The organism is Deinococcus phoenicis (assembly GCF_000599865.1).
GTDB classification, from domain to species: Bacteria; Deinococcota; Deinococci; order Deinococcales; family Deinococcaceae; genus Deinococcus; species Deinococcus phoenicis.
This window is the reverse complement of record NZ_JHAC01000042.1, coordinates 1-54,881: the sequence shown is the minus strand read 5'-3', so window position 1 is coordinate 54,881 and position 54,881 is coordinate 1. Positions and strand designations below refer to the sequence as shown.

General features: G+C 70.0%; 57 protein-coding genes (1 of these 57 running past the window's edge). 41 read left to right on the top strand and 16 right to left on the bottom strand.

Annotated elements, in window-relative coordinates:
- The 4 genes from yidC to rpmH all read right to left on the bottom strand — a co-directional run.
- On the bottom strand, positions 1-1,392 hold the 5' portion of the coding sequence (gene yidC, locus DEIPH_RS13075) for a membrane protein insertase YidC (protein WP_034358812.1). It extends 192 nt beyond the left edge of the window; the window shows 1,392 of its 1,584 coding nt (coding positions 1-1,392); its start codon is at positions 1,390-1,392; its stop codon lies off the left edge, out of view.
- Positions 1,392-1,655: a membrane protein insertion efficiency factor YidD gene (gene yidD, locus DEIPH_RS13070; RefSeq protein WP_034358810.1), complete on the bottom strand. Its 264-nt coding sequence runs from the start codon at positions 1,653-1,655 to the stop codon at positions 1,392-1,394. Before yidD ends, yidC begins: the two co-directional genes overlap by 1 nt.
- On the bottom strand, positions 1,652-2,110 hold the full coding sequence (rnpA, locus tag DEIPH_RS13065; protein WP_051517364.1) for a ribonuclease P protein component: 459 nt from the start codon (positions 2,108-2,110) through the stop codon (positions 1,652-1,654). The genes yidD and rnpA overlap by 4 nt, the downstream gene beginning before the upstream one ends.
- An 85-nt stretch (positions 2,111-2,195) precedes the next feature.
- Positions 2,196-2,339, bottom strand: a complete 144-nt coding sequence (gene rpmH, locus DEIPH_RS13060; protein WP_019585335.1) for a 50S ribosomal protein L34 — start codon at positions 2,337-2,339, stop codon at positions 2,196-2,198.
- 273 nt (positions 2,340-2,612) lie between these two features.
- Between rpmH and DEIPH_RS13055 the strand changes: the two genes are divergently transcribed.
- From DEIPH_RS13055 to DEIPH_RS13040, 4 genes are read left to right on the top strand one after another with little or no spacing between them, the layout of a single operon-like run.
- On the top strand, positions 2,613-4,193 hold the full coding sequence (locus DEIPH_RS13055) for an FAD-dependent monooxygenase (protein ID WP_034358806.1): 1,581 nt from the start codon (positions 2,613-2,615) through the stop codon (positions 4,191-4,193).
- Positions 4,194-4,241: 48 nt separating this feature from the next.
- Entirely contained in the window at positions 4,242-5,291 is a 1,050-nt protein-coding gene (locus tag DEIPH_RS13050) for an Mrp/NBP35 family ATP-binding protein (protein WP_034358803.1), read from the top strand.
- Positions 5,292-5,951 carry a helix-turn-helix transcriptional regulator gene (locus tag DEIPH_RS13045; protein WP_034358801.1) on the top strand — a complete coding sequence of 220 codons (660 nt, stop codon included), beginning with the start codon at positions 5,292-5,294 and terminating at the stop codon, positions 5,949-5,951.
- 2 nt (positions 5,952-5,953) lie between these two features.
- Positions 5,954-6,580, top strand: coding sequence for a 2'-5' RNA ligase family protein (locus tag DEIPH_RS13040; RefSeq protein WP_034358799.1), 627 nt, complete (start codon positions 5,954-5,956; stop codon positions 6,578-6,580).
- Between the two features lie 264 nt (positions 6,581-6,844).
- On the opposite strand, the gene ndk is transcribed toward DEIPH_RS13040, so the two are convergent.
- The gene (gene ndk, locus DEIPH_RS13035) at positions 6,845-7,261 is read right to left on the bottom strand and encodes a nucleoside-diphosphate kinase (protein ID WP_034358874.1); all 417 of its coding nucleotides are present in this window, start codon (positions 7,259-7,261) and stop codon (positions 6,845-6,847) included.
- A 73-nt stretch (positions 7,262-7,334) separates the two neighbouring features.
- On the opposite strand from ndk, the gene DEIPH_RS13030 reads away from it, so the two are divergent.
- Both DEIPH_RS13030 and DEIPH_RS13025 read left to right on the top strand, forming a co-directional pair.
- Positions 7,335-9,326: an ABC transporter permease gene (locus DEIPH_RS13030; RefSeq protein WP_034358797.1), complete on the top strand. Its 1,992-nt coding sequence runs from the start codon at positions 7,335-7,337 to the stop codon at positions 9,324-9,326.
- Between the two features lie 108 nt (positions 9,327-9,434).
- Positions 9,435-10,349: an ABC transporter permease gene (locus DEIPH_RS13025; protein WP_034358795.1), complete on the top strand. Its 915-nt coding sequence runs from the start codon at positions 9,435-9,437 to the stop codon at positions 10,347-10,349.
- A gap of 91 nt (positions 10,350-10,440) precedes the next feature.
- On the opposite strand, the gene DEIPH_RS13020 is transcribed toward DEIPH_RS13025, so the two are convergent.
- A complete protein-coding gene (locus DEIPH_RS13020) occupies positions 10,441-11,439 on the bottom strand; it encodes a LysR family transcriptional regulator (RefSeq protein WP_051517363.1) in 999 nt (332 codons plus the stop codon).
- Between the two features lie 129 nt (positions 11,440-11,568).
- Here DEIPH_RS13020 and DEIPH_RS13015 point away from each other — a divergent pair, with 129 nt between their 5' ends.
- The 12 genes from DEIPH_RS13015 (at position 11,569) to DEIPH_RS18845 (ending at position 21,631) form a co-directional block, all read left to right on the top strand.
- Positions 11,569-11,862 (top strand): hypothetical protein, encoded by a 294-nt coding sequence (locus tag DEIPH_RS13015; protein WP_034358789.1) that lies wholly within the window; start codon positions 11,569-11,571, stop codon positions 11,860-11,862.
- An 87-nt stretch (positions 11,863-11,949) separates the two neighbouring features.
- On the top strand, positions 11,950-13,314 hold the full coding sequence (locus DEIPH_RS13010) for a LysM peptidoglycan-binding domain-containing protein (protein ID WP_034358786.1): 1,365 nt from the start codon (positions 11,950-11,952) through the stop codon (positions 13,312-13,314).
- An 80-nt stretch (positions 13,315-13,394) separates the two neighbouring features.
- Entirely contained in the window at positions 13,395-13,685 is a 291-nt protein-coding gene (locus tag DEIPH_RS13005) for a ribosome-binding factor A (protein WP_034358784.1), read from the top strand.
- Complete coding sequence (locus DEIPH_RS13000; protein WP_034358782.1) at positions 13,682-14,113, top strand: acyl-CoA thioesterase; 432 nt, start codon at positions 13,682-13,684, stop codon at positions 14,111-14,113. Before DEIPH_RS13005 ends, DEIPH_RS13000 begins: the two co-directional genes overlap by 4 nt.
- A gap of 60 nt (positions 14,114-14,173) precedes the next feature.
- Positions 14,174-14,650 carry an NUDIX domain-containing protein gene (locus DEIPH_RS12995; RefSeq protein ID WP_034358781.1) on the top strand — a complete coding sequence of 159 codons (477 nt, stop codon included), beginning with the start codon at positions 14,174-14,176 and terminating at the stop codon, positions 14,648-14,650.
- A gap of 27 nt (positions 14,651-14,677) precedes the next feature.
- Complete coding sequence (locus DEIPH_RS12990) at positions 14,678-16,123, top strand: M1 family metallopeptidase (RefSeq protein ID WP_235183242.1); 1,446 nt, start codon at positions 14,678-14,680, stop codon at positions 16,121-16,123.
- Positions 16,124-16,185: 62 nt separating this feature from the next.
- Positions 16,186-16,977 carry a BON domain-containing protein gene (locus DEIPH_RS12985; RefSeq protein ID WP_034358778.1) on the top strand — a complete coding sequence of 264 codons (792 nt, stop codon included), beginning with the start codon at positions 16,186-16,188 and terminating at the stop codon, positions 16,975-16,977.
- 143 nt (positions 16,978-17,120) lie between these two features.
- Positions 17,121-17,264, top strand: coding sequence for a hypothetical protein (locus tag DEIPH_RS20205; protein WP_161636068.1), 144 nt, complete (start codon positions 17,121-17,123; stop codon positions 17,262-17,264).
- A gap of 68 nt (positions 17,265-17,332) precedes the next feature.
- Positions 17,333-19,063 carry a sensor histidine kinase gene (locus DEIPH_RS12980; RefSeq protein ID WP_152544933.1) on the top strand — a complete coding sequence of 577 codons (1,731 nt, stop codon included), beginning with the start codon at positions 17,333-17,335 and terminating at the stop codon, positions 19,061-19,063.
- Complete coding sequence (locus DEIPH_RS12975) at positions 19,060-20,121, top strand: DUF4097 family beta strand repeat-containing protein (RefSeq protein ID WP_034358777.1); 1,062 nt, start codon at positions 19,060-19,062, stop codon at positions 20,119-20,121. The genes DEIPH_RS12980 and DEIPH_RS12975 overlap by 4 nt, the downstream gene beginning before the upstream one ends.
- Positions 20,118-20,771 (top strand): response regulator, encoded by a 654-nt coding sequence (locus DEIPH_RS12970; protein ID WP_034358776.1) that lies wholly within the window; start codon positions 20,118-20,120, stop codon positions 20,769-20,771. Before DEIPH_RS12975 ends, DEIPH_RS12970 begins: the two co-directional genes overlap by 4 nt.
- On the top strand, positions 20,768-21,631 hold the full coding sequence (locus DEIPH_RS18845) for a hypothetical protein (protein WP_152544932.1): 864 nt from the start codon (positions 20,768-20,770) through the stop codon (positions 21,629-21,631). Before DEIPH_RS12970 ends, DEIPH_RS18845 begins: the two co-directional genes overlap by 4 nt.
- Before the next feature lie 51 nt (positions 21,632-21,682).
- Here DEIPH_RS18845 and DEIPH_RS12960 read toward each other — a convergent pair whose 3' ends face one another.
- The 3 genes from DEIPH_RS12960 to DEIPH_RS12945 form a co-directional block, all read right to left on the bottom strand.
- Positions 21,683-22,429: a chlorite dismutase family protein gene (locus DEIPH_RS12960; RefSeq protein ID WP_034358863.1), complete on the bottom strand. Its 747-nt coding sequence runs from the start codon at positions 22,427-22,429 to the stop codon at positions 21,683-21,685.
- Between the two features lie 77 nt (positions 22,430-22,506).
- On the bottom strand, positions 22,507-23,529 hold the full coding sequence (locus tag DEIPH_RS12955; RefSeq protein WP_034358773.1) for an aldo/keto reductase: 1,023 nt from the start codon (positions 23,527-23,529) through the stop codon (positions 22,507-22,509).
- Between the two features lie 376 nt (positions 23,530-23,905).
- Positions 23,906-24,523: a hypothetical protein gene (locus DEIPH_RS12945; RefSeq protein ID WP_235183241.1), complete on the bottom strand. Its 618-nt coding sequence runs from the start codon at positions 24,521-24,523 to the stop codon at positions 23,906-23,908.
- Positions 24,524-24,554: 31 nt separating this feature from the next.
- Here DEIPH_RS12945 and DEIPH_RS12940 point away from each other — a divergent pair, with 31 nt between their 5' ends.
- Positions 24,555-24,914 carry a VOC family protein gene (locus DEIPH_RS12940; protein ID WP_034358769.1) on the top strand — a complete coding sequence of 120 codons (360 nt, stop codon included), beginning with the start codon at positions 24,555-24,557 and terminating at the stop codon, positions 24,912-24,914.
- A gap of 69 nt (positions 24,915-24,983) precedes the next feature.
- Here the strand turns inward: DEIPH_RS12940 and DEIPH_RS12935 are convergent, their stop codons facing one another.
- The gene (locus DEIPH_RS12935) at positions 24,984-26,099 is read right to left on the bottom strand and encodes an AI-2E family transporter (RefSeq protein WP_081790918.1); all 1,116 of its coding nucleotides are present in this window, start codon (positions 26,097-26,099) and stop codon (positions 24,984-24,986) included.
- A gap of 246 nt (positions 26,100-26,345) precedes the next feature.
- Here DEIPH_RS12935 and cysS point away from each other — a divergent pair, with 246 nt between their 5' ends.
- The 3 genes from cysS (at position 26,346) to DEIPH_RS12920 (ending at position 30,531) form a co-directional block, all read left to right on the top strand.
- Positions 26,346-27,833 carry a cysteine--tRNA ligase gene (gene cysS, locus DEIPH_RS12930; protein ID WP_034358765.1) on the top strand — a complete coding sequence of 496 codons (1,488 nt, stop codon included), beginning with the start codon at positions 26,346-26,348 and terminating at the stop codon, positions 27,831-27,833.
- Between the two features lie 267 nt (positions 27,834-28,100).
- Positions 28,101-28,682 carry a YcjF family protein gene (locus DEIPH_RS12925; RefSeq protein ID WP_034358763.1) on the top strand — a complete coding sequence of 194 codons (582 nt, stop codon included), beginning with the start codon at positions 28,101-28,103 and terminating at the stop codon, positions 28,680-28,682.
- 334 nt (positions 28,683-29,016) lie between these two features.
- Complete coding sequence (locus DEIPH_RS12920; protein ID WP_034358761.1) at positions 29,017-30,531, top strand: glycine--tRNA ligase; 1,515 nt, start codon at positions 29,017-29,019, stop codon at positions 30,529-30,531.
- 270 nt (positions 30,532-30,801) lie between these two features.
- Here the strand turns inward: DEIPH_RS12920 and DEIPH_RS12915 are convergent, their stop codons facing one another.
- Genes DEIPH_RS12915 through DEIPH_RS12900 form a run of 4 tightly spaced genes read right to left on the bottom strand, consistent with a single transcriptional unit; the run spans position 30,802 to position 33,632 of the window.
- Complete coding sequence (locus DEIPH_RS12915) at positions 30,802-31,638, bottom strand: hypothetical protein (protein ID WP_034358758.1); 837 nt, start codon at positions 31,636-31,638, stop codon at positions 30,802-30,804.
- Between the two features lie 3 nt (positions 31,639-31,641).
- Positions 31,642-32,451: a hypothetical protein gene (locus DEIPH_RS12910; RefSeq protein WP_034358755.1), complete on the bottom strand. Its 810-nt coding sequence runs from the start codon at positions 32,449-32,451 to the stop codon at positions 31,642-31,644.
- A 4-nt stretch (positions 32,452-32,455) separates the two neighbouring features.
- Complete coding sequence (locus DEIPH_RS12905) at positions 32,456-33,043, bottom strand: mismatch-specific DNA-glycosylase (RefSeq protein WP_034358752.1); 588 nt, start codon at positions 33,041-33,043, stop codon at positions 32,456-32,458.
- Positions 33,036-33,632 (bottom strand): sulfite oxidase-like oxidoreductase, encoded by a 597-nt coding sequence (locus DEIPH_RS12900; protein ID WP_034358750.1) that lies wholly within the window; start codon positions 33,630-33,632, stop codon positions 33,036-33,038. Before DEIPH_RS12900 ends, DEIPH_RS12905 begins: the two co-directional genes overlap by 8 nt.
- A 218-nt stretch (positions 33,633-33,850) precedes the next feature.
- On the opposite strand from DEIPH_RS12900, the gene DEIPH_RS12895 reads away from it, so the two are divergent.
- The gene (locus DEIPH_RS12895; protein WP_034358747.1) at positions 33,851-34,780 is read left to right on the top strand and encodes a DUF4032 domain-containing protein; all 930 of its coding nucleotides are present in this window, start codon (positions 33,851-33,853) and stop codon (positions 34,778-34,780) included.
- A 56-nt stretch (positions 34,781-34,836) separates the two neighbouring features.
- On the opposite strand, the gene DEIPH_RS12890 is transcribed toward DEIPH_RS12895, so the two are convergent.
- The gene (locus tag DEIPH_RS12890) at positions 34,837-36,177 is read right to left on the bottom strand and encodes a M17 family metallopeptidase (protein ID WP_034358745.1); all 1,341 of its coding nucleotides are present in this window, start codon (positions 36,175-36,177) and stop codon (positions 34,837-34,839) included.
- Between the two features lie 100 nt (positions 36,178-36,277).
- Between DEIPH_RS12890 and DEIPH_RS12885 the strand changes: the two genes are divergently transcribed.
- The 5 genes from DEIPH_RS12885 to murF all read left to right on the top strand — a co-directional run bounded on the left by DEIPH_RS12885 (position 36,278) and on the right by murF (position 42,425).
- A complete protein-coding gene (locus DEIPH_RS12885) occupies positions 36,278-36,730 on the top strand; it encodes a MarR family winged helix-turn-helix transcriptional regulator (RefSeq protein WP_235183240.1) in 453 nt (150 codons plus the stop codon).
- Complete coding sequence (locus tag DEIPH_RS12880) at positions 36,727-38,793, top strand: MDR family MFS transporter (RefSeq protein ID WP_051517361.1); 2,067 nt, start codon at positions 36,727-36,729, stop codon at positions 38,791-38,793. The genes DEIPH_RS12885 and DEIPH_RS12880 overlap by 4 nt, the downstream gene beginning before the upstream one ends.
- Before the next feature lie 129 nt (positions 38,794-38,922).
- Positions 38,923-39,255: an Asp23/Gls24 family envelope stress response protein gene (locus DEIPH_RS12875; RefSeq protein ID WP_034358743.1), complete on the top strand. Its 333-nt coding sequence runs from the start codon at positions 38,923-38,925 to the stop codon at positions 39,253-39,255.
- Positions 39,256-39,292: 37 nt separating this feature from the next.
- The gene (locus tag DEIPH_RS12870; RefSeq protein ID WP_034358854.1) at positions 39,293-40,864 is read left to right on the top strand and encodes a DAK2 domain-containing protein; all 1,572 of its coding nucleotides are present in this window, start codon (positions 39,293-39,295) and stop codon (positions 40,862-40,864) included.
- A 271-nt stretch (positions 40,865-41,135) separates the two neighbouring features.
- Positions 41,136-42,425, top strand: a complete 1,290-nt coding sequence (murF, locus tag DEIPH_RS12865; protein WP_034358741.1) for a UDP-N-acetylmuramoyl-tripeptide--D-alanyl-D-alanine ligase — start codon at positions 41,136-41,138, stop codon at positions 42,423-42,425.
- On the opposite strand, the gene DEIPH_RS18840 is transcribed toward murF, so the two are convergent.
- Positions 42,395-42,847 carry a hypothetical protein gene (locus DEIPH_RS18840; RefSeq protein WP_051517360.1) on the bottom strand — a complete coding sequence of 151 codons (453 nt, stop codon included), beginning with the start codon at positions 42,845-42,847 and terminating at the stop codon, positions 42,395-42,397. The two genes, murF and DEIPH_RS18840, sit on opposite strands and share 31 nt — an antisense overlap.
- A 25-nt stretch (positions 42,848-42,872) precedes the next feature.
- Between DEIPH_RS18840 and DEIPH_RS12855 the strand changes: the two genes are divergently transcribed.
- From DEIPH_RS12855 to rpsI, 13 genes are all read left to right on the top strand, one after another.
- The gene (locus DEIPH_RS12855) at positions 42,873-43,619 is read left to right on the top strand and encodes a hypothetical protein (RefSeq protein WP_081790915.1); all 747 of its coding nucleotides are present in this window, start codon (positions 42,873-42,875) and stop codon (positions 43,617-43,619) included.
- Positions 43,620-43,907: 288 nt separating this feature from the next.
- Positions 43,908-45,086 carry a type IV pilus assembly protein PilM gene (gene pilM, locus DEIPH_RS12850; RefSeq protein WP_034358739.1) on the top strand — a complete coding sequence of 393 codons (1,179 nt, stop codon included), beginning with the start codon at positions 43,908-43,910 and terminating at the stop codon, positions 45,084-45,086.
- Entirely contained in the window at positions 45,079-45,780 is a 702-nt protein-coding gene (locus tag DEIPH_RS12845) for a fimbrial assembly protein (RefSeq protein ID WP_034358737.1), read from the top strand. The genes pilM and DEIPH_RS12845 overlap by 8 nt, the downstream gene beginning before the upstream one ends.
- Positions 45,770-46,411 carry a type IV pilus inner membrane component PilO gene (locus tag DEIPH_RS12840; RefSeq protein WP_034358735.1) on the top strand — a complete coding sequence of 214 codons (642 nt, stop codon included), beginning with the start codon at positions 45,770-45,772 and terminating at the stop codon, positions 46,409-46,411. The genes DEIPH_RS12845 and DEIPH_RS12840 overlap by 11 nt, the downstream gene beginning before the upstream one ends.
- The gene (locus DEIPH_RS12835; protein WP_034358733.1) at positions 46,408-47,682 is read left to right on the top strand and encodes a hypothetical protein; all 1,275 of its coding nucleotides are present in this window, start codon (positions 46,408-46,410) and stop codon (positions 47,680-47,682) included. Before DEIPH_RS12840 ends, DEIPH_RS12835 begins: the two co-directional genes overlap by 4 nt.
- A 3-nt stretch (positions 47,683-47,685) precedes the next feature.
- Positions 47,686-49,761, top strand: a complete 2,076-nt coding sequence (locus DEIPH_RS12830; protein ID WP_034358732.1) for a secretin N-terminal domain-containing protein — start codon at positions 47,686-47,688, stop codon at positions 49,759-49,761.
- Between the two features lie 95 nt (positions 49,762-49,856).
- Positions 49,857-51,005 carry a chorismate synthase gene (aroC, locus tag DEIPH_RS12825; RefSeq protein ID WP_034358729.1) on the top strand — a complete coding sequence of 383 codons (1,149 nt, stop codon included), beginning with the start codon at positions 49,857-49,859 and terminating at the stop codon, positions 51,003-51,005.
- On the top strand, positions 50,995-51,735 hold the full coding sequence (locus DEIPH_RS12820) for a shikimate kinase (RefSeq protein WP_321163349.1): 741 nt from the start codon (positions 50,995-50,997) through the stop codon (positions 51,733-51,735). The genes aroC and DEIPH_RS12820 overlap by 11 nt, the downstream gene beginning before the upstream one ends.
- Positions 51,731-52,783 (top strand): 3-dehydroquinate synthase, encoded by a 1,053-nt coding sequence (aroB, locus tag DEIPH_RS12815; RefSeq protein WP_051517367.1) that lies wholly within the window; start codon positions 51,731-51,733, stop codon positions 52,781-52,783. Before DEIPH_RS12820 ends, aroB begins: the two co-directional genes overlap by 5 nt.
- Positions 52,784-52,835: 52 nt before the next feature.
- Positions 52,836-53,267: a type II 3-dehydroquinate dehydratase gene (aroQ, locus tag DEIPH_RS12810; protein ID WP_034358848.1), complete on the top strand. Its 432-nt coding sequence runs from the start codon at positions 52,836-52,838 to the stop codon at positions 53,265-53,267.
- Between the two features lie 257 nt (positions 53,268-53,524).
- Positions 53,525-53,728: a hypothetical protein gene (locus DEIPH_RS12805; RefSeq protein WP_034358722.1), complete on the top strand. Its 204-nt coding sequence runs from the start codon at positions 53,525-53,527 to the stop codon at positions 53,726-53,728.
- A gap of 192 nt (positions 53,729-53,920) precedes the next feature.
- Positions 53,921-54,346 (top strand): 50S ribosomal protein L13, encoded by a 426-nt coding sequence (rplM, locus tag DEIPH_RS12800; RefSeq protein WP_034358719.1) that lies wholly within the window; start codon positions 53,921-53,923, stop codon positions 54,344-54,346.
- Positions 54,347-54,348: 2 nt separating this feature from the next.
- Entirely contained in the window at positions 54,349-54,741 is a 393-nt protein-coding gene (rpsI, locus tag DEIPH_RS12795) for a 30S ribosomal protein S9 (RefSeq protein ID WP_034358717.1), read from the top strand.
- Positions 54,742-54,881 lie beyond the last annotated feature (140 nt).

The following is a 54,881-nucleotide window of genomic DNA, read 5'->3' as shown; positions in this document are numbered from 1 at the left end:
CAGGAAGATCAGGTAGATGAACGCCTGCTGGCGGAACATATCCGGGTTCTTGCGCGTCATCACGTAGAGCTGCCCGATGTTCACGATCAGGTAGATGACCGCCAGGATGTAGAAGGGGTCGGGAATGGCGAGGTCGGGGAGCCACAGGAAGCCGCTGTCGAACTCGAAGTTGCGGATGGTGGACCACAGCGCGATCAAGACCGGGAAGGGCAGGAAGGTGGAAAAGCACCCCGCCGGGTTGAAGTTGTAGTCCCGGTAGAGCTGCTGCATCTCCTGCTGCATGGCCCGCTGCGACTCCATGTCCTTGCGTTCCTTGTACTTGTCCTGGATTTCCTTGATCTTGGGCTGCATCACCTGCATGCGCGCGGTGGTGCGGCCCTGCGCCTGCATCAGCGGCCACATGATCAGCCGCAGCAGCACGGTCAGCAGCATGATGACCAGGCCCCAGTTGCCGACGAACTTGTACAGCCATTCCATCAGCTTCACAATCACCAGGCTGATCTTGCCGAAGACGTTCGGCTCGAACAGGCCGGGCAGGCTGGTATAGCCGCTCTGGTACAGGTGAACGAGTTCGTTCTTGCCGCCGTAGACTTCCAGGCTGCTGGGGCCGCTGAGTTGCAGCGCCAGCAGGCCCTGGGCGCCGCCGGTCAGGGTGGCGTCAGCGGCGGTTCCCGCCTGGGGCCGCACGATCAGCGCATGGGCGACCTGGCTGGGTTTTTCCTGAAGCGCGGCGTACTGGACATTCTTGACTTCCAGCGTCCCGCTGCCCTGCACGGCGGCCAGTTGCCCGCCCACCGGCACGGCCTTCACGCTGGGGTTGTCCGCCTTGCCCAGGCCGGGAAACAGCATGGTGTAGTTCTGCGGGCCGCCCTCGACGGTGGTTTTCACGTCCACCTTGAAGTTGCGCGGGTGCAGGGTAATGGTCTTGGTGACGGTCGCGCCGTTCTGGGTGTAGCGGAACACGGCGTCCTGACGGTTCTGCGCGAGGTTGGTCGGCGTGAGCTGCGGGGCCACCGTCTCGGCGGGCTGGGCCGGGTCGAGGACACCCGCCGCCGTCACCGCCAGCGCCTTGCGGTCCCCGACCATGTTCACGATGGTCTTGGAGGTCTTCAGCGCGCTGAAGTCGTAGGTGCCGTCTGCCCGTTTCTTGATGAACGGCGTGCCCGCGTAGCTCTTGACGTACCAGCCGATCACCTCGCCGCGCGCGTTGAACACCACGTCCTGGAGGTTGCTGGTGGCGATGTACTCGTCGCCGGGCTGGCCGTCGAAGTCGGCGGTGATCCACTCGGGCGTGATCGCCTTGCCGAAGGTGGGAAGGGGGCCGGAGGTGCCGCACCCCGTGAGGAGCAGTGCCCCGAGGGCCGTGAGGGGAAGCAGGGTTCTGGTCTTCATCAAGGTGTCTTTCTGGGGGGAGCCGCTCGGCGGGGGAAGTGTTCGGGCACGGGGTCGAACCCGCCCGGCACCAGGGGATTGCAGCGCAGCACGCGCCACGCGGCCAGCCAGCCGCCCCGCAGCGCGCCGTGCCGCTCGACAGCCTCCACAGCATACTGAGAGCAGGTGGGGGTAAAGCGGCAGGTGGGCGCAGGCTTGCGCGGCGAGAGATGCTGCTGGTACGCCCGCACGATCCGCACCAGCCCGCGTGCGGCGAGGCTCATGGGGTTTCCCCACTGGGAGGGCTGGTGGGAAGGTCGGCGGGAGCCACGGCAGCAGATACGGGGGCGGCGGGGCGAGCGTTCCCGCCCTTGCCGCCTCCCCTGCCGCCTGGACCCCGCTTGATCCGGCCCGGCACCTGCGCCAGCACCCGGCTCAAGGCCGCCTGCAACTCGGAAAAGGGCACCGCCAGCACGCCGGGATTCGGCATCAGGATGGCGCGGCAGGGGGGCAGGCCACCGGGCAGCGTCCGCAGCGCCTCGCGCACACGGCGGCGGGCGCGGTTGCGGTCCACCGCGCGGCGCAGGGTCTTTTTCGGAACCACGATGCCGATGATGGCGCGGGGCCGCCACGCTTCACCGTGCCGGGGGCGATAATCGGTGACCCGCAGCGTGAAGAGGGGGTCGCGCAGGGCCGTTCCCTGCTGCCGCACCCGCCGGAACTCGCGATCGGTCTTCAATGACGCGAGCGCCACCGGGCGGCGGGGCCGCTCCTGCGTGGCGCTGCTTGCATCGGGGGTCGAAATAACCCGCTCCTGCTTGGCTTTACTCGTCGCTGACGGTGAGCTGGTGGCGGCCCTTCGCGCGGCGGCGCGCGAGGATGTTGCGGCCCGCTTTGGTCTTCATGCGGGCGCGGAAGCCGTGGGTCTTGGCCCGTTTGCGGACGTTCGGCTGGTAGGTACGCTTCATGTTCTTCTGCTCCTTCTCGCGGCGGCCCCGGCCCTGTTCCCTTTGCAGGTCATGCGGCCTGCCGTGCCTTGTTGCGCGAAACTCGCCCCCCTGGGAGGGCAAACTCCGGGAGTGTATCACGCCGGTGGGCGGGGCGGGAAGGGCGGGCAGCGGCCAGCTCCCGGGAGCCGGGACCGGGGCCGGGCGTAGACTGGAGCGGTCCCGCTCGCGCGGCCCACTTCGCGGCCCTGTCCGGTCCGCCTCAGTCCCAGGAGGCCAGGCCCAGGAGGAACAGTGACGACTCCAGAAGTTCTGATCGCCGGGGCCGGACCCACCGGGCTGCTGCTGGCCTGCGAGTTGCAGCGGCGGGGCGTGCGGGTGCTGGTGGCAGACCCCAAGAGCGGCCCCACGCGCGAGTCCAGGGCCATTTTTGTGCAGGCCCGCAGCCTGGAAATCTACGACCAGCTCGGCACCGGGCAGGCGGCCGTGCGGCAGGGGCACCCGGCGGAGGGCCTCAGCGCCTGGAGCGGGCACCGGCGGCTGGGAGGGTTCAAGTTCGGCCCGCTGGGGAGGGGCCGCACCCCCTATCCCTTCATCCTGTCCCTGGAGCAGAGCCGGAATGAGGCCCTGCTCGACCGGCACCTGCACACGCTGGGCGGTGCGGTGCAGTGGGGGTGGAGGCTGGAGGCGTTCACCCAGGACGCACAGGGGGTCAGGGCGACTTTGGTCGGCCCAACCGGGCAGCGCCGTGAGGTGAATGCGGCCTATCTCTGCGGTGCCGACGGCGCGCACAGCCTGGTCCGGCATGCCCTGGGCACCCCCTTTCCGGGGACGAGCAGCCCGCGCGCCCTCTTCGTGGCCGATGTCACCGCGACCGGCGAACTGGACGGGGCCGACGTGACGCTCAAGCTGGGTGCCGCCTCTCTGCTGCTGGCCTTTCCGATGGCCGGCCCCCAGCACGCCTCCGGGCACTTCCGGCTGATCGGGATGCCGCCGGGGCAGGAACTGGCCGGGGAAACGCCCCGTTTCGAGGACGTGCGTGCCCTGGTGCAAGGCTTCGGCGTGCAGGTCAGCGAGGTGCGCTGGTTTTCGCACTACCGGGTCAGCCACCGGGTCGCGCGGCACTTCCAGGTGGGCCGGGTCTTCCTGCTGGGTGACGCCGCCCACGTCCACAGTCCGGTCGGCGGGCAGGGCATGAACACCGGGCTGGGCGACGCCCACAACCTCGCCTGGAAACTGGCGGCGGTGGTGCAGGGGCAGGCGGACCCGGAACTGCTGTCCAGCTATGAGCGGGAGCGGCGGCCCTTTGCCCGGTCGCTGGTCAGGACCACCGACCGGATCTTCGGCCTGATCTCGGGCGGCGGCCCGCTGGCCGGGTTCCTGCGCGCCCGGCTCCTTCCCGCCGTGCTGGCACGCCTGCTGGGCGGCACCGAACCGGCCGCCCCGCTGCCCGGGCGCCCCAGCCGGTTGGGCCGCCTCGCATTCGGCCTGCTGTCGCAGACACGCCTGAGCTATCCGGACAGTCCCCTCAGCGTGGGACGGGCCGGAGCCGTGCGCGGCGGGCAGCGCCTGCCTTACGTGCGTGGCAGCGGCAATTTCAGCGCCCTGAAGGAACCGGGCGCGCAACTCCACATCTACGGCGCGGCCTCGCCGGGGGCGGTGGCCTGGGCGGCGCGGCGGGAACAGGTGGCCCTCCGGGTCTTTCCCTTCGGCGAGGCGGCCCGCCGGGCCGGGCTGCGCGAGGACGCGGGCTACCTCGTGCGCCCGGACGGCTACGTCAGCGTGGCGCAACCCGAGTTCAGCGGCCCGGCACTGGACGAGGTGCTGCGGTCACGCTGGCACTGGCGGCTCCCGGCCGCCGGCCGCCCACTGTGACCCTGTGGCTTGCCCCTCCCCCCCTCCCCGCGCTACTAATGGCGGGAAATGCGTGACGCTCTGTGGACTGCCCTGAAGACCGTGAACGACCCGGAGCTGCACCGCGATCTGGTGTCGCTGGGCATGATCGAGCGGGCGGAGATCGAGGGGAACGTGGCCCACGTGAAGGTCAACCTCACCACGCCCGCCTGCCCGCTGAAGGGCCAGATCGAGGGCGACGTGCGCGCGGCGGTGCTGCGGGTGCCGGGCCTTCAGGACGTGGTCGTGACCTTCGGGGCGATGGTGCGCCCGCCCGCACAGCCCGCCCTGCCCGGCGTGAAACACGTGTTGCTGGTGGGCAGCGGCAAGGGCGGCGTGGGCAAAAGCAGCGTGGCCGTGAACATCGCCGCGAGCCTGGCGCGCGACGGGGCGCGGGTCGGGCTGATGGACGCCGACGTCTACGGCCCCAGCGTGGCGCACATGCTGGGCCAGGGGGCGGCGCGCGTGACCGCCAACGCCGAGCGCAAGATGCAGCCCATCGAAGCCCACGGCGTGCGCTTCCTGAGCATGGCGAACCTGTCGCCCGCCGGACAGGCGCTGGTGTGGCGCGGGCCGATGCTGCACAGCGCCGTCCAGCAGTTCCTGAAGGACGCGGCGTGGGGCGACCTCGATTACCTGATCGTGGACCTGCCGCCGGGCACCGGGGACGTGCAACTGTCCCTCACGCAGACCATTCAGGTCACGGGCGCGGTGCTGGTCACCACCCCGCAGGACGTGGCCCTGATCGACGCGGCGCGGGCGCTGGACATGTTCCGCAAGGCCAGCGTGCCGGTGCTGGGCGTGGTGGAGAACATGAGCTACTTCGTCGCCCCCGATACCGGCCTGACCTACGACATCTTCGGGCGGGGCGGGTCACGCAAGCTGGGAGGGTTGCCCCTGCTGGGCGAGGTGCCGCTGGACGTGGAGGTGCGTCAGGACGCCGATGCAGGCCTGCCCGCCGTGCTGGCCCACCCGGAGTCGCCCGCTGCGCAGGCGTTGACGCAGATCGCCCGCAACCTCGCGGGGCGCGTGAGCGTGCAGGCCCTGAGCCATCTGCCCGAACAGTTGCCGGTGGTCTGAATGACGGCCGCGCCTCTTCTCGCTGCGCCGCCCCTGCCGGTGCCGGAGCGCACCAAGCACCGGTTGCTGGAACTGCTCAAGCGGCACGGCCCGCAGACGGTGCAGGACCTCGCCGCGCACCTGGGCATGAGTGTGCCGGGGGCGCGGCGGCACCTGGGCGACCTTCAGGAGCAGGGGCTGATCGAGGCGCGCACCGAACGGCCCGGCGGGCGCGGGCGGCCCCAGTATGTCTTTCTGCTCACCGACCGGGGCGAGGCGGCCTTTCCCAAGACGTACTCGACGCTGTGCGTGGACGTGCTGCGTCACCTGGAGGCGCTGTTCGGCGAGGGGGCCGTGCTTCAGGTTCTGGATGCCCGCAGCGTGGAGCTGGCCGGACGGCTCCAGGCGGACCTGCCCGCCACGCTCCCGCTGGAAGAACGCCTGCGCGGCCTCGCGGCGTGGCTGACGGAGGCCGGCTTCGACGCGGTGGTGGAAGGCGGCGAGGACGGCGTGTGGTTCATCGTGGAGCGCAACTGCCCGAACCTGACGGTCGCGCGCCAGTACCCGCAGCTGTGCAGGAGCGAGCTGGGCCTGTTCGTGCAGGTGCTGGGGCTGCCGGTCACGCGTGAGACGCGCATCGCCTGCGGCCAGGGCAGTTGCCGCTACCGGATCGGCCCCTGAGCATGGCCGCCTCCGAACCCGCGCCCGCCGCGAGCAGCCATCCGGGTGCCCCGCCCGGACCGCTGTTCAGCCTGGTCGCGTGGCCCCCGCAGGCGCTCGACACCTGGCTGCGGCGCACGCAGGAGCGCCTGAACGTGCGCGGCTTCGGGGCACCCCACCTCAACCTGCGCGCCCCCTTCCAGACGGGGCTGAGCGCCCCCGAACTGGTCGCCGCCTTCCGGGAGGCCCTGCGCGGCGAGGCGGCCTTCGAGGTGCGTGTGAAGGGCTGGAAGCGCCTGCCCCACGTCTTTTTTCTGGAGTGCGAACCCAGCCCCCACCTGCTGGACCTGCATGCCCGCGCCCTGGGCGTCGGCCCGTCGAGCCGCGCTCCCCACGACGGCGCGGGCTACACGCCGCACCTCACGCTGGCGCTGGGGGTCCTGCCCTGGGCCGAGGAGGAGCTGTGGGCGCAGGTGCAGGCCATAAAGCCGCCCCTGGACCGCTTCACCGTGAATGTCCTGAGCCTGACCCGCGAGGAACGCGGCGAGGTGCAGGAGATGCATACCTTTCCGCTGGAAGGCGGCGGCCGGCCCGGCGAGCCGGAAGCGCCCAGCCAGGAAGTGGAACCCGACCTCGCGCCCGACCTCTGAGTGCCTGTTTCAAAAGGGTCCTCATAGACGGCGAAGTGCGCTGGGAAGTCGTGCCCGTTCCCCCCCTCTGCTTCGCCGCTTTACAAGTCCCAGCGTCCCCCGCAAGGGGGAGGAGTAAAAAGTGCGTGTTCTACAGCGAGATGAGGGCACCCGCCAGACTTTTTAAATACGCTCTGAGCGCAGGCGCACCCCCGGCATGCCGGGAAGCCAGCGGAAAGCCCGCCCCTGAAGACCAGGAGGCGGGCTGCCGACTGGAGGGCCGGCTCAGGCGAGCAGTTCGCCATCCTTGAAGAACAGGGCCAGTTCGCGCGCGGCGCTCTCGGGAGAGTCGCTGCCGTGCGTGACGTTCTCGCCGGTGGTGGTGGCGAAGTCGGCGCGGACGGTGCCGGGGGCGGCGTTGGCGGGGTTGGTGGCCCCCATCATCGCGCGCCAGCCGGTGATGGCGTTCTCGCCTTCCAGGGCGATGGCGACGACCGGGCCGCCGGTGATGAAGTCCACCAGTTCCCCGAAGAAGGGGCGCTCGCGGTGTTCGCCGTAGTGGTTCTCGGCCACCTCGCGGGGAATCAGCATCTGCTTGAGGCCGACCACGCGGTAGCCTTTCTTCTGAATGCGGGCGAGAATCTCGGGGGTCAGGCCCCGGCGGACGCCGTCGGGCTTGATCATGGCAAAGGTGCGTTCCATACCGCCCGCGAGCATAGCAGGGTAGGGGCTGAGGCGTTCATGTGAGGGGCCTTCAGACTCGTACAATGGCCGCGTGACGCAAGTTTCTGATTCTCGCCCCTCGCCGACGGCGGCCCGGATCGCCCTGACGGCGAGCGCTGTCGCGGCGGCGGGGCTGCTGCTGTTTCCTCTGGCGACGTTGGGGCGCGGCTTTGACGCGGACGGCGTGCTGCTGCACCTCAGCGGCGCGGTCCACAACTTCAGCGCCAGCCGTGAACTGCCGCTGCCTCCGACCACCAGTGTCCTGGGCCTGGCCTGGGCCACCCTCGCGCTGCTGATCGCCAGCATCGTGGGGGCTGTCCGCCGCGCCCACTGGTTCTGGATCACCGGTCTGCTGGCCTTTGTGACGGCGGTGGCCGCCGTGTGGCTGCTCGCCTCGGGCCTCCAGACCGAGACGGCCCGCATCGCCGCCGACACCACGCTGCGCGCAGGGGCCAAACGGCAGCTCCGCAATTTCTATGCGGGCGGCGGCATGAACCTGGGCCTGTTCCTGCCCATTCTGGCGGGCCTGATCACGGCGGGCGCGGGGCTGAGTGCGCGCCCCGCGTGGTGGGAACGGCTCAACCGGCTGCGGGGCCTGCTGGTGCCCACCGTCGCCATCGGGCTGGCGGTGCTGGTCGGCGCACTGGTGGTGCTGGTCGTGCAGCCTGCCGTGAACACCAGCGGCGTACCGTTCACGCTGTGGGGCGGCTGGCTCGCCAAGAGCGACCTGGTGTATTTCGTGTATTCCACGCTGTTCGCGCCCATCACGGCGCTGAACCCCTTTCTGGACAGCCTCAAGCTCGCCACGCCGCTGATCTTCACGGGCCTCTCGGTGGCCTTCGCCTTCCGCACCGGCCTCTTTAACATCGGCGCGCCGGGGCAGCTCACCATCGGGGCCATCGCGGCAATGCTGGTCGGCGTGTACGGCCCGGCCAGCCTCGGCTGGCTGCTGCTGCCGCTCTCGGTGATCGCGGCGGGGCTGGGCGGCGCACTCTGGGGCGCGATTCCGGGGCTGCTCAAGGCCCGCTTCGGCTCTAGCGAAGTGATCAACACCATCATGCTGAACTACGTGGCGTCGGCCATCTTCGTCTTCATGATCGGCAGCGACACATTCCCGTTCCTGGGCCGGGAGTACCACCTGCCCTTCAAGGCCCCGGGCTACGAACCCGCCAGCTACGACCTGCAACCCGGCGCGCGCCTGCCCACGCTGCTGGGCATGTTCAACGTGGGCCAGAACGGCGCGCTGGCCCTGACCATCGCGCCGCTGGTGGCCCTGGTCGGCTTTTTCGCGGTGCGCTGGGCGCTGCGCCGCGTGGCCCGGAGCAGCCTGATCGCGCTGGCCGCCGCCCTGGTGCTGGGGCTGCTGACCTGGCGCGTGGGCATTCCGGTGCAGATCGCGGGCAGCCAGCTCAACGCCAGCTTCCTGATCGCGCTGGCCTGCGTGGGGCTGTTCGGCGTGCTGATGTGGCGCACGGCCACCGGGTACGCGCTGCGGGCGGTGGGCCTCTCGCCCCGCGCCGCCGAATACGGCGGGATCAGCGTGGCGCGCGGCACCGTCCTGGCGATGACCCTGGCGGGCATGTTCGCGGGGCTGGCGGGCACCCACTACGTGAACGGCGGCGCGCTGGACGAGTACCGCCTGAAGGGCAACATCCCCGTGAACGTCGGGTTCGACGGCATCGCGGTGGCGCTGATGGGTCAGAACACCCCGGTCGGCGTGGTGGCCGCGAGCGTGCTGTTCGGGACCATCGACACCGGCGGCGTGGACGTGCAGCAGAAACTGAACAAGGTGGACCGCAACATCGTGACGGTTCTCAAGGCGCTGATCGTGCTGTTCATCGCGGCGGGCGGCTTCCTCAGCCGCCGCGTGACCGATCCCCCGCCCCCGCAACTGGTGAAGGCCGCCGACCGGGCGGGCAGCGCCGAGGCAGGGCACCTCAGCCCCGCCGGGGCTGCCGCCGAACGCGCCACGCCGGTTCCCAACGTCGGCCGCAGCAGCGAAGTGAACGCCCAGGTCGAGCGGGACCACGAAGGGAGCAAGTAGATGCGTCCTGCTTCCGGTTTTCCGGGCCGCGCGGGGGGAGCGCCCCTCCAGGCCTGCACCTCGCGCTGTCTCCGACTTCCCTTTTTGCTCAACGTGGAGGTGTTGTAAATGGACGGCCTGTTCGTGCAACTGCTGACGACCGCCTTCCTGGCGACCTTTATCCGCAGCGTGGTGCCGCTGCTGCTGACCGCGCTGGGCGGCTTGTTCAGCGAGCGCAGCGGCGTGGTGAATATCGCGCTCGACGGCCTGATCATCTTCGGGGCGCTGGCGGGGGCCATCGTGACCTACACCCTCGACCCCACGCTGGGCGCACTGGCCCCCTGGGTGGGCTGGCTGGCGGGCGCCGTGGTCGGCGGGCTGATCGCCTGGGTCCACGCGGTGATCAGCATCAAGTACCGCGCCGATCAGGTCATCAGCGGCACGGCCATCAACCTGCTCGCCACCGGCGTGCCCTCCGTGATCCTGACGGCGCTGTACGGCACCAGCACCGAGAGTCCCAAGGTGCCGCACGCGCTGCCGCTGTGGGGCATCGGCGAGCTGCGCTTCAGCCCGCCCGTCTACTTCGCGGTGCTGGCGGTCGCGGTCACCTGGTACGTGCTGTACCGCACCCCCTACGGGTTGAGGCTGCGCGCGACCGGCGAGCATCCCGGCGCGGCGGCCAGCATGGGCGTGAACGTCCGGCGGATGCGCTACAGCGGCGTGATTCTCTCGGGCCTGCTGGCGGGCACGGCGGGCGTGTTCCTGAGCATCGGCAACCTGGATTCCTACGTGCGCAACATCAGCGCGGGCCTGGGCTTCATCTCGCTGGCGGCGCTGATCTTCGGGCAGTGGAAGCCGCTGGGCGTGCTGGGCGCGACCGTGCTGTTCGGGTTCCTCCAGGCGCTCGCCATCTCGCTGGGCGGCACCGATCTGCTGCCCCCCACGCTGGTCAGCGCGCTGCCGTACCTGATCACCATCATCGCCCTGATCTTCACGGGCCGCAGCGCCGCGCCCCGGGCACTCGGCAAACCGTTCGAGGGCTGAGCGAGATTTCTATCAGGCAGGTCAGCCACGCGGCTGGCCTGCTTTTTCGTGGATTCTGGCCCGTTGGGGTGCGGGCCAGTCGGGGTGCAGGTCAGTTGGGAGCGGCCCGCTGCGGGAGGGGGGCGGACGGCTCCCGGACCTCCGGGGCCTTGTGCGGCGTCCCGAGCCGCTCGACACTTTCCAGCACGGTCGCGGTAAAGGCCCGCAGCAGGGGGAGGGCGGCCCGGTGGGGCAGCACCGCGAGCGCGAGCGGCCGGGTGAGGGGGTCCGGCAGGGGCAGGGCGATCAGGCCGGGCGGCAGCGGCAACAGCGCCAGCCGGGGCATGATCGTGACGCCCAGACCGTGCCCCACCATCGAGAGCGTCACGCTGTCCTGCTCGACCTCGGTGATGTGGGTCAGGGGCACGCCGCGCGCCGTGAGGTAGCGGCGCACCCGCTGGTGGCAGGAGTCGCGCTGCGGCGGCAGGATCAGCGGCTGGGCGCTGAGATCCGCGAGCGTGACGGGCTGCGGGCCGCGCGTGACGGGCGCGGCGAACAGGTACTCGTCGAGCACCAGCGGGGTGAGCCGCAGGTCGGGGGCCTCGTCGGCCAGGATCAACCCGGCATCCACCCGGCCCGCGCGCACCGCTTCCGCGCCCCCGCCGCAACTCTCGGCGTCCAGCAGGATCACGCCCACGCCGGGATGTTTCGCCCGGAACGCGGCCAGCGCGGGCGGCAGCAGGTGGGTGGCCGTGGACCGGAAGGACGCGACCCGCAGTGTCCCCGCCAGGGTGCCCTCCTCCTGCGCGGCCAGCAGGGCGTCGCTGGCCGCCTGCACGGCGCTGCGGGCATGCACCAGTGCCCGCAGCCCCGCCTCGGTCGGGACCGTCCCGGCGGACGTGCGGCGCAGCAGCGGGCGGCCCGCCAGCGCCTCCAGCCTGGCGACGGCCTCGCTCAGGGTGGACTGCGAGACGCCGTGTTCCGCCGCCGCCTCTCCGAACCCGCCCGCGTCCGCCACGGCCACCAGCGCCCGGAGCTGCGCCAGGGAGGGAGCCAGCGGCGGGGCCATCGACGGGGCCAGTAACGGGGAAAGCGGGGCGCGGTCGGCCATACCTCCGATTCTAGGCGCGGGCCGGGGCGACACCATCGGTTTTCCCGATACCCGGGGCAGGAGACACCGCCCGCAGCCGATGTCCCGCCGGACCTTCCCAGGCGCACCCTGGGGCCAGAGGAGGTCCCCATGACCCGCGCCCCGTTCCTTTCCCCGCCCCCGCTGCCCCTGCCCGCGCCACACGGCCCCGAGCTGTTCGGTACCCTCACGGTGGAGGTTCTCACGCCGGACGGCCAGGTCACGGTCCCCGGCCTGGCCGACTGGGAACTGCGCGCCTGGCCGGTGGCGCGGCTGGGCGACGCGACGCTGGAAGCCCGCCCGCGCCACCCGCACCTGGGGGCCGCTGCTCTGGACAGTGACCTGCGTCGCGCCGGATACACGCCGCTCGGCCCCTTTCACCCGGCGCGGGGTCGGGCAGGCTAGACCACCCAGGGCCAAGCCGACCGGATAAACCCGCGCGTCAGCTTCAGCTCATCTTCAGGCGGGGCGGACATGCTCCCTTGAGCGGCGATGCTCCACCGCGCCGCCCTGCTGATCCTGCTTTCGCCTTTGCTGCTTGGCCCGGGCGCACTCGCGGCCAGCGGGACGGTCAAGGTCCAGCAGGGCGACACCCTCTACGGCATCGCCCGCCGCAGCGGCGTCAGCGTGAGCCAGCTCAAGGCCCTGAACGGGCTGAAGACCAACACCATCCGGCCCGGACAGACCCTGCGGGTGAGCGGGAAAGCAGCGGTCCCCGCCTCTGCCGCGCCCCCGCCGCGCAGGGCAGCGGTTTCCTCCGCCTTCAGCACCTACACGGTGCGCGCCGGGGATACGCTGGGGGGCATCGCCGGACGCGCCGGGGTCAGCGTGGCGGCCCTGCGCGCGGCCAACGGCCTGAGCGGCAGCCTGATCAAACCCGGCCAGCGCCTGCGCGTGCCCCCACGCGGGACGACCACGGCCCCCCGCAGCGCACCTCCCCCGCGCCCCACAACCGAAGTCCGGGTGATTCACGGCTACGTGCGGGTCCAGCCCCATGAGACGCTGGCCGCGCTGGCACGGACCTACCGCACCACCGCCGACCACCTCGCCAAGCTCAACGGCCTGAGCCGCGCGGGGCGGCAGCTGTATCCCGGCCAGCGGGTGCTGGTGCCCCGGCGGATTCCGGTGCCCATTCCGCCCCGGCCCGTGCGCCCTCCCCTGAGCGTCCGGCAGCTGCGGGCGCTGGACGTTCCGGTGCAGGTGCTGCGGGTGGACCTGCGCTGGCGTGACGTGCTGGTCGCGCCGGTGCTGCCCCGGGCGGGCCTGGGGGTGGGCGTGGGCGCGCGGGTCAGCAGCCTCGTGCGGACCAGCGGGGCGCGGGCAGTCGTGAACGGCAGCTACTTTCACCCGCGCAGCTACGTGCCCGCCGGGGACCTGGTGATGCAGGGCCGCCTGCTGGCCTGGGGCCGCATCCCCGCCGCGCTGGCGATTACCCCCGACAACCGCGCGGCGATCATGCCCAGCACCACGCCGCTGCTGGGGCGGCCCCTCGACGTGAGCTGGCGCGGCATGGAAACCGTGATCGCCACCGGACCGCGCATCCTGAACGGGGGCGCCGTGGTGCGGCAGTACGCCAGCGCCTTCCGCGACCCGGCGCTGTTTGGCCGCGCGGCCCGCAGCGCCGTCGGGCTGGGCAGCAACCGCGACCTGGTGTTCGTGACCACCCACGCCAAACTCACCACCACCGAGATGGGCAAGGTGATGGCGAGATTGGGCCTGCGTGACGCCCTGCTGCTTGACGGGGGCAGCAGCGCGGGCCTCGCCTGGAACGGCCAGCCGGTGCTGGACAGCGTCCGCCAGGTCGCTTACGGGATCGGCGTGTTCACCGGGTACACCGGGCGGCGGTACGCGCGCTGAAGCCGGGGGCGCTCCTTCTTCCCGTACCATGCCCCCATGCTGGACTTTCTTTCCGACTCCCGTTGCCCCCAGGTGGGCGCGTGAAGCCCGCGCAGGTGGAAGCGCAGCTCTCGCGGGTGCTGAGCGAGGCCATCGCCGGGCTGCGCGATCCCCGCGTGCCCCTGATCGTGACGGTCGAGCGGGTCAGCGTCACGCCCGACTACGGGCTGGCGCGGGTGTACGTGAGCGCGATGGGTGCGGACATGCCCGCGCTGCTCGACGCGCTGACGCACGCACGCGGGTACCTGCAACGCGAAATCTCGGCCCAGGTCCGGATGCGGCGCACCCCCACCCTGGAGTTCCGCTCGGCCAGCGAGGGCGCGCCGCTGTGACCGCCCCCGCCGAACAGCGCAGCCTCATCCGCGTGCGCTACGCCGAGACGGACGCGATGGGCGTGGCCCACCACGCGGGCTACCCGGTCTGGTTCGAGGTGGGGCGCGGCGACCTGATGCACGCCCTGGGGCTGCCCTACGCGCAGGTCGAGGCCCGCGGCTACTACCTGATGCTGTCGGGCCTGAGCGTCGAGTACCGCCGCGCCGCCCGCTACGACGACCACCTCACCCTGGTCACGCGCGTGGGCAGCGTCCGCTCACGCACCCTGACATTCACCTACGAACTGTGGCGGCCCACGCCTGAAGGCGGTGAAGAACTGCTGGCGACCGGCGAGACACGCCACATCGCCACCGACCAGAGTTACCGCCCGGCCCGCCTGCCGGAAGACGTGCTGACCCTGCTGACCGGCGGCGTGGCCGAAAGCTGACCCCTGCGGGCCGCTTTTCCACACCCGCCCGCACGCCGGGACCGCTAGACTGCCGGGCACATGAGTCACCTGTCGCGCACCCTGCCCATCAAGCGCGCCGCGCACGTCTACCTCGTCCGGGACGGAGAACTGCTGCTCGTCGAGGAACGCATGGACGACGGCAGCATCTTTTATGGCCTGCCCGGCGGCAAGGCCAACCCCGGCGAGAGCCTCGCGGACGCCGCCGTGCGTCAGGTGCTCGTCGAGACGGGGCTGACCGTCACGGACCTGCAATTCGTCAGCCTGCTCGAAGGCGAGATGCTGACCGGCACCCGCAACGAGTGCTACGCGAACTTCGGCCGCTTTACTGCCACCTTCCATGGCGAACTCGACCCCACCGACCCCGAGGTGGTGGGCGTGAAATGGGTGCCCTTCGCGCAGGTCGAGGGCCTGATCCGCTACGGCCCGCCCCCCGAGTGCGAGGAGCGCAACCCCCTGATCTGGGTCCCCACCCGCGATTTCCTGCGCGGCGGGGCCAGGACCTACTACCCGATCTAGGGGAAGGCGGCGGAGGTGGTGCGTTCGGTGAAGAGACTGACCCTGCTCCTGAGCGCCGTCCTGCTGGGCGGTCCGCCTGCCGCCGCGCAGCCGCTGCCCCCGACCTCTGCCCTGGCCGCCGAGGCCGCCCGCACCCTGAACGACCCGATCTTCCCCGGCCTGGGGCAGCTCGGGCTGGACGTGCGGCACTACGACGTGGCCCTGACCGTGGCGGAACCCGGCACACCCGGCCTGAGCGGCAGCGTAACGCTGACCCTGACGGCGACGCGCCCGCTGGCCGAGGTGCGCCTGGACTTCTTCGGGCCGACGGTGACCGCCGTGCGCTGGAACGGGCAGGCCGTCCCGTTCCGGGTCGATGGAGCCGCCCAGAAACTGATCGTGATGCCGCCCACGCCCCTCCTGCCGGGGCAGGAAGCGAGGCTCAGCGCCGAGTATCAGGGCACGCCCGGCGTGATCCTCGACCCCGACCTCGACCTTCCGGTGCCGCTGGGCTGGCAGAGTGTGCCCGGGGAAGGGCCGCGGGCCGGGGCGAACTTCACCCTCAGCGAGCCGAATGGTACCCATACCTTCCTGCCCTCCAACGATCACCCCAGCGACAAGGCCACCTTCACCACGCGCGTCACCGTCCCGCAGGGGTATGCGGCGGCGGCCAGCGGGCTGGAAGGGCCGGTGGTCGGGGGCAACGGGCCGCAGACCTTCGTGTTCACGCAGGCGCAGCCGATTCCCACCTATGCCCTGGCCGTCCACGTGAACCGCTTCGAGCGGGTGACGGCACCCTCGGTCCCAGTCGGTGTGAACGGGTCGCCGGTGGTGCGGCGCGATTATTTCCCGGTCGGCACGCCGCAGGGCGTCCGCACGGTCTATGCCCGCACCGATGAGATGCTGCGCGTGCTGTCGGAGTGGTTCGGGCCGTACCCCTTCGGCGCTTACGGCGTGGCGGTCGTGACGCCCCGGCTGCCCGCACTGGAAACCGCGACCCTCAGCACCATGCCGCCCACGGCGAGTGAGCGCACCGCCGTCCACGAACTCGCGCACCAGTGGTTCGGCAATGCCGTGACGCCCGCCGGCTGGGCCGACGTGTGGCTGAGCGAGGGTTTCGCCACCTATGCGGAACTGCTGTGGACCGAGAGCCAGGGGGGCGACGGGCAGGCGGTCGCCGCGCGCTGGCACGACACGCTGGCGCGGGGCGGAACGCGGCCCCTGGTGGCGGTGCAGGCCGGGCAACTGTTTGACCGCAGCGCCTATCAGCGCGGTGCCCTGGCCCTGCACGCCCTGCGCGCGGCCACCGGCGACGTGGCGTTCCGGGCCTTTCTGCACGCCTACACCGCCCGCTTCTCGGGCAGCACCCTGACCACCGCCGACTTTCTCACCTTTGCCCGTGCCCGAACCGGCCCGGCGGGTGAGGCGGCGCTGCGGCCCTGGGCCGAGTCGCCGGGCCTCCCGCCGCTGCCGCCCTCCTCATCCTCACGCTGACGTTCCCTTTAGCAAAGGGGAAACGGTTCACGCTTGCGGCTGAGCTGGGGTACGCTCGCCCCATGTGGCCTTTCGGAAAGAATACCGCCGACCGCGTCAGAGACGCCCTGAACGCGCAAAACCACCTCAAGGACCTGGGCCTTCAGGTGCAGGAGCGCGGCGGGAACGTCACGCTGACCGGCATGGTGCCGTCCCAGGCGCACGCGAACCTCGCCCAGAGCGTCGCCTCGGGCATAAGCGGCGTCAAGAACGTGGACGTGAGCGGCCTGGTCGTGCAGCCGCAGGCCAGCGCGCCCCAAACGACGGCAGCGCAGACCACGGCAACGCAGACCAGCGGGAACGCTCAACCCGCCGCGCAGACGTCTTCCTCCAGCGCCCCCGTGCAACTGCCCGACATCGTGCAGCAGAGCGCCGGGGCCGCCGAGCTGGACATGAGCGTCTTCGAGGACCAGAGCCGCATCGCCAAGGCCGTCCTGAGCGCCATTCGCAGCAATGGCGAGCTGAAGGACGACCCCATCGACGTGTTGCAAAGCGGCAAGTCGGTGATTCTGCGCGGCGTGGTGGACAGCGACCACGAGCAGCGCCTCGCCGAGAAGCTCGCCCGCGAGGTGGACGGCGTGGCCGGCGTGGACATCAGCGGCCTGCGTGTGGCCGCCGGAGCCAAGGAACTGACGAAGGAAAAGGACGAGGGCAGCGGCGACACCGTCTACACCGTCAAGGCGGGCGATTCCCTCAGCAAGATCGCCCAGCAGTACTACGGCGACGCGATGGAGTACAAGAAGATTGCCCACTACAACAACATCAGCAACCCGGACCTGATCCAGCCCGGGCAGAAGCTCCGTATTCCCGGCTGAGCTGCCGGGACAGTGGGCCGCCCTCCGCGCAGGGGGCGGCCTTTTTCCTTTCACCGCCGGATGGTGGATGCCACGGTGCAGCCCTCCACCTTTCCGAAGCTGGGGACGGTCCACGCTTGCTGTTGAGGGGTGGGCCGGGGTGCGTGAATGATCTGGACCCCGTGGCGGCGTTGCTGCCGGAGTTCCGCTGCCTGCGGCCCGACCCGCGCGGCACCGGGGGCAGCACGGGCGGCGCACAGAGCTGGGCAGGGCGCTGGCCGACCTGGAGGCCCTGCGGAACGCCCTGAACGCCTGATCCCTCCCCCTCCCTCTTTGGGCGGACGCTGAGGCTGGCCGCTGCGCCTACCCTGCGGGCATGATGGAGCTGATGAGCGTCTCCCCCTCTCCCCCGGCCCCACCCCAGCCGGAGCCTGCCCGCCGGGAAGGGCCGCTGGCCGATCTGCTGACCGCCCGCACCTACCGGACGGCGCTGTATGTGGGCCTGGCGCTGCCCCTGGGGGGCCTGGTGTTCGGGCTGCTGGTGGGCGGGGCGGTGGCGGGCGTGTTGACGTTGCCGCTGCTGGTGGGCGCGGCGCTGCTGCTGGGCACGCTGTGGCTGGTGCCGGGTCTGGCGGACGTGCAGCGCTGGCTGGCGGGGCTGCTGGGGGTGCGCTTCTCGCGGCGGGTGCCGCCCCCGGCCTATGCGGGCGTGCTGCCCTGGCTGCGCGCGACCCTGGCCGACAGCGCGACGTACCGGGCGCTGATGTTCCACCTGGTGCAGCTGCCCCTGGCCGCCGTGTGCTGGACGCTGCTGGCGGCGCTGCTGGGGCTGTCGCTGGGGGCACTCGGCGCGCCGTGGTGGGCCACCCGGCCCGAGCTGCTCCCCGTGACCTGGGACGGCGGGCAGGTGACCCTGACGGGGCCGGGCGTGGCAGGCGTGGCGCTGGCCGGGGTGGGGGGCCTGCTGGTCACGGCGGGCGTGCTGAACCTGCTGGGCCGCATGTGGGCCTGGCTGGCCTTCGCCCTCCTTTCTGACCGGGTGGACGAGGCCGGGGCGCGGCGGGAAGTCGTGGCGCTGCGCCGCGCGGCGGGCCGGGTGGCCCTGGGCGACGACCTGGGGGCCACCCTCACCGATCTGGCGGGGCAGGCGCGGGCGGCGAGTACGGCGCGGGCGGTGGCCCTGACCGCCCCGGACGGCACGATCCGCGCGGCGAGCGGCCCGCTCGACCCGGCGCTGCACGGCCCCGGCGCGTCTCCCCCGGCGGGCGGCGCGGACGTGCGCTATGTGGAGGGCGGCACCCTGGCGACCCTCCCGGTGGTGACGGGCGGCGCGGACGGCGGGACCCTGCGCGCCCTCTACGCGCCCGGCACGCAACCCGGCCCCGAGGAACTGGCCTTTCTGCTCAGCATCGCGGACCACGCGGGAACGGCGCTGCACGCCGCCGAGCTGATCGAGCGGGCGGGCGAGCGGGCCGGGGAACAGGAACGGGCGCGGCTGGCCCGCGAACTGCACGACAGCGTCGCCCAGGCGCTCTACGGCATCACGCTGGGGGCCAAGACGGCGCGGGCCACCCTGGGCCGCGATCCTGGCAAGACGCAGGCCAGCCTGGACTACACCATCCGCCTGGCAGAGGGGGGCGTCAGCGAGATGAAGGCGCTGCTGTTCAGCCTGCGCCCCGACGCGCTGGAGGAAGGCGGGCTGGTCGCGGCCCTCACGCAAAACGCGCACGCCCTGGGGGCCAGACACGGCCTGACGGTCCACGCGGACCTCCGGCGCGAGCCGCACCTCTCGCCACCCGCCCAGGCCGCCGCCTACCGCGTCGCGCAGGAGGCGCTGCACAACGTGGTCAAACATGCCCGCGCCACGCAGGTCTGGCTGAGCGTGCGGGAGGAAGAAGGCCGGGTGACGGTCGAGGTCCGCGACGACGGGCGCGGCTTCGACCCGGCGGCCCTGCCCGGCGGCACCCTGGGGCAGCGCTCCATGCGCGAGCGGGCGCAGGGCGCGGGCGGCACCCTGGCGGTCCAGAGCGCGCCGGGCACCGGCACGGCCGTCACGCTGACCCTCCCCGCCGCCCCGGACGGCCCCCAGGTGGAGGCGAACGCATGACCGTGGCCGAGCGGACCCCTCCCCGGCCCCTCGCGCCCGTGCTGGCCCGCATCGCGCTGGGGCTGGGGCTGGTGGCGGCGGGGGCGGCCCTGGGCTGGCAGGGCCAGCGCGTCACCCCCACCCCCGGCCTGAACGCCGTGCAGACGCCGCTGGCCTTTCCCCTGAACGGCGCAGAGGCCCTGAACGTCCGGCTGGAGGGCGACCGCTCCGACCTCAGCGTGGGCGGGCTGGCGTGGCCGGGCCGGGCGGCCCTGAGCGGGCAGGCGGTGCGGCGCGAACGCAACCCGCTGCGGGCACAGGCCACGCGCGAGGGAGGCACGCTGAACCTGGACCTGAGGCTGAACGTGCAGCCCCTCAAAGAAGGGGTGATCCGCGTCAGCACGCGGCCCCTCCAGCACCGGCTGGACACGCAGCTCTCGCGGGCGGTGCCGATCACCCTGACCACCGACACGTACAGCGGGGACACCCGGCTCGACCTGCACGCCCTGCGGGTCAGGACACTGAATGTCCGCAGCGGGTTCGGCAAGGTCGTGGCGACCCTGCCCGAACGGCAGAGCGGTCCCCTCACCTTCGTCACGCTGGGCGGCCCGGTCACGCTGCATGCCCGGCCCACCTGGCGCGCGCCCGCGCTGCGCGTGAACACCGAGAGCGGCGACGTGCGGCTCGACCTCGCGGCGGCGCGGGTGGAGTCACTCAGCGTGGGCGTGCTGAGCGGCGACGTGACCGGCGACCTGCCCCGCACCGACCGCACCAGCGTGGCGTCCGGACACGGCGACGTAGCCCTGAACCTGCCCGACGGCGCGGCGGGCACCTTTGATCTGCGCTCGGAAGGCGGGCACGTCGCGCTGACGGTGCCGCGTGACGTGCCCCTGCGCGTGCGTTTCACCGACCGCACGGCCCTTCAACTGCCGCCCGGCCTCAAGCGCCAGGGCAACACCGCCGCCACCGATGCGGAGGCGCTCAACGACCCCGACCTCGACCTCTTTATCGACGCGCCCAGCGCCGACCTCACGCTGCGCGGCCCCGGCGACGCCCCCGAAGGAGACACGCCCTCATGACCGAACCTGCCCCCACCCCATCCGTCCGCGTCTTGCTGGTGGACGACCACGCCGTCGTCCGCCAGGGCCTGCGCCTCTTCCTGGGCCTCGACCCCGCTATCGACGTGGTGGGCGAGGCCGCCAACGGCGAGGAAGCCCTCGCGGAAGCCGCCCGCCTGACGCCCGACGTGGTGGTCATGGACCTGATGATGCCCGTGATGGACGGCATCCAGGCCACCCGGCTGCTGCGCCGCGCCCTCCCCGACACCGAGGTCATCGCCCTGACCTCCACCCTGGAAGAACACAAGGTCAACGGGGCCATCGAGGCCGGGGCAATCAGCTACATGCTCAAGGACGCCTCCTCGGACACGCTGGCCGACGCCATCCACGCCGCCGCGCGCGGCGAGGTGCGCCTCCATTCCGAAGCCGCCCGCCGCCTGGTGCGCGACTTCCGCTCCCCCGACATGCGCGAGACGCTGACGCCCAAGGAGGTGATCGTGCTGCAACTGATCGCGCGGGGCTGCTCCAACCGCGACATTGCCCGCGACCAGAACGTGACCGAGGCGACCGTGAAAACGCACGTCAGCCGCCTGCTGGGCAAGCTGGGGCTGGAAAGCCGCACCCAGGCGGCGCTGTACGCGCTGCGGCACGGGCTGGCGAGTCTGGAATGAGGCGGCCAGCTTCCCGCCGCCCGCAGCCAGCGCCGGGCGGCTTCGGGCTGCCCCTGCTGATGCTGGGCATTGCCGGTCTGGGCATTGCGGCGGGCACGGTGCGGGCGGTGCTGCTGGAAGGGGCAGGGGGCTGGAGCTGGCTCCTCTCCGCCGTCTGGCTGCTCCTGCCCGTCGCGGTGATCGCGGCGTTCTGCCTGGGCCTGAGCCGCAGGAGTCCCGTCGCGGCGCTGGGGGGTGGAGTGGCGACTGCCCTCGTGGCCGCCCTGTACACCTTCGAGCTGCTGCACCCGAAGTACAACGGGGACGCGAATATCGGGCTGGGCCTCTACCTGACGTTCGGCTGGCTGTTTCCCCTCGGCCCCGCCGCGTTGCTGGGCAGTCTGGTGGGGGCGGGTGTGGAACGGCTGCGCGGCGGCCCTCCCACACCCGCCGCGCCCGCAGACGCCCCGCCCCTGCCCCCGCTGCGGCCCTGGCTGTGGCCGCTGCTGGTGCCGGGAGTGGTGTCGCTGGCGGTGTCGTTGCGGCCTCTCTTCCCTCTGTGGAGGCAGGAACAGCTGGGCGCACAGGAGGCGTTCGGCTTGCTCCTCAGTTTCGGCATGACGGCGCTCGGCGTCCTGGCCGTCAGCCTCTCCCCCGCCCTGATGGCCCTCCCCCTGCTGCGAAGCCGCGCCGCCCGCGACGGCGTGTTGCGGCCCCGGCTCGCCGCGTTCCGGGGACTGTGCCTGGGCCTCGCGGTGACGCTGGGGCTGTTCGGGTTCGGCCAGGGACTGCTTCGAGCCGTGCCCCTGGGGATATTCCTGCTGCTGTGCGCCGCGTTCCCCTTCCTCGGGTATGCGGTGGGCCGCCACCCCAAAGGCTGAGGCAGAGGGCCACCGCTCGCGCCCTCTGCCTGCCGCTTTCAGCCTTGGACTTCAGCCCAGATCGTCCAGCACGCCGTCCAGGTCCTTTTTCACGCAGGTGAACATGGGCGTATCACTCAGGGTGTAATTGCTCGCCTCAGTGTAGCGCAGGCGGTGAACGAGGTCCACGAACTCCTGGGGATGGTCGCTGTCAAACGACACCACGAATTCCTGATCGTCGATGCCGTAGGAATAGCTGGTATTGATCCGCACGCCCTTGAAGGGACCGGAGGCGTAGATATGCTCGTCCATCATGCCCTGGCGCGAGTGGGGCGTCAGGTCGTACCAGGCGCGCGTCTTGACGAAGGGATAGATGAACAGGAACTGCCCCTGCCCCGGCAGGATTTCCAGGCCGTGCCCGCTGCCCTCCACGCGGTTCACGTACTGGCTGCGCTTATTCATGCTGACGAAGTTGTAGGGCTGCGAGAGAAAGCCCATCAGCCGGGTGCGGTTCAGGCGGGCCTGGGCCTCCTGAAACTCGCGCACGTCGAACGCGATGCGCCACAGCATGAAGTCCACGTCGGCGCGCACCCCGACCAGCGAGTAGGTGCGCTGGATCAGGCCCTTCTCGGCGGGCGCGTCGGTGACCCAGCCCTCGGCGGCGGCCAGGAACTCGGCCTTCAACTCGTCGCGCTCGGCCTGGGGCAGACGGCGGAAGGCGGGATCGAGCTTGAAAAAGGCATAGTTCAGGAACTGCCGCTGGGCGCGGTCGGGTTCCCTCTGCGTCACCTGTCCGCTGGGGTCGAGGTCCACCATCAGCTTGGGACGCCCAGCGGGACGGCCCCCACCGGCAGCGGGCGGCGTCTGGGCGGCCTGCGCCGGCTTCTGCTCGTCGGTCACTGCGCCACCGCCTGGCCGCGCAGATCATGGGTCAACCCGAAGTTGTTCCGGTACAGCGCCTGAATGGCGTCGTATTCGCTGTCCGTCAGCGGCGCGGCGCCGAAGGTGGCGGCGTATTCCTCCAGCCCTTTCTGGTCGTAGATGTTGGGAATGACGCTCGCCATCGCGGGCGAACGCAGCGCGAACTGGAGGGCGAGCTGGCCGATGGTGCGCCCACCCAGGAACTGGGCATCCAGCTGCTCGACCTTATTCAGGCCGTCTTCCATCCAGGCCTTGCGGCGGGCATTGGTAGTCAGCCGCCAGTTGCGGTGGTCGCCCGGCTCGAACTCGGTATCAAGCGTCATGTAGCCTTCCAGCAGCCCCGAGGCGTGCGGCACGCGGGCCATCACGCCGACGCCCTCCTGCTCGGCCACCGGCAGAATCTGTTCCCCCAGCACCTGTTCCAGCAGGTTATAGATGATCTGGGTGGGCGCGCGCCGCAGCCGGATCGTCTCCAGGCCTTCCTCGATCTGGCGCTCGTTCAGCGCGGGACCGAGCGCCGTGCCGTAGGCGCGGATCAGCCCTTCGGCCCTGAGCTGTTCGAGTTCGGCCCACAGGTCGTCTTTCTGAATGGCGTCGAGGCGCGGGTTGTGGAGCTGGTAATAGTCCAGATAATCGGTGCCCAGGCGCTTCAGGCTGCCTTCCAGCGCCTTGCGGAGGTACGCGGGGGTCCAGTCGTGCGGGCGCTCCTGCTGGCCGGGGCGTTCGGGGTGGGTGTAGATGTCGTAACCGAACTTGCTGGCGATCACGATCTGGTCACGCACGTCCCCCAGCACGCGACGCTGAATCTCCTCCGCGCGGCCCGAGGCGTAGGTGTCCGCGTTGTCGAAGAAGGTGATGCCCAGGTCGAAGGCGCGGCGCAGCAGGCGGTCCGCCATTGCCTCGTCCTTGACGCCCCACCACGTCGTGCCGACCGTCCACACGCCGAAGCCGACCGCGCTGACGGTGAGGTCGGTGCCGAGTAACTTCCGGTATTCCATGCCCGCACTATTCCACCGCGCCGCGGGGACAATGCACCCCGAACGAGCGGTCAGGTGGGGGCAGTTCAGGGAAGGAGGCAGGAACGTCTGCCCGACTGGGAACGTACCGGAACATATGGGCTTCTTTGCATCCACACCTCCCGAACCCCACCCCGTCACCCGCGTGGGCAAGGGCCTGACCTGCGCCCATTGCCAACACGACCTCTTTCACAGGGGTGAGGCTCAGCTCAACACGCAGGGAATGACGCTGCTGGGCCTGGACTGGATGAACCGGAGCGCCTCCTACTTCGCCTGCGCGAACTGCGGACACCTGCACTGGTTTCTGGACGTGGCCTGAACGCCGCCGGGCCGCGTTCTGCCATGAGGAACGCGCACTCTATCCATGCGCCTTTTTGAACCCCCTCCGCTCCGGCACGGGAAACACCAGCCGGAACTCCGGCACCCCCAGCGTCAGGCGCGGGCGGGTGTGGCGCAGGGGCAAATACAGGCCGTCCGTGTGCAGGACGGTCAGGCGGGCCAGACCTGCGTATCCGCTCCCCCCCACCCGCGTGAGGCACCAGGCTTCTTCCCCGTCCAGCGGCGGCTGCGCCAGTGTCCGCCAGGCCGGGGGCAACAGGGCCGCCGTCACGGGCAGACGTAAGGCCCGGGTCTGGAAGGCGAGGTGGGCCACCTCCCGCCCGTCCTCGCCGGTCACGCGCACCTGCCCGCACCGCAGGTCGCCCGTCCACTCGAACTGGGCGAGCCGCTTGGGAAGACCCCAGTTGCGCCGACCCCACACCACACTTTGCGGCGTACTCACCACGATGGACCGCACGCGCGGACGCGGCCCAGCGGGACTGGCCCGGCCACCTTCCACCCACAGCAGCTCGTCATAGGGGCCGACCAGGGAGGAGCCGTAGCGGACCAGCATCAGCGCCCCCAGGACGGCGCCGGGTGCGGGGGCGTACACGGCGATCAGACCACGGCCCGTGAGCGTCCAGGGAGGCGGAGGCATGACCCCCAGGCTACGCGCTACCCTCGCCCTGATGCTGAAGCATGTGTCCTTTGTGACGGGCGACCTGAAGGCGGCCCTGGCCTTTTACACGCGGCTGGGCGGGGTGATCGAAAAAGACCTCACGACCTCCGAGGGCTACCGCCGGGGTGTGCTCCTGCTGGGAGAAGGCCGCCTGCAATTCTTCGAGGTTCCCGGTGAGGCCCCCGCCACGCACCCCCACTGGGCCGAACACGTCGCCCTGCACGTTCCGGACCTCCGCGCCCTGCTGCCCGAGCTGCGCGCGGCGGGTGTGACCGTGACGCGCGACCTCCAGCCCAGCCCCGGCGGGCGCGACATGGCCTTCGTGCTGGACCCGGACGGGCGGCAGGTGGAGCTGTTGGCAGAAGGCTGAAAGCAGAAGGCAGATGGCGGGAGCGTCCCGAAGCCATCTGCCTTCTACCTTCCGCCTTCTGCGCCGCGCCTACGGCCCTTCCGTATAGACCCGGCTGGGAAAGTAGTACTTGTCCAGCAGCAGCTTGCCCAGGGCGACGGCGGGCACCGAGAGCAGCGCGCCGGTAAAGCCCAGCAGCGACGCGCCGACCAGGATGGCGAGCAGCACGGTTACGGGATGCAGGTCGGTGGTCTTGCTGAGGATGTAGGGACTCAGGAAGTTGCCCTCGATCTGGTTGGCGGCCACGAACACCACGATCACCAGCAGCATCTTGACCCAGCCGAAGGGCAGGGCCAGCAGCAGGGCGGGCGTCGCGCCGATCACCGGCCCCAGGTACGGCACGATGTTGAAGGCCCCGGCCAGAAAGCCGATGGCGGCGGCGCTGGGGATGCCCAGCAGCGTGAGGCCCAGCCACACGAACACGCCGATAAAGAGGGCGATCAGCAGTTGCCCCCGGACATAGCCGCCGACCGCCGTGCCGACCAGCTCGCTGAACTCCAGCACGCGCGGCTGCCAGGGCCGGGGAAAGGCGCGCAGCAACGAGGCGTTCACCCGGCTGTAGTCCAGCATCAGGTAGATGCTCAGCAGCAGCATCAGCACCACCTGGCCCAGCACGCCGCCGATGGACACCAGGCCGCTGAAGATGGTGCCGCTGGAACTCAGCACATTTTGCAGGAGCGGGACGATATTGCGCCCCAGGTTCTGAAGCGCCGTTTGCACCGCCTCGGTGAGCCGCACGCGCACGGCGTCCGTTCCTGGAATGTTGTGCGCGCCCAGCCAGTTGAAGACGTTGTCCAGCACCTCGTTCAGGCGACCGACCTGTGCGGGCAGGCTGGTGATCAGGGCGATGAGCTGGGTCGAGACGGTCACGATCAGGGCCGCCGCCAGCGCAAAGATGCCCACAAAAAGCAGCAGCACGAAAAACACGCCCAGGCCCCGTTTGACCCGGCCCCGTTCCAGCCAGTTGAGCAGGGGATTGGCCAGGTAGGCGATCAGGTACCCCACCGCGAACACCACCACCACCGTCCTGACCTGTCCGAACAGGCGGTAGGCGAGATAAAAGACCAGCAGGAACACGGCGGCGCGGATCCAGGGGCTGCGCCAGATGTACTGGAAGGCATTCGGGGCTTTCGGGGGCGAGATCACGCTGCCCATGATACGGAGGGGAATGCCCCCGGGCGCGTGGAAGGACGCCGCGTGAACCCCGCGCCTTGCCCGGCTCTGTCACCTCCGGCTTTGCTACAGTGGAGGCATGACGTTCCTGTGTTGCCTTCCCCCGCGGTAAGCAGCGCACCCCGCCCTGCCGCCGCGCCCCTTCTGTGAGTGGCGCGGCGGCCTTTTTTGGTGTCTCTCAAGCTTTGGCCCCAGGCTTCGTTCTCCGCAGGAGTCCCCATGACGCACCCCGAACCCGCCCCACCCTCCACCCGCCAGCCAGACCCCGGCATCGTCCTCTATGACACCATGCAGCGCCAGAAGGTGCCCTTCGTGCCGGGCGTGCCGGGACGCGTGGGCATGTACCTGTGCGGGCCGACCGTGTACAGCGACGCGCACCTGGGCCACGCGAAAAAGGAGGTGGCCTTCGACGTGGTTCGCCGCACGCTGCTGCACTTCGGCTATCAGGTGCGCTACGTGACCAACGTGACCGACGTGGGCCACCTCCAGAACGACAGTGACGATGGAGAGGACAAGCTGCTGGCCCGCGCGCGGCTGGAGCAGCTCGAACCGATGGAGGTCGCCGACAAGTATTTCTGGTCCTTCGTGCGCGACATGGACGCCCTGAACGTCCTGAAGCCCAGCATCAACCCGCGCGCCACCGGGCACATCCCCGAGCAGATCGAACTGATCGAGGAACTGATCCGCCGGGGCCACGCCTACGAATCCGGCGGCAGCGTGTATTTCGACGTGCGGAGCTGGCCCGAGTACGGCAAGCTCTCGGGCCGGAGGCTCGACGATCAGGAGGAAGGTACCCGCGAGGCGGTGCGCGAGGACAAGCGCGACCCGCGTGACTTCGCGCTGTGGAAGCAGGCCGAGCCGGGGCACATCATGCGCTGGGAATCGCCCTGGGGCGAGGGCTTCCCCGGCTGGCACATCGAGTGCAGCGCCATGAGCCTGAAGTATCTGGGCGAGGGCTTCGACATCCACGGGGGCGGCATCGACCTGGAATTCCCGCACCACGAGGCCGAGATCGCGCAATCGGAGGCCGCCGGGCACCCCTTCGCCCGCTACTGGATGCACAACAACATGCTGACCATCGGCGGCGAGAAGATGAGCAAGAGCAAGGGCAACTTCACCACCCTGCGCGACCTGCTCGCCGTCCACGACCCGATGGTGGTCCGCTTCCTGCTGGTGGGCAGCCACTACCGCTCCATCACCGAGTTCAGTGACGCCGCCTTCGAGAGCGCCCGCAGCGGCTACCGCCGCCTGACCGAGGCCCTGCACGAGGTCGAGCGCCGTCTGCCCACGGCACCCGGCAAAAGTGACCCGGCCCTGCTGGAGAACATCGGCGGACACGTCCGCGCCTTCGAGGACGCCATGCGCGACGACTTCAACACGCCCCGGGCCGTCGCCGCGCTGTTCGGCCTGACCACCGACGTGAACGCCGCGCTGGCCGCCGGGGAGGTCGGGCGGGAGGCGCTGGAGGCGGCCCGGACCGCCTACCGCACGCTGGGCGGGGACGTGCTGGGCCTGTTCGCGGGGGGCACCGCCGAGCGCGGGGACGACGCCCAGGTGGTCGGTGCCCTGATGGACCTGGTGCTTCAGGCACGGCAGCACTACCGGCTGAACAAACAGTACGCCCAGGCCGACGATTTGCGCGACACCCTCGCGTCGGTCGGCGTCACCGTAGAGGACACCAAGGACGGCCCGCGCTGGCGGCGCTGAGGCCCACCACGCTTCGGCCCGGGTCCCCGGAAGCACCGGGGGGAGCACTTCACGCGCATGTCAGAAAGCTGTCATTCCGGCCGTTTACCCTGGGGTTGAGCGGTGGCTGACACCCCTCATCCTTCCCTCCAACCGGACGCGCCGACCCCCCTGGGCGCGTCCTTTTTTGGCGCTGCCCGCCCACCTTTCGTAGCCCCGCCGCAGCCAGATCAATGGGCGCTGAGCTGGCCCTCACGTGTCCGCCGGGGCCAGCGGTAGACTCGCGTCATGTTGCCGCCCCTCGTCAAGCAGGTACTCGATAACTTCAATTTCGACGTGGACCCGGACCTGACCCCCGAGGAGAATGTCGAAGAGGTCATCAAGAGTGCGGCGCTGCTGTCGGGCGCGATCGCGGTGGAACCCATCCCCTTTGCGGACATCCTGCTGATCACGCCCGTGCAGGCCAAGATGGTCCTTCACATCGGCAAGATCTACGGCTTCGACATCACGCCCGACCGGGCCAGAGAAATCGTGCAGGAACTCGGCGCGACCGTCGCCTACGGGATGCTGGCCCGCCAGGTCATGCGCGGCCTCGCCAAGCTGGCCTTGCCGGTGATCGGCGGCCTGATCACGGCGCCCGCCGTGTACGGCTGGACCTTCGCGCTGGGGCGCGTCGCGCAGAACCACTTCGAGCGCAAGCACCAGGGGCTGCCGGTGGGGAAAAGCGAGCAGGTGAAGGTGATTCAGGAGGCCAAGGGCCAGGCCCGCCGCGCCCTGCCCAGCGCGCAGGATTTCAGTGACCTGGCCGCCGAACTGCGCCGCCGCGCCGACGAGAAGCAGAAGGGCCAGGGCCGGAGCGACCTGAACTGAAGGGGACAGCGGGCGGCCGGTGCCCTTGACCCCTTCCCCCGTTCTGCGTCAGACTGCCCGCAGCGTTGATCCGCAGGAGTACCGCGCAGAGCAGTCCGGAGCGAGCCTGAGACGGTGAGAGTCAGGCGGCCAGCAGCGTCGGGAAGGGCGGCGGGGAGCTGACGGGCCTCTAGACAGGGCCTCATACAAAAGTGCCCGATTGCCGGCAGACCGCCGGGCGGGAACTGGGGTGGAACCGCGCACCGTGCTGACCTTGATCGGCTTCTGCGTCCCCAGACGAGCTGAGAAAAGCCGTCTGGGGACGTTCTTTTCCGGCTCAGGAAAGGAGACGACCGTGCCCGCGAACTCGATGGAAGAACTCGTCAGCCTGTGCAAGCGCCGGGGCTTTATTTTCCAGGGGTCGGAGATTTACGGCGGCCTGCAAGGCTTCTACGATTACGGCCCCCTGGGCGTGGAGCTGAAGAACAACCTCAAGGCGGCGTGGTGGCGCACCAACGTCTACGAGCGCGACGACATGGAGGGCCTGGACGCCAGCATCATCATGCACCGGCAGGTCCTGCGCCACTCCGGCCACGAGGCGACCTTCAGCGACCCGATGGTGGACAACCGCAAGACCAAGAAGCGGTATCGCCTCGACCATCTGGTGAAGGACCAGAAGGCGGACGTGGTGGCGAAGGTGGCCGAAGGCATCGGCGAAAGCGTGGAGAACTTCCCCGCCGTCGTGGCGGCGCTGGTGGCGAATCCAGCGCGGGCCTCCGAGGCCCTGATCGCGGCGGGCGTGCGTGACCCCTTTTCCGGCGAGGTGGGCGACTGGACCGAGCCGAAGCCCTTCAACATGATGTTCCGCACGACCATCGGCCCCACCGCCGACGAGGACTCCTTCGGCTACCTGCGGCCGGAAACCGCGCAGGGCATCTTCACCAACTTCAAGAACGTGGTGGACTCCACGTCACGCCGCCTGCCCTTCGGCATCGCGCAGATCGGCAAGGCCTTTCGCAACGAGATCACGCCGCGCAACTTCATCTTCCGCGTGCGCGAGCTGGAGCAGATGGAAATCGAGTTCTTCTGCGCACCCGGCACCGACGAGGAGTGGCACCAGCACTGGCTGGAGGCCCGGTTGAGCTGGTGGGAGGCGCAGGGCGTGCCGCGTGAAAAGATCCAGATTCTGGACGTGCCCAAAGAAGACCTGGCGCACTACTCCAAACGCACCTACGACCTGATGTACGACTACCCCACGCTGGGGTACGAGGAGATCGAGGGGATCGCCAACCGCAGCGACTACGACCTGGGGAGCCACACGAAAGCGCAGGGCGAACTGGGGCTGGTGGCGAAGGTCGAGGAAAACCTCGACTCCATCGCCAAGCTGACCATTCCGCACCCGGAAACGAACAAGCCCGTCGTGCCCTTCGTGATCGAACCCTCGGCGGGCGTGGACCGCGCGATGCTGGCCGTGCTGAGTGAGGCGTTCACGAAAGAGACGCTGGAAAACGGCTCGGAGCGCATCGTGCTGAAGCTCCGGCCCCACCTCGCGCCGATCAAGGTGGCGGTGATCCCGCTGGCGCGCAACCGTGAGGAAATCACGACAGTGGCCCGGCGGATCAAGGCCGACCTCCAGAAACTCGGCCTGGGCCGCGTGCTGTACGAGGACAGCGGCAACATCGGCAAGGCGTACCGCCGCCACGACGAGGTGGGCACGCCCTACTGCGTCACGGTGGACTTCGACACGGTGGGCAAGGGCGAGGACGCCACGCTGACCGACACCGTGACCGTCCGCGACCGCGACACGCTGGCGCAGGAGCGGGTGAGGATCAGCGAACTGGCGAACTGGATGCGGGAACGGCTGCGGTAAGGGGAAGCGGTCAGCGTTCAGCCATCAGCCAGAGAAGCAGAAGCCCCCGCCGAGGCGCGGGGGTTTTTCTGTTCTGGTCCGGTGTTCTCACCCTGGGCCGAAATCCTGACGCTGGTGCTGGCACTGCTGCTGGTCCGGGCGCTGTGGCGGCGGCAAGAGGCCGTTGCGGTCTGCTTCTGTGGGCCTGGGCGAAATGCCGGAGCGCAGTGGGAACGGCGCTGTGGCTCCTGCTGGCAGCCCGCGCGGCTTCAGGCGTGATGGCCACGGCAGCTAGACGCCGCAACCCCCTTCCAGGCGGGTCTTCCAGCCGCCGGGCGTCCACTCCAGCACGCCCAGGCCGTAGCCCTCGTAGTACGCGCCGAAGGTCACGAGTTCCATCCGCCCGTCACCGTTCAGGTCGGCCACACCCGCCAGGCGGTACAGGAGCGCCATCGGCATCGGCTCCGCATCGCCCGGGGTCCAGGGCTTCTGGGGCGCGACGTGTTCGCCCAGCACGGTGGTCACCACCTGGCCCTTGACCACCTCGCGCAGCAGCAGCAGGCTGTAATCACCGGGCTGGCCGACGGACGGCGGGTACAACCCGGAGCGTTCGGCAAAATGCGCCGCCTCCACGATGACTTCCTCGCTGCCGTTGCCGTCCAGGTCCACGCGGGTCAGGCCCAGAAGGTTCACGTGGGGGTTCTTCAGGCCGCGCTTCACGAGTTCGGCGCGGACGATCTCCCGGTAGACGGCGTTCGAGTTGGGCAGGCTCCGGACGGGCCGGGGCCGCGCGTTCAACTTGCCATCAGTGAACAGGCGAAAGGTGTTCCTACTGGCCGCCGGGGTCAGCGCCACCTCGAACGCCTGCTCACAGGGTTCCCCAAAGGAGGCCGCCCGCCCCCCTTTTACTGCGGCACCCGGCCCGGACGGGAGCAGCGGACGGTACACCTCGCCCCCCTGCAAGCGGGGAGCGGTGCGGGGCGCGTCCAGCCAACTGCCCGCCGTCCATGCCCCCAGCAGTTCCGGCCTGGCCTCGCCGGGAAGCTGCACCAGGACCGGGTGAAAGGCCGCCGGTGCCGCCAGCGCGGCGGGAGCGGACAGGAACGCCAGCAGCGCGAAAGGCTTCACGCTTCAGCCCTCCTCCGCCCCGTACTTGCTTTCCAGGTAGCGGCGCTGAGCTTCCAGGACGCGGGTCTGGCGGGCCTGATGCTCACGGGCGACCGCGCGCATGCGGGTGCCGATCAGGTTCAACTGGTCCAGCAAGAGCCGCTCGTTCTCGGGGGTGCGCGGGGCGGCCTGGTAGGTCCGCAGCAACTCGGGGAGGTCCTCGCGGGCGGCCTGGCGGACATCGAACGCGTCGCGGCCCAGGGCCGTCTCGTCGGCGGTCGCGCGCAGGGCGTCGCGGGTGGCGATGACTGTGGCGTGCAGGGCGCTGCGGCCGGGCGTGGGCAGGGCGCGTTCACCGGCGCGCAGCAGGGCCAGCAGGTCCGCCTCGGCGTCAGCGGTGGAGGCCGGCGGGGCGGGCACACCGGGCCGCGCGGCCGCGTCCGGCAGTGGCCCGGCCGACAGCAGCCGTGCCCCCTGGACCGCCGTGCGAATCAGGCCCAGCAGCGCCAGCAGCAGCGTGATGCCCAGCAGCCAGCCCGCCGGCTCAATGCCCAGGGCGAACAGCACACCGAAGATCAGGAGCAGCGGCACCACCACCACCGCGCCCAGCACCCCCCGCAGCGCCAGCCCGCCCAGACCCAGGGCGCGGCGGCCCACATCGGGGGGCAGTAGCGGACGCCGGGCGGCACCCGGAGGCAAGGCCCAGGGGTCCGCACCGGGCTGCCAGGGAGCGGGGGAAGGGCGGGTGGCCCGCCAGGCAGGCCGGATCAGATGCCGCGTCACGCGTGAGCCGAGACGGGCCGCAGAGATCAGGGTGGTGAGGCGCGGGGCCATATCTTCAGGGTACGCGGTCAGGATGAACGGCGTTCCCGCGCTGAACACCTTCCCGCAGTTCGCTCACCCGGTCCGCGAGCGCCTGCCACGGCTCCAGCCGGAAGTGATTGTGCCCCAGCGGACTGGTGGAAGGCATCACCCAGACCTCTGCACCCTCCAGCCGCTCGGCCTGCGGGCCGTAAGGCAGCCGACCCGTGGGTACGCCGAGTGTCTCGGATGCGCCGCGCTTGGAGGTGAAGGCCACGAGGGCAGGCCGGTACGTCTGAAGCTTTGCGCGCAGCTCGAAGGGTGCCCAGGCCTCCTGCGGCAGGGCCGCGTCCACGCCGCTGTGCCGTTTGGCCACATCCGTCAGGCCGATGCCGTACTGCGGAAGGGTCGGGTACTCGCGCGGGGCGAGCTGGCGCGGGGTCAATCCCACTTCCGCCAGCACCCACCAGAACTTGTTGTGGGGATTGGCGTAGTAGGCCCGTGCCCGTGCGCTGATGCGGCTGGGGGCGGTGCCGACCAGCACCAGCGTGAGGCCGGGTTGCAACACGTCCGGGACGAGGTAATCCGCCGCGAGTTCGGCCAGATCGGCTTGCGGCTCAGTCATCGTCGTACCGCTGCTCCCGGAAGGGGTCGCCGCGCATGTGGTAGCCGTTGCGCTCCCAGAAACCGGGCGCGTCGGCGGCCATGAACTCCAGCCCGGTCAGCCACTTGGCACTCTTCCAGAAGTAGAGGTGGGGCACGACCAGCCGCAGCGGGCCGCCGTGTTCGGGCGCGAGCGGCTCATGGCCGAAGGTGTGGGCCAGCAGATTCTCGGGCCGGGTGAAGTCCTCCAACGAGAGGTTGGTGGTGTAGCCGCCGACGCTGTGCTGCATCACGTACCGGGCCGCCGGGTCGAGCCTGAGGTGCTCCATCAGGTCCACGACCCGCACGCCCGTCCAGGTGGTGTCGAGCTTGCTCCAGTGGGTGACGCAGTGGATGTCGTAGGTCAGCGTGGTTTGCGGGAGGGCCAGCAACTCGGCCCAGGTGAAGGTCTTTTCCTCCGCCAGCCCGTAAATCCGCACCACCACCTCGTCCGGCGCGTAGTGCTGCGAGGGGCCGTAGGTCAGCACCGGAAAACGGGTGGTGAGGGTCTGGCCGGGGGGAACCCGCCCGCCCATGTCGTCTGCGGGTTTCTTGAAGAACTTGCCGAGCATGCCGGTATTCCACCGCTCAGGCGGCGCGGATGGTATGGGAGGAGGCACCTTTGGCGACGTTCGTAAAGGTTTTCGTTAGACCTGCCCGCCAGGCCAGACCCGCATCAGAATCCCGGAAGGCGAGCAGGTGTATTCTGGACACCAAGCCCGGGGCGTTTTCCTTCCCCGGTGAAGCCTGTCCCGGCCTGTGCGCCCCCTGGGCGCGAGGAGACCGCCGCATGAGCAACCACGACCAACGCGACCAAGCCCGCCACGAGGTGGAACGGGCGCGCCTTATCGGCGATGTGCGCGACCTGCTCGCCGTGCTGCGGCGCGAACCGAACGAGCTGCTCCCTTTCGACTGGGTGCGGCACCTCGCGCCGCAAGGGGAGCATTCGCTGGGTGTCCAGGTCATTCCGGTCGAGCAGATCATCGGCTCGGTGGACCGTTACCGCGAATTTGACCGCCACTACCTGCCCCGCGAGCGCCACCTCGACGAACGCTGGATCGGCGTGCGCGCCGCGCAGCTCCAGGGCAAGGAGCTGCCGCCGATCCAGGTGTACAAGGTCGGCGACCTGTATTTCGTCAAGGACGGCAACCACCGCGTCTCGGTCGCGCGCCGCCAGGGCCAGCACTACATCGACGCACACGTGACCCTGTTGAACGTCACCGTGCCGCCGGGCGAACGCGACACGCTGCGCGACCTGATCATCAAGGGCGAGTACGCGCGCTTTCTGAGGGAAACGAACCTCGACCGCGTGGTGCCGGGGCACCGCGAGATCCTGTTCACCACGCCGGGCCGCTATGACCGGCTGCTGGACCACATCCGCACCCGGCAATATTTCCTCGACCGCAAGCCGGAGCGCGCGGGCCTGCCGCCCGTCCGCTGGGAGGAGGCGGTGGAAAGCTGGTACCGCCGCCTCTACCTGCGGATCGTGGAGAACCTGGAAAAGCACGACGTGATGTTCCGCTTCCCGGGCCGCACCGAGGCCGACCTGTACCTCTGGATCATGGACCACCGCTACTTCCTGACCGAGAAGTACGGCCACGACGTGGGCAGCGAGGAAGCCACCCGCGACTACCGCGCCCACTACGCCCCGCCGCTGTACAAACGGGTCGGGCAGCGGATGCGGCTGCTGTGGCACGGGCGCCTGCACCCGGCGAGGTAGGGGCGTGGGCTGTGGGTTGTGGGAGGAGCTTGTTCCTACACCCGACAGCCCACAGCCTACACCCCTTCCAGCACGTACCCCACCAGCGTCCCCACGCCCCACCCGGTCGCCTGGCCGTCCTTCTGCGCGTTCCCGGCGATGTCGAGGTGCGCCCAGGGCCGGGTGACGAACTCGCGCAGGAAAAGGGCCGCCTTGATGCTGCCGCCCGCAGGCACCATGTCGGCGTTGCGCAGGTCGGCCAGGGTCTCTTTCTGGAAGGCTTTCAGGTACGGGGCGTGCAGGGGCAGTTCCCACACGAACTCGCCGGACGCCTCGGCGCTGGCCTTCAGGCGGGCGGTGAGGTCCGCGTCGGTGCTGAAGAGGGCGGCCACGTCGCTGCCCAGGGCGACCATCTTCGCGCCGGTCAGGGTCGCCACGTCCACGATCTCGGTCGCGCCCTCGTCGCAGGCGACGGCCAGGGCGTCGGCCAGGATCAGGCGGCCCTCGGCGTCGGTGTTCACGACTTCCACCGTCTTGCCGTTCGCGGCGCGGTAGATGTCACCGGGGCGCATGGCGCCCGGGCCGACCATGTTCTCGGCGGCGGGCACGTAGGCGCGGACCTCCACGCCCTCCGGCAGCAGGTCGCGCGCTTCGGCCAGGGCACGCATGGCCCCCAGCACGGCCGCCGCGCCGCCCATGTCGTTTTTCATGGTGGTCATGCCGGCGGCGGGCTTGATGGAGTAGCCGCCGGTATCGAAGGTCACGCCCTTGCCGACCAGGGCGATGACGCGCGTCCTCTCGCCCCGGGACGGCAGGGTCACGCGGATCAGGCGCGGGCCGGTCGCACTGCCCGCCGCCACGGCCACCAGCAGGCCCATGCCGCGCGCCTCGATCTCGGTGCCGTCCCACACGTCCACGTCAGCGCCCAGGGCTTCCAGGCTGCGGGCCTCGCGGGCCAGGGTCACGGGATTGAGGACGTTGGCGGGCGCATTCACCAGATCGCGGGCAAAGCGCACCCCCGCCGCGAGGGCTTCCACGCGGGCGCGGCCCTCACCGGCCAGGCCCTCCACCGAGAACCCGGTGGGGCCGGGACGGGCCTCGGCCCGGTAGCGGCTGTCGCGGTAGCCGGCGGCCAGGGCCGCGAGGGTCAGGGCGCCGGCATGGGGCGTCTGCTCCACGCGCACGGTCTGTGCGCCCAGATCGGTCGCCAACTTCACCAGCGCGGTGCCCAGCTCACGGGCCTCCGCCGCGTTCGAGGGGGGCAGGGCGACGGCCACATCTCCGGCCTCGCCGCGCGAAAGCAGCCGGACTGCCCCCGCGTTCAGCTTCTGCGTGACCTGGGTTGGCACGTCCGCCTGCGCCTCCCCGAGAAACGTCAGTGTCAGGTCCGCCCGCTCCAGCCTGTCCATGAGGTGCATGACCGGCAGTAGACCATGCCCGGCCCACCGCTGGCGTAGGCGTAATCACTTAACAAACAGGATAGTTGACTGTAGTGAACTATTGACGTAAGGTATCTCAGTGATTCCCGGACCCCTTCCCCCCCCCACGCAGGAGCAGGTGGGCCGGTTCCTCGCCAGCATGTGGCACTTCAACCGCAGGCTGAAGCAGGAACTCGATCCCCTGCTGGCCTCCAAACACGGCATCGATTCGCGCAAGTTCTTCATTCTGCGCAGCATCCAGGAAGGCCATCAGTACCCCAAGGTGCTGGCCGAACAGCTCCAGATTCCCGCCACGCTGCTGAGCCGTTATCTGGACCAGCTCGTCAAGCAGGGCCTGATCGAGCGCCACATCGACGAGCAGGATTCGCGCCGCACGCGCCTCACCGTCACCGAGGCGGGCGCCCACGCGACCGCTGACACGCTCGACACGGTCCAGTCGCTCACGGGCGCGCGGCTGGCCCGTCTCGACCCCCGCACCCTCCCCACCCTGCTCGACGCCCTTGAACTCCTGACGCACGAGGACCACACATGACCGCACCCACCGCCCAACCCTCCCTTTTCAACTTCACCGAGCAGGAGAAGCGCACGACCCTGATCGGCCTGCTGGTGGTCTTCCTGCTGGCCGCACTCAGCCAGACGATCGTCAGCACGGCCATGCCGCGCATCATCGCGGACCTCCAGGGCTTCAACCTGTACACCTGGGTCACGACCGCCTACCTGCTTGCCAGCACGGTGATGGTGCCGATCTACGGCAAGCTCTCGGACCTGTACGGGCGCAAGCCCATTCTGGTGTTCGGCATCGTGGTCTTTTTGCTCGGCTCGGCCCTCAGCGGCCTGGCGGGCGAGCCGTTCCTGGGGAACTTCCTGGGCGGCGGCATGAACCAGCTGATTGCCTTCCGCGCCGTGGCGGGCTTCGGCGGGGCGGCGCTCTTCACGACGGCCTTCGCCATTCTGGCCGACATGTTCCCGCCGGCCGAGCGGGCCAAGTTCGGCGGCCTGTTCGGCGCGATCTTCGGCCTCGCCAGCGTGATCGGCCCCGCCGTGGGCGGCTTCCTGACCGACAACCTCAGCTGGCGCTGGGTGTTCTACGTGAACCTGCCCCTCGGCCTGCTGGCGCTCTTTCTGATTCTCGCCAAGATGCCCAAGCTGACGCACCGCTCGGGCGGCAAGATCGACTACCCCGGCGCGGCGCTGATCCTCCTGACCACCATTCCGCTGCTGCTGGCCCTGACCTGGGGCGGCACCACCTACCCCTGGGACAGCGCCCGCATCATCACGCTGTTCGCCGTCAGCGTGGTCAGCCTGATCGCTTTCCTGTTCGTGGAATCCCGCACCCCGGACGCGATCATCCCGCTGTCTCTTTTCCGCATCCGGATGTTCTCGCTGGGCAACCTGGCGTCGTTCATCATGGGGATGGCGTTTCTGGGCGTGATCCTGTTCCTGCCGCTGTATATGCAGATGGTGCTGGGCGTGTCGCCCACCAACAGCGGCTTTTCGATGCTGCCGCTGATGGGCGGCCTGATCCTGTCGAGCATCCTGAGCGGCAACATCGTGGGCCGGACCGGCAAGTACAAGCCCTGGATGATCGGCGGCGGAGTGATCCTGATGCTGGGCGTGTACCTGCTGACCCAGATCGGTACCGACACCACCATCGCGGACCTGGGCTGGCGCATGTTCGTGGTGGGCCTGGGCCTGGGGCCGAGCCAGAGCCTCTTCACGCTCGCTATCCAGAACGCCGTGCCGATGACCCAGATGGGCATCGCGACCTCCAGCTCGCAGTTTTTCCGCCAGATCGGCAGCACCATCGGCGCGGCGCTCTTCGGCACGCTGCTGCTGAACAACCTGCACACCGAGCTGCCCAAGCACCTGCCCCAGATGCCCGGGATGCAGATGAACGCCAACAACTTCGACCTGGGCGCGCTGCGGGCCAGCGGCAGCGGCAACGGCCCCGAGAAGAAGATTCAGGAAGCCTTCGACGCCCAGTACGCCCAGATCGAGCAGGCGCTGAACGGCGATAAGAGCGCGGCGCAGGCCATCGCGCAGAACCCGCAGGTGCCGAACGAGCTGAAGGCGCTGGTCACGGGCGGCGGGATTCAGGCCCAGGTGCATCAGAAGCTGGCGGCGCAGGCGTCGCAAATCGGCGACATCCTGATTCAGGGCGAATCCGGTCGGCAGGCCCTGCTGAACAGCGCCGAAACTCCGGGCGCACTCAAGGCGCAGCTTCGCGCCCTGCCCGCCCAGGCGTTTGCTACCCCGGAAGCCACCATCGCGACCGCCACCCGGGTTCAACAGGGCATCCTGGCGCAGGAACCCGCCGCCGTGAAGCAGGCCACCCAGACCACCCTGACGCAGCTCAAGAGCAGGCTGAACGAGCAGGCCAGGACGCTGGCCGCGCAGCTCACCAGCGGAATGAAGGAAGGCTTCACCGCCGCCATGACCCGGATGTTCGGCACCAGTATCTGGATCATCCTGCTGGGCTTCCTGGTCACGCTGTTCGTCCCGGCCATCCCCCTGCGGGGCCGGGCCGAGCGGGTGGACAGCGCCCAGGCGGAGAACGCGGCCGGTCAGGCGACCGAAGCCCAGATGGGCGACTGAGCACCCAGCTTTCCAGCAGGAGCGGCAGACAGGGAAACCCGTCTGCCGCTCCTGCTGGTCCTGCCTTGCCGATCCTGGCCGTGCTGCCGCTGCCCCGCCTTTGCCCCCTCGCGTATACTCCCCTTTACTGTGACTGGTTCCATCGTTATTTCCGAGGCGGCGCTCGCCTCGCTGATCGGGCTGACTGCGCACGAGATTCCGGGCGTGGTCGGCATGGCTCCGGCCAACCTGAAAGAAGGCATCTCGCGCGTGCTGGGCCGCGCCAACGCCCGCGAAGGCGTGGTCGTGGTCCGCGAGGAGGGGGGCTACGCGGCCGACCTGTACGTGGTTGTTGCCTACGGCGTGAGCATCCCGACCGTGGCGCGCAATATCACCGAGCGGGTCGAACACCTCGTGAAGACGCAGGCGGGCATCGAACTCAGGGCCACCCGGGTCCATGCGGTGGGGGTGCAGCGTGCCTGAGCATGTCGCCTCCCTCAAACCCGCCGACCTGGCAAAGATGATGCGGACGGCGACCGACTGGCTGGGCGTGTACCGCGAACAGGTGAATGCCCTGAACGTGTACCCGGTGCCCGACGGCGACACCGGCACCAACATGCACCTGACGATGCAGTCGGTCCGGCGCGAACTCGACACCTGCGACGAGAACAGCATGGCGTCGGTTGCGCGGGCGATCAGCTACGGCGCGCTGCTGGGGGCGCGCGGCAACAGCGGCGTGATTCTCTCGCAGCTCCTGAAGGGCTTTGCCGAGGTCGTGCGCGACCGGTCCCAGGTGGACGCCGACACGCTGGCCGCCGCCTTCCGCGCCGCCCAGAAGGCCGGGTACGGCGCGGTGATGAAGCCGGTGGAAGGCACCATCCTGACCGTCGCGCGCGGTGTGGCCGACGGCGCGAATGGCCCACGCGACCGCGACACGGTAGACTCGGTGCTGGAGGCGGCGCTGTTCGGCGGGCAGGCGCTGCTGGACAAGACGCCCGAGATGCTCCCGGCCCTCAAGCAGGCGGGCGTGATCGACTCGGGCGGCCAGGGCTACCTGTACGTGGTCCAGGGGATGCTGGCGGCCCTGCGCGGCGACGAGCTGCCCGAGGCCCCCGAAATCACCTCCTATGCGCAGGAAGGCTTCGAGACCGAGGAATTCGGCTACTGCACCGAGTTCCTGATGTCGGAGGCCCAGAAACCCATCGAGGAAATCCGCGAGCTGGTCAGTCCCTTCGGGGACAGCCTGCTGGTGGTGGGGGCCGAGGGGTACGTGAAGGGCCACATCCACACCAACGAACCCGACGCGCTGCTGGCGACGGTGGGCCGCTACGGCAAGATGCTGAAGACCAAGGTCGAGGACATGGCCGAGCAGCACACCGAGATCCTGGGTATGGCGGGCGCGGCGGCGCGGGCCGAGGAGGAGATCGCCCCCTCCGGCCTGGTCGCGGTGGCGAGCGGGTACGGCCTGGTCAAGCTGTTCCGCTCCCTCGGCGCGCGCATCGTCTCGGGCGGTCAGACGGCCAACCCCAGCGTGCAGGACATCGTGGACGCGGTGCGGTCGGTCAGCGCCGAGAAGGTGCTGATTCTGCCCAACAACAAGAACGTGCTGATGGCCGCCGAGAAGGCGATGGAACTGATGGAAGGCCGCGCCGTGGTGGTGCCCACCCGCACCCTCGGGCAGGGCATCGGCGCGGCGCTGGCCTTCCAGCCTGACGCCGACGCGGAGAGCCTGAGGGCCGAGATGGAGGCCGCCGCCGCCCGCGTGACCACCTTCGAGGTGACCCGCGCCAGCCGCACGACCAACATCACCACGAAGGAAGGCGTGACCCTCGCCATCGCGGAAGGCGACGTGATCGGGCTGAGGGACGATGAACTGGTGCAGGCGGGTGGCACGCCGGAAGACAGCGTGCTGCACATGCTCAACCGCAACTACGGGGGCCAGGAGGTCATCACGGTGTTCGGCGGCCCCCAGAAGACCGGGGAGGACCTGGACGCCCTCGCCGCGCGCATTGGCCAGGAGTTCCCGATGGCGGAGGTCGAGGCGCACGCCGGGGGGCCGGACCTGTACGACTATCTGGTGACCATCGAGTAAGACGGATTCCGTCCGATTCCTTGACTTCCGGAACAGCGCCGGAAGTCCATCCATCTCCCGGAACCCGTCTGTTCTCCTTCTCGCGTCGTCGCGAACAGACGCCCATAAGGACGCTGCTCCTCCCGCTCGGATGGAATCACTCCGTCAACGATTCAATCGGAGTTCGTATCAGACCGGGAAAGGCGGGGCGAGAGCCGGAAGTGCAGAGCTGAAAGCTGAAGCGCTTCCGGCTCTCCGCGTCTGGCCCCCGGCCCTCTGCTACCTTCCCCCCATGCTCGACCCGCACGCCGCCCTCCCCTTCGCCCCCCACGTTCACCCGGACGCCCGCCCCGCCACGCGCCTGACCTGGGATTCGCGGGAAGCTTCGCCGGAGGTGGCGTTCGTGGCCCTGCCCGGCGAGCAGATGCACGGAAACCGCTTCGTGGAGGCGGCGCTGGCGGCGGGTGCCCCCTTCGTGCTGACAGACCTGAATGTGGAACGTGCGGTGCGCGTACCGGACGCGCGCGAGGCGCTGTTCGCCTGGGCACGAGCCGAGCGGGCGCGGAACTCGTTGGTGGTGGGCATCACCGGCAGCGTGGGCAAGACCACCGCCAAGAGCTACGCGGCGGCGGCGCTGGGGGCGCACTTCATGCCGGTCTACAACACCATGCCCGCCATCGCCTGCTTCCTGACCGAGTTCGGGGGAAGCGGCGTGCCCCTGGTGGTGGAAATGGGCATCGACCGCGTGGGCGAGATGGCCGAACTGGTGGACCTGGTGCGGCCCGACGTGGGCGTGGTGACCAGCATCGGGGCCGCGCACCTGGAGCAACTGGGCAGCGTGGAGGGCGTGGCGCGCGAGAAGGGGGTGATTCTGCGGGGGCGGCGCGGCCTGGTGGGCACCCAGGCCGCGCCCTTCTACCCCGGCGCGGCCACCTACGGCTTTGGCGAGGGGGTGACCTTCGCGGGCGAGGGCCTGGAGGTCACGCCGCAGGGCGCGCGCTTCACCTTCCGGGGTGTGCCCGTCACCCTGCCGCTGGCCTCGCGCGTGCAGGCGGAGGCGGCGGTGCTGGGCCTCACGCTGGCGCTGGAGGCGGGGGCGCCGCTGGCAGAGGCGGCGGCGCGGCTCTCACGGGTGCAGGTGCCGGGGGGCCGCTACCGCGTGCATCCGGGCCGCTTCACTGTGATCGACGACGCCTACAACGCCTCGCCTCTTGCGGTCACGGCGGCGCTGGACGCCCTCGCGGCCTTTCCGGGCCGCCGTATCAGCGTGCTGGGGCGCATGCTGGAACTGGGCGACACGGAACGCGAACTGCACGTACAGGTCGGCAAGGACGCGCGGGAGCGGGCGGACCTGACCTACGGCGTCGGCGCCTTTGCCCCGGAGCTGGGCGAGCGCGCCTACGCCACCGTCCCCGACCTCCTCGCGGCCCTGCTCTGCGAGGTGCGGGACGGGGACGTGGTGCTGGTGAAGGCCAGCCGGGGCATCTCGTGGACGCCCGAACAGCGGGCGCAGGAGGGCGTGGGACTGGACGGGGTGGTGGCGGCGCTGCTTCAGGCGCGGGACGGTGGCTCCGGGAACTGAGCGAGATAGGCTCTGGCCCGTGCCCACACGCCGGGCGGAAAGTCCCACGGGGCGCGGTGGTTGTTCGCCGCGCAGAACCCGGCCAGGGGAACGGTCACGGGCCGCACGGCGGCCTGCCAGCTGGGTATGGCGGCCTGATAGGCGGCGCGGTGCAGCGCCAGCAGTTCCGCTTCCGGCACATACCCCTGCGCGTCGAAGGCCAGGAGGCCGTCCGTCACGTAGATGTGTGCGCCGCCATGCTCCCCGACCGGGCGGATGAACCTCGGCCGGAAACCCGCCTGCGGATACAGCTCCAGAAAAGCGAAGGCCAGCACGTGGCAGGCCCCGGCGGCAAAGAAGTTCAGGTCGGGGCGCTGCCAGCTCAGGGCCACGTCCCGCTTCTCTTCCGGCGTGCGCCGCAGGGCCGTCAGGGGAAGCCTCATGCCCCTCAGCGTACCCTCCGGAACAATGGCCGGAATGCGCCGCGCCCTGCTCCCGATCCTCGGCCCCCTGCTTCTCGCCGCCTGTGCTCCGGCGGCCACGTCGCGAACGCCTGTTCCTGCCTTCAGCGCCGCCTTCGCCCCTGAGGGGGTCGCCTGGGTGGACGCGGGGCGGGCCTGCGTGGCCCGTGCGCCGTCCTACCGGCCCAGCTGTCCGGCCCTGCCGGGCGGGGCGGTGGCCGTGGCCTGGAACGGCGGAGATGCCTGGGCGGCGCTGCCGGGCGCGGGGCTGCTGGTCACCCTGGACCGGGCGGCCCGGTCGGTCCCGGTCGGACGGGTGGTGGCCCTCTCGGACACCCGCGCGTACCGGGAGGACGGCAGCGCCGTGACGTTCGGGGGCGAGGCGGCGGCGGTGGGCGTGGCGGGCGCCCCCTCGGCCGTCGTCACCGGTGGCGACGGGCAGGACTACGTGATTCTGGCGGGTGTCCTGCGGCGCGTGGCGGACGGCCTGGTGATCGAGACGGCCCCGGAACCCCTGTTGCAGGCCACGCCCACCGGCGCGCGCTCGACCAGTCTGCCGGGCGTGGTGACCCCGGCGGGCACCTACCGGCTGACGGGGACGGCGCTGCAACGGCTGGACCTCTCGGGCCGGGTCCTGGCCAGTGTCCCGCATGGGCCGGGCCGTGTGGGTGTGGTGGGCGCGGACGTGGTGACCGTCTCGCCGGGGGGGGCGGTGCGGGTGTTCGGCACGGACCTTCGCCCCGTGATGCGCTGATCCCGGGCCGCAGCGGGGGCGGGCAGACCCTGGCCCGCGCCTTCATCTTTCGGGGGTAATCGCCGCTGCGGATCGGGCGCATGCCGGCGGGAATCGGCGCAGTCCCAGACGCCTTCTGCGGGCTGTCAGAGTTCGGTAAGTGGGCGGGTGGTTGCATGAGACGTTCATGCAGCCCCCTTTACCCTTTCGCCCCTTTCAGCCTCTCCCCTGCCTCCCGGAGCGGTCCTACCCCCTGAAGAGTCAACGCTAAACTCCACCGGTTTCTGACCGCTGGTTTCTGGAGGGAGAATGTCGAGCCTGCTACAACGCCTCACCAGCCCACGCACGAGTGCCATCGGCGTGGAGATCGGCACCAGCACCATCAAGGTGGTGTCGCTGCGCCCCGGCTCGCCCCCGGTGCTTCAGCACGCCGTCATGGTGCCCACGCCCATCGGCAGCATGCGGGACGGTCTGGTGGTCGAGCCGCAAGCGGTGGCCACCGAACTGAAGAACCTGCTGGCCGAACACCACATCACCGCCCGCCACGCCGTGACCGCCGTGCCCAACCAGTCGGCGGTCACGCGCAACATCATGGTGCCCCGCATGGACCGCAAGGACCTCCAGGAGGCCATCAAGTGGGAAGCGGAGCGCTACATTCCCTATCCCATCGACGAGGTCAACCTGGATTTCGACCTGCTCGACGACCCCGCGTCGGTGCCCGAGGACGGACAGATGGAGGCCGTGATCGCCGCCGCCCCCAGCGAGGCGGTCGCGCGGCAGGTGGAGGTGCTGCGTCTGGCCGGGCTGGAACCGACCATCGTGGACCTCAAGAGTTTCGCGGCGCTGCGTGCCCTGCGCGGCAACCTGCTGGGTGAACATCTCAACAAGAACACCCTGGCGGGGCTGAACTACACCGAGTCGGGCGAGGTGGCGCTGGTGCTGGAGATCGGCGCGAGCAGCAGCGTGATCAGCCTGGTGCGCGGCGACCGGATTCTGATGGCGCGCAACATCGCCGTGGCCGCCGACGACTTCACCACCGCGCTGCAAAAGGCCTTCGACCTGGACTTCAGCGCCGCCGAGGAAGTCAAGCTGGGGTACGCGACCGCCACCACCCCCACCGAGGACGAGGAAGACCTGCTGAACTTCGACCTCTCGCGCGAGCAGTACAGCCCCGCGCGCGTGTTCGAGGTGGTGCGCCCGGTCCTGGGGGACCTGATCACCGAGATTCGCCGCTCGCTGGAGTTCTACCGGGTGCAGTCGGGCGACGTGGTGATCGACCGGACCTTTATCGCGGGCGGCGGGGCCAAGCTGCGCGGTCTGGCGTCCGCCATCAGCGACGCGCTGGGCTTCCGGGTGGAAGTCGCCAGCCCCTGGCTGACCGTGCAGACCGACCAGGCCAACGTGGACACCGGGTATCTCCAGACCAACGCTGCCGAATTCACCGTGCCGCTGGGCCTGGCCCTGCGGGGAGTGCAGAGCCATGGTTGAAATCAACCTGCTTCCCCAGCAGGAGCGCCGGAGCACCCAGCCGGACGCCTGGCGCTACGCGACCTACGCCCTGCTGCCTCTGACCGCCGCCGCCATCCTGATTCCCGAGTTGCTGGTCGGCTCGCAACTGGGCAGCCTGCACCGCGAACAAGACCGCCTGACCGGCGAGATCGCCGCCCTGACCCCCGCCAAGCAGGAGTTCGACCGGCTGCGGGGCACCCAGAACACGCTCGAAGAGGTCACGGCGGTCGCGGGGCAGCTGCGTGACAGCAAAACCTACTGGACCAACGACGTGGCCGCCTTCTCCGCGCAGCTTCCCAGCGGGGGCGGCGTGGCGATCACCTCCATGAACGTCAAGGCCCTCGACGCGGGCGCGCTGACCAGCCTGCAACAGGGCGGCATCTACGCCGGAAAGAACGTGGTGCGCGAGTTCGACCTGGCGGGGACCGCGCGCAGCCAGCAGTCGGTCGTGAACTTCCTGAACGCCTACGAGAACAGCCCGAACTTCGCCGTGAACTTCCGCAGCCTGCAACAGGAAGGCGAGACGGGCCGCTACACCTTCGCCGCGTCCGTGGGCCTGGTGGGCCAGCCCGGAACAGCGGCGACGGGCGCGGCGGCAGCCACGCCGGGGGACGCCGCAGCCGCCGCGTCCGCACCGCCAGCCGCCCCGGCGGGAGGCGCCAATGTCCGTTAAGCTCGCCCCGCGTTCGCTGTTCCTGACCGTCCTGGCGGCCTGCCTGCTGCTGCTGCTGGGGTGGTACTTCATGCGCTTCCAGCCCCGCCAGCAGGAGATCAGCCTGTTGAAAAGCGAGCTGGACACCACCCGCCTGACGGCCGAGACGTACCGCGCCGCCCAGCGCAACCTCCCCGAGCTGCGCTCGACCGTGGCCCGCCTCCAGGTCGAGCAGGACCAGTTCCTGCGCGCACTCCCGGCCACCGCACAGTTCGGCACCGTCCTCGACGAGGTGCGGCGCAACGTCAGTGCCGCCGGAGCGAAGATGACCACCTTCACCGTGCAAAACGGGGCGGCCTCGGGCCTCCCGGGCGGCGTGCGGCCCATCAAACTGAGCCTGGGCGTGAGCGGGCAGTTTGCGGAAGTGTTCCGGGCGCTGCGCTCCATCGAGACCATGAACCGCTTCACGACCGTCGGTGGCATGACCCTGCAACTGCCGCAGGCCAATTCCTTTAACCCGAACCTGGAGGGCACGCTGAACCTGACCGTGTATACCTTCGATCAGACGCAGGCGGCGGGGAGTGCCGGCCCGGGGGCCACCCCCGAAGCCCCCGCCGCGCCCCCCGCCGCACCCCAGGGAGGTGCCCAGTGACGCCGACCCCCGTCAAGCCCAGGGCCGCGTCCCTGAAGCTCTCCCGCGAGATGAAGGTGCTGCTGATCCTGCTGCTGATGGTGGCCCTGATCGGCGGATGGTACGTCTGGACCAGTGGCCGCGCCGCCGACGCCCCGGCCCCGACGCCCCCCGCCACACCCACCGGCGACCCTCCCACTGCCGATCCGCAGGGAAACAGCGGCGCGGGAACCCCTTCCGCCGGAACGCCCGACAGCGGCGTGACCGTGCAACCCGACGGTCAGGTGGACGTGCCGTCGCTTCCCGCCTTTGGCGCCGTGGACGGCAGCGGCGCGGCCACCCAGGCGGAACAACCCCCCACCCCCGGCGGCATCAACCCGGACACCGCCCTGGCGGCCCTGCCCAGCGCCAACCCCTTCCGGCCCCTGTCCGTGGATGCGGGCGCGAACGGCACGAACGGCGCGGTTCAGGCGAACGCACCCGCCCCCTCCTCGCCGGACACCGGGAGCGCGCCCGCCGCCCCCATGAACGACCCGCGCAATTCTGCCCCAGTGGTCAACGACGTTCCGGCCAGCAGCGGCGGTGTTCTCGCGATCTCCCCGATTCCGGGCACCCGGGACCCGGTGACGGTGACAACCCCGCCCGTGGCGGGCGGCGCGTTCCCGCCGCCGAGCCTGCCCGGCGCGAGCAGCAGCGGTCCTGAACCGAGGACAGTCACGCTGGCGCCTGTGCCCGCCCCGACGCCGCTGCCGCGTTCTCAGCCCACCCCGACGGCCACCCCAACGTCCCCCGTCCCAACGCCTCCCGCGCGGACAGCTCCGGTGCGGCCTCCCGTCGCCGGGGTCAGCGTGCCCCAGGACAACATCGACCTGGGCGGCCTGCTGGCCCAGGCCCCCAGCCAGGGCGGGAACGTGGCCAACGGCGGGACCGCTGCGGGCAGCCCCTCCCCTGCGGGCGCAGGCACGCCGAGCGGCCAGACCGCCACGGCCCTGCCCACACCCGGCACGCCCCAGCCCATCACGCAACTGGGTGGAGACAGCTCCGAAACCGAACCCTCCACCGCGCCGCAAAGCGCCCTCGATCAGCTGGTGCAGAGCCGCGACCTCGCGTTCAACGCCGCCGTGCTCGGCCCGGTGAACACCGCGATCTTCCACACCCGGGACGGCTTCCTGGTCGTGTCGGTCGGCCAGCCCCTCCCCGATTCGGCCGTGGTCGTCCGCGAAGTGACCGCTACCAGCGTCACCCTCGCCCTCGGCAACGACACCAAGACCCTGGAACTCGACAAAAGGTGAGCCATGAAGAGATATGCCCTCCTGCTGACCGCCGCGCTCGGCATGGCCGCCGCGCAGACCGCCCCCGCTCCAGTGCTGAATGCTGCTCCTGCTGTGCAGGCGCGAGTCGACCCCCAACTGACTTCCTTGCCCGTCAGCGTGAATACGGGCAGCTACCGTGGCCCCCTCTCCATGCTGCTGGCCGCGCTGGCAAAGAGCGCCGGCTATGAGGTCGTGTTCAACTTCAATGTCGACGCGCTGGCCCTGATCGACGGTGCCCTGACGACCAGCTCTTCCACGACCACGACCAGCACGGCCGGCGGCAGCAGCACACAGAGCGTCTCGACCACCGGCGGCCTGGGGTACGCCTCTGCCATAGGACGCCCCCAGGAGCTGAGCGCCAAGCCCATCGCCTACAGCTTCGTCAACAAGCCCTTCAACGAGGTCTGGCCCCTCCTGATGGACGTGTACGAACTGCAATACAGCGTGGTCCGCGTGGGAAATGGCCAGGTGCTGCGCATCAGCCAGCGGCCTGCACAGCTCGCAGTGCCCCTCAGCAACATCAACGCTCAATACGCGTACCAGCGGGCGCTGGAATTTTTCGGGGAGCGCACCTACACCGAGCTGCCTATTCGGGATACCAGCGGCGCGATTGTGGACAAGGTGCGCCAGTTCGATGGCTACGCCTTGGCAGGTACCCTCAAGATTGTCACCGACACCGAGAACAATCGCCTGATCGTGGGTGGGACAGCCGAAGATACGGCAAAGGTCCGGAGTTTCATCTCTACAATTGACGTTCCTAAAGCCCAGGTGGCAGCGATCCCGCAGAGCCAGGTGATCTACACGGCTAAGGGGACTCCAGCGGACGTCGTCAACCTCCTGAAGTCGCGCTATCCGAATCTGAGTCTGACCCAGTACGGCGCGTCGTCGCAGCTTATCGTCAGCGGCATCAAGAATGACGTGGACGCGGCCCTCACCCTGCTCGCCCAGGTGGACCGCCCCACCCCCGCCGCCCAGGCCGGGCCGCAGACCGTCCAGCGCGTCTTCCAGCTGGTCAATGCCAGCGCCGAGGAGGTCAAGGCGACGCTGGAAGGCACGCTGGCCCGCGACCTCACCCAGGACAGCAGCACGCCGCAGAAGCTGGCGAACGTGCCCGTGAATGCCACCGATGCCAACGGGAACGCAGTCACCGTGACGGTGCCCACCACCGGCACCAGCGCGGCACAGACCGCGGCCCAGAACACGCCCAAGCCGGACCAGTCCGCGCCCAGCACCGACAGCGCGACGATCATCGCGGACAAGCGCACCAATACGCTGATTGTGCGGGGCACGCCGACCCAGGTGGCGCAGATCGCCGAACTGGTGCCGCAGCTCGACCAAGTGGTGCCGCAGATCAACGTGCAGGTGCGGATTCAGGAGATCACCGAGACGGCCGCCCGTACCCTGGGCATGGACTGGAAGGTGAACTTCGGGGGCTTCAACGTCAGCGTGGGCGGCAGCGGCCTGGGGGCGACCTTCGACCCGACCCGCAGCCTGGTCGGCTTCAACGTCTTCCCGACCCTCCAGGCGCTGGAGAGCCAGGGCTTTACCAAGCGCGTGTACGACGGCAACATCACCATGCAGAGCGGGCAGCGGTCGCTGGGCACCGGGACCAGCTCGCAGAACGCCTCCGCGAATGCCGCCGCGAGCATCAAGAGCGGCGGGCGGCTGGAGATCAACATTCCGTCCAGCGCGGGCAACATCGAAAAGCAGATCGACTACGGCCTGAACCTCGACTTCTTCAACCCGCAGGTCGCGCCGGACGGCACGGTCACGCTGCGGGTGCGTGGGCAGGTCAACAACATCGCCGGGGCGCTGCCCACCACCGAACTCCCCAGCCTGCTCAACTTCACCAACAGCGAGGCCCAGAGCAGCATCACCTTCAAGAGCGGGCAGACGGTGCTGATGAGCGGCCTGCTCGGCACGTCCGAGTCGCGCACGAACGACGGCGTGCCCTTCCTGAGCAGCCTGCCGGTGATCGGCCCGGCCTTCAGCAAGCAGCGGACCGACCGCACGCAAACGCAGCTGCTGGTCATCATCACCGGCACCGTCGTCAAGTAAGCGCCGGTTCTGGCCGGAAGCGTCCCCCATGTGGGGGCGCTTTTGTTTGGTCAGGCCGCCCTGCGGGGCGCGGGCCGGGCGCTACAGTCGGCCCCATGAGGTATCTCACCGCCGGGGAGTCGCATGGGCCGCAATTGACGGCCATCATCGAGGGGCTGCCGTCGCAGTTGCCGCTGGGGCAGGGCGACATCAATCCCTGGCTGAAAAAGCGGCAGGGTGGCTACGGGCGCGGACGGCGCATGGTGATCGAGACGGACGAGGCGCAGATCCTGAGCGGCGTGCGCGCGGGCCGGACGACCGGCGCGCCCGTCACACTGGTCATCGAGAACAAGGACCACCGCAACTGGACCGAGATCATGTCGCCGGAGCCGGGGAATGAACCGCGTAAAAAGGCCCTGACCGACGCCCGCCCCGGCCACGCCGACCTGACCGGCGGCATCAAGTACCGCCACAAGGACCTGCGCGACGTGCTGGAACGCGCCAGCGCCCGCGAGACGGCCGCCAGGGTCGCGGTCGGCGCGGCAGCCCTGAAGCTCCTCTCCGAACTGGGCGTGGAGGGCGCGAACTATGTGGCGAGTCTGGCGGGGATCGAGACGCGCCAGCCGTTCTCCTGGGACACGCTGGACGCCATCGAGGACTCGGACCTGCGGACCCCCGACGCGGACGCGGCGGCCCAGATGCGGGAGCGGATCGACCAGGCCAAGAAGGACGGCGACACCCTGGGCGGCATTCTGGAAGTGCGCTTCCGGGGCCTCCCGGTCGGCCTGGGCAGCTACGTCCACTGGGACCGCAAGCTGGACGGCCGGATCGCCCAGGCCTGCCTCAGCGTGCAGGCGATGAAGGGCGTGGAGATCGGGCGGGCCTTCGAGAATGCGGTGAAACCCGGCAGCGGCGTGCATGACGCCGTGTACTACCGGGACGGCACTTACGCGCGCGACAGCAACGGTGCGGGCGGCCTGGAAGCGGGCATGACCAACGGCGAGGAGCTGATCGTGCGCGTCGCCATGAAACCGATCGCCACGCTGATGAAGCCGCTCCCGACCGTCAATGTGGTCACGCACGAGGCCTCCGACGCGGCCCGCGAGCGCAGCGACACGACCGCCGTGCCCGCCGCCGGGGTGATCCTGCAAACCGTGATCGGCTGGGTGCTGGCCGAAGCCCTGCTGGAAAAGTTCGGCGGCGACACCCTGCCCGAGTTGAGGGAACGGGTCCAGGCGGCGCGGGCCTACGCGCATGACTACTGACCCGGTGGAAAGCCTCTCGCAGCGGGTGGCAATGGCCCTGCGCGCGGCCCTCCTCCAGCCGGACAGGCCGGAGGGCGCGGCCCCAGAGAGTGTGGGCGTCACGCTGGCGGACGGGGTTTCCTCTAGACTGTCCCCCATGAACGGGTCCGGCCTGATCGAGCGTCCCGTCACCTGGGTGGCGCTGGCAGGCTTCATGGGCACCGGCAAGAGCCGCATCGGCTGGGAACTCTCGCGGGCGCTGGCGCTGCATTTCGTGGACACCGACAAGCTGATTACCCGTGTGGTCGGCAAGAGCATCCCCGAAGTCTTTGCCGAGGAGGGTGAGGGCTACTTCCGCGCCTGCGAGGCCGAGGTCGTGCGGCGCGTGACCCGCCTCGACCACGCAGTCGTGAGCCTGGGCGGGGGCACCTTTATCCACGAGGCGAACCGCCGCTCACTGCTGGAACGCGGCCCGGTCGTGGTGCTGTGGGCCACCCCCGAAACGGTCTATCAGCGCACCCGGCACAGTGACCGGCCCCTGCTGAGGAGCGCCGACCCCCTCTCGCGCATCCGCACCCTGATGGATGAACGCGAGGCGGATTACCGCCAGGGCACCATTCACGTCCACAGCGACGGCCGCCCCGCCGAGGAGATCGTGGAAGAGGTCGTGGAGCGCCTGTGGGACTGGGCCGATGTGGGCGCGACCTGGGAACCCCAGGCCGAACCCGTGGGCGAACGTGCCTCAGATTAACGGGCGGCGGATTGAGGTCGGCGGCCCTCAGCCCTACGCGGTGGAGGTCGGCCCCGGCCTGCTCTCACAGGTGCGGGTGCCAGAACGCCAGGTTGCCCTGATTCACCCGGTGGACCTGCCCCCCGCCCTCGTCAGGGCGGCGCAGGCGGCCCTCTCGCCTGCCGTGACCGTGGAGGTACCCGCCCGCGACGACTGCAAGACGCTGGAGGTGTTTTCCGGGGTGCTGTCGCGGCTGGCCCAGGCCAACCTCCCGCGTGACGGGGCGGTGGTGGGCCTGGGCGGCGGCGCGGCGACCGACCTCGCGGGCTTCGTGGCGGCCAGTTATCTGCGCGGCGTGGCCTTTTACACCCTGCCCACCACGCTGCTCGGCATGGTGGACGCGGCGGTGGGCGGCAAGACCGGCGTCAACCTGCCCGAGGGCAAGAATCTGGTGGGTGCCTTCTGGCCCCCGAAAGCCGTCTGGTGCGACACGGACACCCTCACCACGCTGCGGCCCGCCGTCTTCGCGGAGGGCGCCGCCGAGGCCTTCAAGCACGGCCTGATCGCGGACCCGTCCCTGCTGCCCCGCGTCCTGTCCCCCGAGTTCCGCCCCGGCGGGTTGGGCCTGGAAGACACCCTGGCCGACGCCATCGCCGTGAAGGCCGGGGTGGTCGCCCGTGACCTGACGGAGCAGGGCGAGCGTGCCTACCTGAACTTCGGTCACACCCTGGCCCACGCCCTGGAAGCCGTGACGGACCACGCGGTCACGCACGGCGAGGCGGTCGGGTACGGGATGCACTACGCGGCGCTCCTGAGTCGGGCGCTCGGCGGCGCGGACCTGACCGGGCAGACGCTCGCTTTCCTGCGCTGGCAGCGGCCCCGGCCCCTTCCGCCGCTGACCTTCGAGGGTGTGTGGCCCTATATGGCCCGCGACAAGAAAGCCGACTCGGACGGCGTGCGCTTCGTGCTGCTGCATGATCTGGCACAGCCATATCTGGCGCGGGTGCCTTCAGCGGTGCTGCGGCGCGAGTTTGACCGCTGGCAGGCAACAGGAAGTGGGCAGGGGTAAGGGGGCTGCAACTTTGCCCACCCTGTTCCGCTTCCCCTGTTACGCTGCCCCCATGATTCTCGTCCTGAACGGCCCGAATCTGAACCGCCTCGGCCTGCGCGAACCGGGAGTGTACGGCTCGCAGACGCTCGAAGACCTCGAACGCCTCTGCGAGACGTGGGGCGCGGAACTCGGCGTCCCCGTCACCTGCCGCCAGAGCAACTACGAGGGGCAACTGCTGGAATGGATTCAGGACGCCGAGGCCCACGGTTTTAGCGGCATCGTCATCAATCCCGGAGCACTGACGCATTACAGCTACGCCCTGCGGGACGCGATTTCCGGGCAACCCCTCCCCGTTGTGGAAGTGCATATCAGCAATGTGGACGCCCGTGAGGAATTCCGCCACAGGTCGGTGACGGCGGCGGTGTGCAAGGGCAAGATCAGCGGCCTGGGGTTCCTGGGGTACCGGCTGGCGATGGAGGCGCTGGTGGAGGGGAATGGGTGAAACGGGCGAGGGCGTTGGTCTTGCTGGCGGTGAGTTGCCTCGCAAGCTGCGCGCCAACGCTGCGGCAGGCTCCGCAGTCTTTTGCTGCGACGACCAGCCTGCAAGAAGACCGCGTGATCGTGACGGTGACGAACTTAGGACCTTCCACCGTCTGGCTTGATCCAAACATCTGCCCAGGAAAGTTTGAGGTCGGGGTACAAGAACGCCTGCCTTTTGTAAGCACTGCGCCCGACGGTGGGTGGTATGGCGATACCTGCTTGACCATTCTGCATCCGCCGGAGCTATGGCAGGTCGGGGAAACGAAGGTGGGGATGCTGGCGAACCCCCGCCTTCCCCCCGGCACCTACACCGTCACAGCCTGGGCCGCACCCAAGGTCGCCCCAGACGGTCAGGGCAAGCCGTCCGCCCCTTTCCAGCCGGTCAGGGTCCAGGCCCCCACCGTCGTCCTGACCGTCCCCTGAAGTCGCCGTCTGCCCTCTGGCGACCTCTCCCGCCCTTGCCCCTCCCCCCCTCCCTCTGATACCTTTACCTTTAGTGTCTCGCGCTTGGTAGGGTGCGGGGCGACCGGGAGGCACCCGGAGGCGCACGTTCCTTTCTCCCCCGAAGGACGGGGCGCACTCGCAGCCAAATCCCCCTCTTACGGAGTTCCGACGGTGAAAACCTACATCCCCAAAAACGACGAGCAGAACTGGGTCGTGGTGGACGCGGCGAACGTGCCCCTGGGCCGCCTCGCCACCCTGATCGCCAGCCGCATCCGTGGCAAGCACCGCCCCGACTTCACGCCCAACATGATCCAGGGCGACTTCGTGGTCGTGCTGAATGCCGCCCAGGTCGCGCTGACCGGCAACAAGCTGGACGGCAAGGTGTACACCCGCTACACCGGCTACCAGGGCGGTCTCAAGACCGAAACGGCGCGCCAGGCGCTCGCCAAGCACCCCGAGCGCGTGATCGAGCACGCCGTGTTCGGCATGCTGCCCAAGGGCCGCCAGGGCCGCGCGATGCACAGCCGCCTGAAGGTCTACGCCGGCGAGACGCACCCGCACGCCGCCCAGAAGCCCCAGACGCTCGAGGTCAAATAATCATGGCGATTGAACAGTTCTACGGCACCGGCCGCCGCAAGGCCGCCATCGCGCGCGTGTTCCTGCGCCCTGGCGAAGGCAAGATCATCGTGAACGGCAAGGAGTTCCAGACCTACTTCCGTGGTCTGCTGCGCGCCGTCCACGCCCTCCAGGCCTTCCGCGAGACCGGCACCGCTGGCCGCTACGACGCCGTCATCACCGTGACCGGCGGCGGCCCCAGCGGCCAGGCCGACGCGATCAAGCTCGGCATCGCCCGCGCGCTGCTGAAAGTCAACCCCGACTTCCGCGCGCAGATGAAGCCCAAGGGCCTGCTGACCCGCGACCCCCGCGAGGTCGAGCGCAAGAAGTACGGCCTGAAAAAGGCCCGCCGCGCTCCCCAGTTTAGTAAGCGCTGATCAGCAAGCGCTGAGCGGACACAGCAAAGAAAAGCCCCCTCCACCAGGAAGGGGGCTTTCTGTTGGTGTGCACTTGCGCTAGGGCGGGGCGCAGAAAGGTTGCCGGAGGCGTAAGGTGGGGTATGAGGCCGTACTCCCAA

What these genes read in the sequence shown, in the direction of transcription:
- yidD (WP_034358810.1), bottom strand. Translation starts at nt 1,655, where the DNA reads ATGAGCCTCGCCGCACGCGGGCTGGTGCGGATCGTGCGGGCGTACCAG.
- rpmH (WP_019585335.1), bottom strand. Translation starts at nt 2,339, where the DNA reads ATGAAGCGTACCTACCAGCCGAACGTCCGCAAACGGGCCAAGACCCAC.
- DEIPH_RS13050 (WP_034358803.1), top strand. Translation starts at nt 4,242, where the DNA reads ATGCGTGACGCTCTGTGGACTGCCCTGAAGACCGTGAACGACCCGGAG.
- DEIPH_RS13045 (WP_034358801.1), top strand. Translation starts at nt 5,292, where the DNA reads ATGACGGCCGCGCCTCTTCTCGCTGCGCCGCCCCTGCCGGTGCCGGAG.
- DEIPH_RS13040 (WP_034358799.1), top strand. Translation starts at nt 5,954, where the DNA reads ATGGCCGCCTCCGAACCCGCGCCCGCCGCGAGCAGCCATCCGGGTGCC.
- ndk (WP_034358874.1), bottom strand. Translation starts at nt 7,261, where the DNA reads ATGGAACGCACCTTTGCCATGATCAAGCCCGACGGCGTCCGCCGGGGC.
- DEIPH_RS13025 (WP_034358795.1), top strand. Translation starts at nt 9,435, where the DNA reads ATGGACGGCCTGTTCGTGCAACTGCTGACGACCGCCTTCCTGGCGACC.
- DEIPH_RS13020 (WP_051517363.1), bottom strand. Translation starts at nt 11,439, where the DNA reads ATGGCCGACCGCGCCCCGCTTTCCCCGTTACTGGCCCCGTCGATGGCC.
- DEIPH_RS13015 (WP_034358789.1), top strand. Translation starts at nt 11,569, where the DNA reads ATGACCCGCGCCCCGTTCCTTTCCCCGCCCCCGCTGCCCCTGCCCGCG.
- DEIPH_RS13010 (WP_034358786.1), top strand. Translation starts at nt 11,950, where the DNA reads ATGCTCCACCGCGCCGCCCTGCTGATCCTGCTTTCGCCTTTGCTGCTT.
- DEIPH_RS12995 (WP_034358781.1), top strand. Translation starts at nt 14,174, where the DNA reads ATGAGTCACCTGTCGCGCACCCTGCCCATCAAGCGCGCCGCGCACGTC.
- DEIPH_RS12985 (WP_034358778.1), top strand. Translation starts at nt 16,186, where the DNA reads ATGTGGCCTTTCGGAAAGAATACCGCCGACCGCGTCAGAGACGCCCTG.
- DEIPH_RS12980 (WP_152544933.1), top strand. Translation starts at nt 17,333, where the DNA reads ATGATGGAGCTGATGAGCGTCTCCCCCTCTCCCCCGGCCCCACCCCAG.
- DEIPH_RS12975 (WP_034358777.1), top strand. Translation starts at nt 19,060, where the DNA reads ATGACCGTGGCCGAGCGGACCCCTCCCCGGCCCCTCGCGCCCGTGCTG.
- DEIPH_RS12970 (WP_034358776.1), top strand. Translation starts at nt 20,118, where the DNA reads ATGACCGAACCTGCCCCCACCCCATCCGTCCGCGTCTTGCTGGTGGAC.
- DEIPH_RS18845 (WP_152544932.1), top strand. Translation starts at nt 20,768, where the DNA reads ATGAGGCGGCCAGCTTCCCGCCGCCCGCAGCCAGCGCCGGGCGGCTTC.
- DEIPH_RS12955 (WP_034358773.1), bottom strand. Translation starts at nt 23,529, where the DNA reads ATGGAATACCGGAAGTTACTCGGCACCGACCTCACCGTCAGCGCGGTC.
- DEIPH_RS12945 (WP_235183241.1), bottom strand. Translation starts at nt 24,523, where the DNA reads ATGCCTCCGCCTCCCTGGACGCTCACGGGCCGTGGTCTGATCGCCGTG.
- DEIPH_RS12940 (WP_034358769.1), top strand. Translation starts at nt 24,555, where the DNA reads ATGCTGAAGCATGTGTCCTTTGTGACGGGCGACCTGAAGGCGGCCCTG.
- cysS (WP_034358765.1), top strand. Translation starts at nt 26,346, where the DNA reads ATGACGCACCCCGAACCCGCCCCACCCTCCACCCGCCAGCCAGACCCC.
- DEIPH_RS12925 (WP_034358763.1), top strand. Translation starts at nt 28,101, where the DNA reads ATGTTGCCGCCCCTCGTCAAGCAGGTACTCGATAACTTCAATTTCGAC.
- DEIPH_RS12910 (WP_034358755.1), bottom strand. Translation starts at nt 32,451, where the DNA reads ATGGCCCCGCGCCTCACCACCCTGATCTCTGCGGCCCGTCTCGGCTCA.
- DEIPH_RS12905 (WP_034358752.1), bottom strand. Translation starts at nt 33,043, where the DNA reads ATGACTGAGCCGCAAGCCGATCTGGCCGAACTCGCGGCGGATTACCTC.
- DEIPH_RS12900 (WP_034358750.1), bottom strand. Translation starts at nt 33,632, where the DNA reads ATGCTCGGCAAGTTCTTCAAGAAACCCGCAGACGACATGGGCGGGCGG.
- DEIPH_RS12895 (WP_034358747.1), top strand. Translation starts at nt 33,851, where the DNA reads ATGAGCAACCACGACCAACGCGACCAAGCCCGCCACGAGGTGGAACGG.
- DEIPH_RS12890 (WP_034358745.1), bottom strand. Translation starts at nt 36,177, where the DNA reads ATGCACCTCATGGACAGGCTGGAGCGGGCGGACCTGACACTGACGTTT.
- DEIPH_RS12880 (WP_051517361.1), top strand. Translation starts at nt 36,727, where the DNA reads ATGACCGCACCCACCGCCCAACCCTCCCTTTTCAACTTCACCGAGCAG.
- DEIPH_RS12870 (WP_034358854.1), top strand. Translation starts at nt 39,293, where the DNA reads ATGATGCGGACGGCGACCGACTGGCTGGGCGTGTACCGCGAACAGGTG.
- murF (WP_034358741.1), top strand. Translation starts at nt 41,136, where the DNA reads ATGCTCGACCCGCACGCCGCCCTCCCCTTCGCCCCCCACGTTCACCCG.
- DEIPH_RS18840 (WP_051517360.1), bottom strand. Translation starts at nt 42,847, where the DNA reads ATGAGGCTTCCCCTGACGGCCCTGCGGCGCACGCCGGAAGAGAAGCGG.
- DEIPH_RS12855 (WP_081790915.1), top strand. Translation starts at nt 42,873, where the DNA reads ATGGCCGGAATGCGCCGCGCCCTGCTCCCGATCCTCGGCCCCCTGCTT.
- pilM (WP_034358739.1), top strand. Translation starts at nt 43,908, where the DNA reads ATGTCGAGCCTGCTACAACGCCTCACCAGCCCACGCACGAGTGCCATC.
- DEIPH_RS12845 (WP_034358737.1), top strand. Translation starts at nt 45,079, where the DNA reads ATGGTTGAAATCAACCTGCTTCCCCAGCAGGAGCGCCGGAGCACCCAG.
- DEIPH_RS12840 (WP_034358735.1), top strand. Translation starts at nt 45,770, where the DNA reads ATGTCCGTTAAGCTCGCCCCGCGTTCGCTGTTCCTGACCGTCCTGGCG.
- DEIPH_RS12830 (WP_034358732.1), top strand. Translation starts at nt 47,686, where the DNA reads ATGAAGAGATATGCCCTCCTGCTGACCGCCGCGCTCGGCATGGCCGCC.
- aroC (WP_034358729.1), top strand. Translation starts at nt 49,857, where the DNA reads ATGAGGTATCTCACCGCCGGGGAGTCGCATGGGCCGCAATTGACGGCC.
- DEIPH_RS12820 (WP_321163349.1), top strand. Translation starts at nt 50,995, where the DNA reads ATGACTACTGACCCGGTGGAAAGCCTCTCGCAGCGGGTGGCAATGGCC.
- aroQ (WP_034358848.1), top strand. Translation starts at nt 52,836, where the DNA reads ATGATTCTCGTCCTGAACGGCCCGAATCTGAACCGCCTCGGCCTGCGC.
- rpsI (WP_034358717.1), top strand. Translation starts at nt 54,349, where the DNA reads ATGGCGATTGAACAGTTCTACGGCACCGGCCGCCGCAAGGCCGCCATC.